The 56797-nt window shown below is 52.7% G+C and carries 57 protein-coding genes and 1 pseudogene (2 of these 58 only partly in view); 36 read left to right on the top strand and 22 right to left on the bottom strand.

The features are described 5' to 3' along the window. Positions 1-198, top strand: partial view of a 4Fe-4S binding protein gene (locus tag BN6471_RS03100; protein WP_066645441.1) — the end only. Its footprint begins 447 nt before the window's first position; only the last 198 of its 645 coding nucleotides appear in the window; the start codon falls outside the window, past its left edge; the stop codon is at positions 196-198. A gap of 84 nt (positions 199-282) precedes the next feature. On the opposite strand, the gene BN6471_RS03095 is transcribed toward BN6471_RS03100, so the two are convergent. Then, complete coding sequence (locus BN6471_RS03095) at positions 283-813, bottom strand: DUF6125 family protein (RefSeq protein ID WP_066645439.1); 531 nt, start codon at positions 811-813, stop codon at positions 283-285. Between the two features lie 140 nt (positions 814-953). Here BN6471_RS03095 and BN6471_RS03090 point away from each other — a divergent pair, with 140 nt between their 5' ends. Further along, the gene (locus BN6471_RS03090; protein WP_066645436.1) at positions 954-1607 is read left to right on the top strand and encodes an HAD family hydrolase; all 654 of its coding nucleotides are present in this window, start codon (positions 954-956) and stop codon (positions 1605-1607) included. 58 nt (positions 1608-1665) lie between these two features. Here the strand turns inward: BN6471_RS03090 and BN6471_RS03085 are convergent, their stop codons facing one another. Next, positions 1666-2274 carry a TetR/AcrR family transcriptional regulator gene (locus BN6471_RS03085; RefSeq protein ID WP_066645434.1) on the bottom strand — a complete coding sequence of 203 codons (609 nt, stop codon included), beginning with the start codon at positions 2272-2274 and terminating at the stop codon, positions 1666-1668. Further along, complete coding sequence (locus BN6471_RS03080; RefSeq protein ID WP_066645432.1) at positions 2255-6013, bottom strand: efflux RND transporter permease subunit; 3759 nt, start codon at positions 6011-6013, stop codon at positions 2255-2257. Before BN6471_RS03080 ends, BN6471_RS03085 begins: the two co-directional genes overlap by 20 nt. 236 nt (positions 6014-6249) lie before the next feature. Here BN6471_RS03080 and BN6471_RS03075 point away from each other — a divergent pair, with 236 nt between their 5' ends. The 9 genes from BN6471_RS03075 to BN6471_RS03035 all read left to right on the top strand — a co-directional run bounded on the left by BN6471_RS03075 (position 6250) and on the right by BN6471_RS03035 (position 17873). Further along, positions 6250-8571 carry a glycogen/starch/alpha-glucan phosphorylase gene (locus BN6471_RS03075; protein ID WP_066645430.1) on the top strand — a complete coding sequence of 774 codons (2322 nt, stop codon included), beginning with the start codon at positions 6250-6252 and terminating at the stop codon, positions 8569-8571. Positions 8572-8798: 227 nt separating this feature from the next. After that, positions 8799-9905, top strand: a complete 1107-nt coding sequence (locus BN6471_RS03070; protein ID WP_082903305.1) for an ROK family transcriptional regulator — start codon at positions 8799-8801, stop codon at positions 9903-9905. Positions 9906-9963: 58 nt separating this feature from the next. After that, positions 9964-10695, top strand: a complete 732-nt coding sequence (locus BN6471_RS03065) for a 6-phosphogluconolactonase (RefSeq protein ID WP_066645425.1) — start codon at positions 9964-9966, stop codon at positions 10693-10695. Between the two features lie 13 nt (positions 10696-10708). Beyond that, entirely contained in the window at positions 10709-11806 is a 1098-nt protein-coding gene (locus BN6471_RS03060) for a carbohydrate kinase family protein (protein ID WP_066645419.1), read from the top strand. A 45-nt stretch (positions 11807-11851) separates the two neighbouring features. Next, positions 11852-13009, top strand: a complete 1158-nt coding sequence (locus BN6471_RS03055; protein ID WP_066645417.1) for a substrate-binding domain-containing protein — start codon at positions 11852-11854, stop codon at positions 13007-13009. Between the two features lie 34 nt (positions 13010-13043). After that, complete coding sequence (locus tag BN6471_RS03050) at positions 13044-14573, top strand: sugar ABC transporter ATP-binding protein (RefSeq protein ID WP_066645416.1); 1530 nt, start codon at positions 13044-13046, stop codon at positions 14571-14573. Beyond that, positions 14554-15516: an ABC transporter permease gene (locus BN6471_RS03045; protein WP_066645415.1), complete on the top strand. Its 963-nt coding sequence runs from the start codon at positions 14554-14556 to the stop codon at positions 15514-15516. The genes BN6471_RS03050 and BN6471_RS03045 overlap by 20 nt, the downstream gene beginning before the upstream one ends. A gap of 10 nt (positions 15517-15526) precedes the next feature. After that, a complete protein-coding gene (locus tag BN6471_RS03040; RefSeq protein WP_082903304.1) occupies positions 15527-16492 on the top strand; it encodes an ABC transporter permease in 966 nt (321 codons plus the stop codon). A gap of 16 nt (positions 16493-16508) precedes the next feature. After that, the gene (locus tag BN6471_RS03035; protein ID WP_066645414.1) at positions 16509-17873 is read left to right on the top strand and encodes a family 4 glycosyl hydrolase; all 1365 of its coding nucleotides are present in this window, start codon (positions 16509-16511) and stop codon (positions 17871-17873) included. An 84-nt stretch (positions 17874-17957) separates the two neighbouring features. On the opposite strand, the gene BN6471_RS03030 is transcribed toward BN6471_RS03035, so the two are convergent. Further along, entirely contained in the window at positions 17958-18224 is a 267-nt protein-coding gene (locus BN6471_RS03030) for a glutaredoxin family protein (RefSeq protein WP_066645408.1), read from the bottom strand. Between the two features lie 54 nt (positions 18225-18278). Here BN6471_RS03030 and BN6471_RS03025 point away from each other — a divergent pair, with 54 nt between their 5' ends. Genes BN6471_RS03025 through BN6471_RS03015 form a run of 3 tightly spaced genes read left to right on the top strand, consistent with a single transcriptional unit; the run spans position 18279 to position 19531 of the window. Beyond that, on the top strand, positions 18279-18605 hold the full coding sequence (locus BN6471_RS03025; RefSeq protein ID WP_066645406.1) for an MGMT family protein: 327 nt from the start codon (positions 18279-18281) through the stop codon (positions 18603-18605). A gap of 49 nt (positions 18606-18654) precedes the next feature. Continuing rightward, entirely contained in the window at positions 18655-19161 is a 507-nt protein-coding gene (mscL, locus tag BN6471_RS03020; protein ID WP_066645404.1) for a large conductance mechanosensitive channel protein MscL, read from the top strand. Position 19162: 1 nt separating this feature from the next. Beyond that, positions 19163-19531, top strand: a complete 369-nt coding sequence (locus BN6471_RS03015) for a VOC family protein (RefSeq protein ID WP_066645402.1) — start codon at positions 19163-19165, stop codon at positions 19529-19531. A gap of 27 nt (positions 19532-19558) precedes the next feature. Here BN6471_RS03015 and BN6471_RS03010 read toward each other — a convergent pair whose 3' ends face one another. The 4 genes and pseudogenes from BN6471_RS03010 to BN6471_RS03000 all read right to left on the bottom strand — a co-directional run bounded on the left by BN6471_RS03010 (position 19559) and on the right by BN6471_RS03000 (position 23628). Next, positions 19559-20962 (bottom strand): APC family permease, encoded by a 1404-nt coding sequence (locus BN6471_RS03010; protein ID WP_066645400.1) that lies wholly within the window; start codon positions 20960-20962, stop codon positions 19559-19561. A gap of 169 nt (positions 20963-21131) precedes the next feature. Then, positions 21132-21230, bottom strand: a pseudogene (locus BN6471_RS13295) (hypothetical protein); the annotation flags it as partial. Between the two features lie 102 nt (positions 21231-21332). After that, complete coding sequence (locus BN6471_RS03005) at positions 21333-22925, bottom strand: putative ABC transporter permease subunit (RefSeq protein ID WP_066645397.1); 1593 nt, start codon at positions 22923-22925, stop codon at positions 21333-21335. Beyond that, the gene (locus BN6471_RS03000; protein ID WP_066649707.1) at positions 22918-23628 is read right to left on the bottom strand and encodes an ABC transporter ATP-binding protein; all 711 of its coding nucleotides are present in this window, start codon (positions 23626-23628) and stop codon (positions 22918-22920) included. Before BN6471_RS03000 ends, BN6471_RS03005 begins: the two co-directional genes overlap by 8 nt. Before the next feature lie 537 nt (positions 23629-24165). Here BN6471_RS03000 and BN6471_RS02995 point away from each other — a divergent pair. The 6 genes from BN6471_RS02995 to BN6471_RS02970 all read left to right on the top strand — a co-directional run bounded on the left by BN6471_RS02995 (position 24166) and on the right by BN6471_RS02970 (position 30600). Continuing rightward, on the top strand, positions 24166-25323 hold the full coding sequence (locus BN6471_RS02995; protein WP_066645395.1) for an autoinducer 2 ABC transporter substrate-binding protein: 1158 nt from the start codon (positions 24166-24168) through the stop codon (positions 25321-25323). Positions 25324-25410: 87 nt separating this feature from the next. Continuing rightward, the gene (locus tag BN6471_RS02990) at positions 25411-26898 is read left to right on the top strand and encodes a sugar ABC transporter ATP-binding protein (RefSeq protein ID WP_066649704.1); all 1488 of its coding nucleotides are present in this window, start codon (positions 25411-25413) and stop codon (positions 26896-26898) included. 15 nt (positions 26899-26913) lie between these two features. Next, positions 26914-27921, top strand: coding sequence for an ABC transporter permease (locus BN6471_RS02985; RefSeq protein ID WP_066645393.1), 1008 nt, complete (start codon positions 26914-26916; stop codon positions 27919-27921). A gap of 13 nt (positions 27922-27934) precedes the next feature. Beyond that, entirely contained in the window at positions 27935-28948 is a 1014-nt protein-coding gene (locus tag BN6471_RS02980; RefSeq protein ID WP_066645391.1) for an ABC transporter permease, read from the top strand. Then, positions 28945-29955, top strand: coding sequence for a dihydroxyacetone kinase subunit DhaK (locus BN6471_RS02975; RefSeq protein ID WP_066645389.1), 1011 nt, complete (start codon positions 28945-28947; stop codon positions 29953-29955). The genes BN6471_RS02980 and BN6471_RS02975 overlap by 4 nt, the downstream gene beginning before the upstream one ends. 21 nt (positions 29956-29976) lie before the next feature. Next, a complete protein-coding gene (locus BN6471_RS02970) occupies positions 29977-30600 on the top strand; it encodes a dihydroxyacetone kinase family protein (RefSeq protein WP_066645387.1) in 624 nt (207 codons plus the stop codon). Between the two features lie 153 nt (positions 30601-30753). Here BN6471_RS02970 and BN6471_RS02965 read toward each other — a convergent pair whose 3' ends face one another. Next, positions 30754-31758, bottom strand: coding sequence for a LacI family DNA-binding transcriptional regulator (locus BN6471_RS02965; protein WP_066645385.1), 1005 nt, complete (start codon positions 31756-31758; stop codon positions 30754-30756). A 131-nt stretch (positions 31759-31889) separates the two neighbouring features. Here BN6471_RS02965 and BN6471_RS02960 point away from each other — a divergent pair, with 131 nt between their 5' ends. Next, positions 31890-33065, top strand: a complete 1176-nt coding sequence (locus tag BN6471_RS02960; RefSeq protein ID WP_066645382.1) for an iron-containing alcohol dehydrogenase — start codon at positions 31890-31892, stop codon at positions 33063-33065. Between the two features lie 56 nt (positions 33066-33121). Here the strand turns inward: BN6471_RS02960 and BN6471_RS02955 are convergent, their stop codons facing one another. After that, positions 33122-33334, bottom strand: coding sequence for a hypothetical protein (locus BN6471_RS02955; protein WP_066645381.1), 213 nt, complete (start codon positions 33332-33334; stop codon positions 33122-33124). Positions 33335-33485: 151 nt separating this feature from the next. Between BN6471_RS02955 and BN6471_RS02950 the strand changes: the two genes are divergently transcribed. The 8 genes from BN6471_RS02950 to BN6471_RS02915 all read left to right on the top strand — a co-directional run bounded on the left by BN6471_RS02950 (position 33486) and on the right by BN6471_RS02915 (position 40582). Then, positions 33486-34283 (top strand): glycosyltransferase family 2 protein, encoded by a 798-nt coding sequence (locus BN6471_RS02950; protein WP_162270170.1) that lies wholly within the window; start codon positions 33486-33488, stop codon positions 34281-34283. Between the two features lie 37 nt (positions 34284-34320). Next, positions 34321-35208 carry a glucose-1-phosphate thymidylyltransferase RfbA gene (gene rfbA / locus BN6471_RS02945; protein ID WP_066645377.1) on the top strand — a complete coding sequence of 296 codons (888 nt, stop codon included), beginning with the start codon at positions 34321-34323 and terminating at the stop codon, positions 35206-35208. Further along, positions 35205-35750: a dTDP-4-dehydrorhamnose 3,5-epimerase gene (rfbC, locus tag BN6471_RS02940; RefSeq protein ID WP_066645375.1), complete on the top strand. Its 546-nt coding sequence runs from the start codon at positions 35205-35207 to the stop codon at positions 35748-35750. The genes rfbA and rfbC overlap by 4 nt, the downstream gene beginning before the upstream one ends. 3 nt (positions 35751-35753) lie before the next feature. Continuing rightward, positions 35754-36242: a YbaK/EbsC family protein gene (locus BN6471_RS02935; protein WP_066645373.1), complete on the top strand. Its 489-nt coding sequence runs from the start codon at positions 35754-35756 to the stop codon at positions 36240-36242. A 1-nt stretch (position 36243) separates the two neighbouring features. Further along, positions 36244-37263 (top strand): dTDP-glucose 4,6-dehydratase, encoded by a 1020-nt coding sequence (rfbB, locus tag BN6471_RS02930; RefSeq protein WP_066645371.1) that lies wholly within the window; start codon positions 36244-36246, stop codon positions 37261-37263. Between the two features lie 9 nt (positions 37264-37272). Then, the gene (gene rfbD / locus BN6471_RS02925; protein WP_066645369.1) at positions 37273-38127 is read left to right on the top strand and encodes a dTDP-4-dehydrorhamnose reductase; all 855 of its coding nucleotides are present in this window, start codon (positions 37273-37275) and stop codon (positions 38125-38127) included. A gap of 1 nt (position 38128) precedes the next feature. Next, positions 38129-39046, top strand: coding sequence for a glycosyltransferase family 2 protein (locus BN6471_RS02920; protein WP_066645368.1), 918 nt, complete (start codon positions 38129-38131; stop codon positions 39044-39046). Positions 39047-39190: 144 nt separating this feature from the next. Continuing rightward, positions 39191-40582: an MATE family efflux transporter gene (locus BN6471_RS02915; RefSeq protein ID WP_066645366.1), complete on the top strand. Its 1392-nt coding sequence runs from the start codon at positions 39191-39193 to the stop codon at positions 40580-40582. Between the two features lie 49 nt (positions 40583-40631). Here the strand turns inward: BN6471_RS02915 and BN6471_RS02910 are convergent, their stop codons facing one another. After that, positions 40632-40805, bottom strand: coding sequence for a zinc-ribbon domain-containing protein (locus tag BN6471_RS02910; RefSeq protein WP_066645364.1), 174 nt, complete (start codon positions 40803-40805; stop codon positions 40632-40634). Between the two features lie 283 nt (positions 40806-41088). On the opposite strand from BN6471_RS02910, the gene BN6471_RS02905 reads away from it, so the two are divergent. The 4 genes from BN6471_RS02905 (at position 41089) to rho (ending at position 45813) form a co-directional block, all read left to right on the top strand. Then, positions 41089-41517: a YwiB family protein gene (locus BN6471_RS02905; protein WP_066645357.1), complete on the top strand. Its 429-nt coding sequence runs from the start codon at positions 41089-41091 to the stop codon at positions 41515-41517. Between the two features lie 47 nt (positions 41518-41564). Next, a complete protein-coding gene (locus BN6471_RS02900) occupies positions 41565-42233 on the top strand; it encodes an MBL fold metallo-hydrolase (RefSeq protein WP_066645356.1) in 669 nt (222 codons plus the stop codon). A 126-nt stretch (positions 42234-42359) separates the two neighbouring features. After that, complete coding sequence (locus BN6471_RS02895; protein ID WP_066645353.1) at positions 42360-43844, top strand: DUF1846 domain-containing protein; 1485 nt, start codon at positions 42360-42362, stop codon at positions 43842-43844. Between the two features lie 346 nt (positions 43845-44190). After that, positions 44191-45813, top strand: a complete 1623-nt coding sequence (rho, locus tag BN6471_RS02890; RefSeq protein ID WP_066645351.1) for a transcription termination factor Rho — start codon at positions 44191-44193, stop codon at positions 45811-45813. A gap of 51 nt (positions 45814-45864) precedes the next feature. On the opposite strand, the gene BN6471_RS02885 is transcribed toward rho, so the two are convergent. Next, entirely contained in the window at positions 45865-46221 is a 357-nt protein-coding gene (locus BN6471_RS02885; protein WP_066645349.1) for a hypothetical protein, read from the bottom strand. A gap of 81 nt (positions 46222-46302) precedes the next feature. Between BN6471_RS02885 and BN6471_RS13220 the strand changes: the two genes are divergently transcribed. After that, positions 46303-46581: a helix-turn-helix domain-containing protein gene (locus BN6471_RS13220; protein WP_082903302.1), complete on the top strand. Its 279-nt coding sequence runs from the start codon at positions 46303-46305 to the stop codon at positions 46579-46581. Here BN6471_RS13220 and BN6471_RS02875 read toward each other — a convergent pair whose 3' ends face one another. Together BN6471_RS02875 and BN6471_RS02870 are read right to left on the bottom strand one after the other, a co-directional pair. Then, positions 46582-47496 (bottom strand): YitT family protein, encoded by a 915-nt coding sequence (locus tag BN6471_RS02875; protein WP_066645345.1) that lies wholly within the window; start codon positions 47494-47496, stop codon positions 46582-46584. 46 nt (positions 47497-47542) lie between these two features. After that, on the bottom strand, positions 47543-48022 hold the full coding sequence (locus BN6471_RS02870; protein ID WP_066645344.1) for a pyridoxamine 5'-phosphate oxidase family protein: 480 nt from the start codon (positions 48020-48022) through the stop codon (positions 47543-47545). Positions 48023-48191: 169 nt separating this feature from the next. Between BN6471_RS02870 and BN6471_RS02865 the strand changes: the two genes are divergently transcribed. Next, entirely contained in the window at positions 48192-48731 is a 540-nt protein-coding gene (locus tag BN6471_RS02865) for a methylated-DNA--[protein]-cysteine S-methyltransferase (RefSeq protein WP_066645343.1), read from the top strand. Positions 48732-48793: 62 nt separating this feature from the next. On the opposite strand, the gene hcp is transcribed toward BN6471_RS02865, so the two are convergent. Continuing rightward, positions 48794-50344, bottom strand: a complete 1551-nt coding sequence (hcp, locus tag BN6471_RS02860; protein WP_066645341.1) for a hydroxylamine reductase — start codon at positions 50342-50344, stop codon at positions 48794-48796. A gap of 116 nt (positions 50345-50460) precedes the next feature. On the opposite strand from hcp, the gene BN6471_RS02855 reads away from it, so the two are divergent. Next, complete coding sequence (locus BN6471_RS02855; RefSeq protein ID WP_066649702.1) at positions 50461-51138, top strand: Crp/Fnr family transcriptional regulator; 678 nt, start codon at positions 50461-50463, stop codon at positions 51136-51138. On the opposite strand, the gene BN6471_RS02850 is transcribed toward BN6471_RS02855, so the two are convergent. From BN6471_RS02850 to BN6471_RS02825, 7 genes are all read right to left on the bottom strand, one after another. Further along, entirely contained in the window at positions 51107-52027 is a 921-nt protein-coding gene (locus BN6471_RS02850) for a DUF5996 family protein (protein ID WP_066645338.1), read from the bottom strand. The genes BN6471_RS02855 and BN6471_RS02850 overlap by 32 nt on opposite strands. 27 nt (positions 52028-52054) lie before the next feature. Beyond that, on the bottom strand, positions 52055-52222 hold the full coding sequence (locus BN6471_RS12490; RefSeq protein ID WP_082903300.1) for a FeoB-associated Cys-rich membrane protein: 168 nt from the start codon (positions 52220-52222) through the stop codon (positions 52055-52057). A gap of 16 nt (positions 52223-52238) precedes the next feature. Next, positions 52239-54230 carry a ferrous iron transport protein B gene (gene feoB, locus BN6471_RS02845; RefSeq protein ID WP_066645336.1) on the bottom strand — a complete coding sequence of 664 codons (1992 nt, stop codon included), beginning with the start codon at positions 54228-54230 and terminating at the stop codon, positions 52239-52241. Beyond that, the gene (locus BN6471_RS02840; protein ID WP_066645334.1) at positions 54227-54502 is read right to left on the bottom strand and encodes a FeoA family protein; all 276 of its coding nucleotides are present in this window, start codon (positions 54500-54502) and stop codon (positions 54227-54229) included. The genes feoB and BN6471_RS02840 overlap by 4 nt, the downstream gene beginning before the upstream one ends. Before the next feature lie 124 nt (positions 54503-54626). Continuing rightward, positions 54627-55415: a YdcF family protein gene (locus BN6471_RS02835; RefSeq protein WP_162270169.1), complete on the bottom strand. Its 789-nt coding sequence runs from the start codon at positions 55413-55415 to the stop codon at positions 54627-54629. Positions 55416-55612: 197 nt separating this feature from the next. Continuing rightward, on the bottom strand, positions 55613-55978 hold the full coding sequence (locus tag BN6471_RS02830; RefSeq protein WP_066645330.1) for a hypothetical protein: 366 nt from the start codon (positions 55976-55978) through the stop codon (positions 55613-55615). Positions 55979-56020: 42 nt separating this feature from the next. Next, a protein-coding gene (locus tag BN6471_RS02825) for a fructose-1,6-bisphosphatase (RefSeq protein ID WP_066645328.1) crosses the window boundary here: on the bottom strand, positions 56021-56797 show its 3' portion. 1131 nt of this gene lie beyond the right edge of the window; only the last 777 of its 1908 coding nucleotides appear in the window; the start codon falls outside the window, past its right edge; it ends in the stop codon at positions 56021-56023.

Raw genomic sequence — 56797 nt, 5'->3', positions numbered from 1 at the left:
ACCGACGGATGTATCGAATGCGGGACATGCGCATCGGTATGTCCGCAGCAGTGTATCAAGGCAGGTACGCCCTACGTGATCCGGCAGGAAAACTGCCTGCATTGCGGGCTGTGCGCAGAAACGTGCCCGGTGACCGCGATCGATAAAAGGCCCGGCTTCCAGACAGCTTTTGCACCATCAAGAAAATTCCTGTTATAATATGTTGCAAAAAGGAAGTGGAATTTGGGGATCAGGGAAACGTTTGAAAAAACGAACCATGCGGCAAAAGGCCCCGCTGCGGGATCAAACCGCCGCAGGGTCTTCTTTTAACGTAAATTTCCATACGCACCACGCTCCCTCTTCGGTGAGGTTGGGCGGGCAGCTTACAACCTCCGTCTCAAAGCGTGGGTCGATTGCTTTTGCGAACCCGGAGTATTCCTCCAGCCCAACGCTCAGGCACGGAAAATCATCGAGGCCTTTGCGCTTACGCGCATCCTGCGTGCGGCAATGACGCGCGCGGTAAGTAACGGTGTTACCGTCGATCGTAATCTCCGGCTGGTTGAGCGAGGCTTGCAGCCGGAAACGGAAAGCAAGCGCAAGGCCTTCCGTCCCCGCATATTCCCCAAGGCCCAAAAATTCTTTTAAGCGCCGCGCCTCGATAGCGGTGAACTGCCGCCAGGCATTCGCGTCGTGCTCCATAGCTTCCTTTATGCCGCGCTTTTGCTCGATGGACAAAAACCAGCAGCCATCGTGTGCCAGCCAGTTTTTTGCATATATCCTGCAAAGCTCAAGCAGCTTTTCCCGTGAAAGGGAATCGATATCCGTATATTGCATCCCAATACCTCCGTAAACGTGTGCATGGCATCATTATATACCAGCCGGAAAGCAGAAGCAACGCGCGCGGCAAGGTTGACGGACGAGGCGTGCTGTGTTATGGTACGCTTGTATGTTTTTTTTGAAAAAGAGGAGAAACGATGTCCAAATATGACTTTTTGATCTTTGATATGGACGGGACGTTCATCGATTCCGCCCCTTTTCATATCGCTGCCTACCACCGCTTTTTTAACATGCACGAAATCAACGTCAGCATGGGAGATACGATTTTGGGACTGGGGTTCACGATCGAAGATATGTTCCGCAATATCGGGCTTCCCGAAGAACGTGTCGATGAAGTTTACGAAAAGCTGGCGGCGTTTTACCGGAGCGGGGCGGACGACCTTATTGAAAAGATCCCGCTGATCGACGGCGCCAACGAAGTTTTTACGGCGCTCAAACAGCGCGGATATCCGATGGGTGTTGTCACAAACAGCCTGCAGCCGGTTGCGGATCGAATTCTTATGCTGCACAATCTTAAGGATTATTTCATAACGGTGGAGGGTGCGACGCAGCAGGAATCGGATAAGGAACGGCGTTGCATGGATGTCTACCGGGCGCACTGTAAAAAGGGGAGCGTACTATTGATCGGGGACGCGGGACGCGACATGGAGATTGCCAAAGACGCAGGTTGGGATTGCTGCCTCGCGGTCACGGATATCTCGTGGGCGCGCGATCCGCAGAGTGTGATCGAAAGGTACCGCCCCACGCATGTGATCCGCGAATTTCCGGAGCTCCTTTCGATATTGGATTGAAAGCAAAGCAGTAAAAAGGCTGTGCAGATATTTGCACAGCCTTTTTTGATGCCTGGCTTTAAGAAAGCGCCTTTACAAGCAGCCGGTAAGCATTGTCCATGGCGGCCTGCAGCATATCACCGTCCATATCCTCCCTGCGGCAGCGCGCATGGATAAAGCTCATCAGCGCGCCTGCAAACGCACTGTAAGTATATTCTTCATCCGTATACGGCGGGATCACCCCCTCGCGTGCGCCAAGGTCTGCCAGCAGCAGCACCCGCTTATGGATCATAGAGAGGTATTCCTGCACAAAGGCAAGGTCGCCGTTAAAAAAGTGCTCCATATCCTTGCCGCCTACGTTGAACAGGACAAGGTGGAAGTCGGAGTTTTTGTTCATGATGATCCCGTTTACGATGCGCAGCACGGTATAACATTTTTCCTGAAACCCTTCCGCCTGCCGCATTTGCTCAAAGATCGTAAAAAGCTGTGTCTTAATGCTGTACATGATCGTCTTTGCGAAGATATCTTCCTTGGATGTGAAATAATTGTACAGCGTCCCCTTGCCGATCCCCGCTGCATCCGCGATATCCGAAGCCTTGATCTCGGCAATGCTTGCGCCGCCGCTGATGAGATCCAAAAGCGCGCGCATGATGGTGAGCTCTTTTTCTTTATATTTCGGGGATATCATCGTCAAGACCCTCCTCCAAAAGAACCTGCTTGATCGGCCTTTTGTTCATCCCGTCATACATCACGGGAACAAAGAACAGCGTCATGAATGTCGCGTAGATCAACCCGCCGATCGTCACGACCGCCATAGGCTGGAGCATTTCCGCACCCTGGCCCATACCGAATCCGAGCGGTACAAGGCCGAGTACGGTCGTTAAGGCCGTCATTAAAATCGGACGGATACGCGCCTTGCCTGCGCGCAGCAGCGCTTCGTTCTTTTCGATGCCCGCAAGGCGCAGCTGGTTGACGTAATCCACGAACACGATCCCATTGTTGACCACGATGCCCGCAAGGATCAAAAATCCCAGCAGGGCGATCATGCTAAGCTCCATGCCCGTCAGCAGCAGAGCAAGCAGGCCGCCCGTAAACGCGAGGGGTATGGTGAACAGGATGATGAACGGCGATTTTAGGGACTGGAACTGGGCCACCATGATCAGGTAAATGAGCACGACCGCAAGCATGAACATATAGATCAGGTTGCTGAACGTATCCGTTATCGTCTGGTTTTCCCCGGCGATTTCCACGCTGTAGCCGTCCGGTACCTGGTAGCCGCCCAACTTCTGCGAGAACTCGCGGCTGACAAGGCCGATGTTGTGGTCTGCATCCACTTCCGCCGTGATAGACATTGTACGCACCTGCCCGTCGTGGTTGATGGAGGTCAGGCTCTGTTCCTGCGATACCTGTGCGATATCCGAAAGCTTTACTTCCTCCTCCTCGCCGTCCTTTGTCCCTTTTAGCGGGAAGTCGTTCAGTTTGTCCAGCGAAATGCTGTCCTGCGGGCTGTTTTCTACGATCACAGGGTAATCCTGCGTTTCAAACGTCACGGTAGTCGCCGTCTTGCCGGCCGCAAGCTCTGCGGCGACCTGTTGGTATACCTGCGCGACCGTCAGGCCGTAGGCCATCGCCTTGTTTTTGTCGACGACGATACGCGTTTCCTGCGAGGATTCGTTAAGGCCGTTGTCAATGTTCGTCAGGCCCTCCGTCTGCTCCATCAGGCCGGTCATGTCCTGCGCGATGGTTTTTAAGGTATCCAGGTCGTCGCCCTTCAAAACGACCTCCAGGCCGGAGCCCGAAAGCGCGGACATATCCATCGTGGAATCGCTGATTTCCACCGTTGCGGGGAGATCGGCGACCTGGTCGCGCATCATCTGCGCAACCTGCGCGCTGGTATGCGTTTTTTCCTCCTCCAAAACGGCATACATCATCATGCTGGTGTTGTTGCCCCCGGCAGAACTGCCGCCGCCGAGGATGGACATGGTTCCGCCTTCCATGGCGCCGATGGTTTTTACATCCGGTACTGTTGTCAGGCGCGCGAGAATCTCATCGCTCATATCGCGCGTCTGCTGCGTCGTGCTGTCCTTGGGCATGTTCATGGTGATCATGATTTCGCTGCTGTCCATTTTAGGCATCAGGGACGTGCCCATCGTAAAGATGTTGGCGACACTGAATACGAACAGGCCGACAACCAAAACGACGACGATCCATTTGCGCTTTAATGCCCCGGACAAAAGCTTTTCATATCCGGCGGTAAATTGATCAAACCATTTATGCTGCTTCTCTTTGGTGTTTTTCATCATGGTAGAACCCATCGCCGGAACAAGCGTGAGCGCAATGACCAGGCTCGCAAGCAGCGAAAAGGCAATGGTAAGGCCCATATCCTCGAACAGCTGGCGTGTCAGCCCTTCCGTAAATACAATGGGCAGGAACACGCACACTGTGGTCAGCGTGGAAGCGGCGATCGCGCCAGCAACCTGTGACGCGCCCTTGACGGCCGCCTTGGCGGCTGAAACGCCCAGCGCGCGCAGGCGGTAAATATTCTCGATGACGACGATGCTGTTATCCACCAGCATACCCACGCCGAGGGCCAGGCCCGCAAGCGAGATGACGTTCAAGGTAACGCCGGCAAAATACATCAGCGTGAGCGCCGCCAAAAGGCTGAACGGGATGCTGATCGCCACGATGATCGTCGGTTTGATATCCTTTAAAAAGAGGAACAGGATCAGGATCGCCAGAATACCGCCCAGCAAAAGGTTATTGAGCACGGAATCCAGTACGATGTTGATGTATACGCCCTGGTCGTTTAAGGTCGTGATGTGCAAGTTAGGGTTTTGCGCCTCCAATGCCTTGATCGTTTCGCCCAACCGCTCGGAGACCTCTGTGGTAGAAGCTGTGCTCTGTTTCTGGAAGGTCAGAAGAATACCGTCGTTGCCGTTGATCTTTGCGTAAAGGTCATCCTTATTGTCTGTCATTTCAACGGTCGCGATGTCCGAAAGCTTGACCTGTCCGATGTCGCCCGTGGGAATGTCGAACACGACAAGGTTCCTGATTTCATCGATATCTTTGAACTGGTCGCCTACCTTGACAAGGAAATTCTCATCCCCGTCCCTGATGTAACCAGCAGGCATGGAAAAATTTTCCGCAGACAGGATCTGGCCCACCGTCTCCTGCGTGATCTTACCGTCAAGGCCGGCCTGCTTGTAGGCCGCGTCCTTTTGTGCCTCAAATTCCTGCTCCTGCGCGCTGAGCTGCGCCTCTCCGCCCGCAAGCTGGCCGGACGCCTCCGCGATGCCTGTGGTAAGGGCCATCTTGCCGGTCTCGACCTGCCGTTCCCCTTCGTCAAGCTCGCTTAGTTTGGCCTCAAGCTGTGCCTTTTGGTCGGGAATCTGCGCGAGGCCGTCCTGCAGTTGCGCGATTCCGGCTTCCACCTGCGCGAGGCCGTCCTGCAGCTGCGCGATTCCGGCTTCCAGCGTATCAAGCTGCCCGGTCAGCGTATCGGGAACGCTTTGTCCCGCGGCCACGAGGGCGGCGATCTGCGCGGCAAGCGCGTCGCGTCCTGCCGTCGCATCCGCGAGCTGGGAGGTAAGGCCATCGCGCTGCGCCTTTAAATCCGCAAGCTGCGCCTCAAGCTCCTGCTGCATTTGCGGCAAGCTCGCGAGCGCGCCCTGCAGCTGCTCCCGTCCGGCGTCAAGCTGGAGCCCCGCATCCACAAGTTGCTGTGCCTGCGTCTGGCTCATACTATTAAGCTGCTCCTTGCCGCTTGCAATCTTGTCCTTGGCCTCGTCGATCTTCTCCTGCGCCTCGGCCAGCTTTTCATCCACGGAAGCGAGCACGCGGCGGTTCAGTTCGTCGATCCTATCCTGGTCGAGCGTCACCTTGACGGATTCCTCCACCAGCCCCGCCGCGGTAACGGAGGCGACCCCGTCGATGCGCTCGAACTCAGGGAGGATCGTTTCCTCCACCGCCTTGGAGGTCTGCGTAATATCCTGCCCTTCTATATCGACGCTTGCGATCATGACGGGCATGATATCAGGATTGATCTTTAAAAGCGTGGGCGTACCCACCGCATCGTCGAGGTTCCCCTTGACCATGTCGATCTTACCGCTCATCTCGATCATCACGCTATCCATGTTTGTTCCCTGCGTGAATTCAAGCAGTACCATACTGCTGTTCTCGTTGGAGGTGCTCGTTACGTTCTTGATACCGCTTGTGGTGGCAAGCGTCTGCTCGAGCGGCCTCGTCACGGTCTGCTCGATCTTTTCAGGGCTCGCGCCCGGATAGGTCGTCAGTACCATTACATAAGGAAGATCCATCTTGGGAAGCAGGTCGGTGCGCATGCTCGTAAAGGAAATGAACCCCAGGATACACACGAGGACGACCGCCACGAAGATGGTCATTGGTTTTTTTACGCTGAATTTTGACATAGATGTAAATCCCTTCCGTCATTGGCCGTATGTTGGTCATAATAGTGTTGAATAAAAGAGACTGACCAGTCAGTCACATTCCTTATTATAGCATTTGAGGACGTTTCGTCAACCAAAATCATATCTTTTATAAAAGTTTTGTGAAGAGTGGGAAGCGGGGCGTGACGGGTTTGACAAAAGGGTTTATAAATGCTATAATTCGCATATTTTCATTGCGAATACAGTAAGGAGAAACGATGAGAGCGTTAGATAGGATAGAGCATATCATAGAGGACGATATGCAAAAACGATTGTGCGATACGACGGCTGCGGAGCTGAACGCCGCGATCGCAAAAGCAGTCATAGAGGAAGTCTCGCCCGTTTGGAACGAAGAACGGGACGCGCAGAAACGCAAAGCGTATTATTTTTCGGCGGAATACCTGATCGGGCGCATGGTGTTCAACAACCTGTATGCACTGGGCTGGCTGAAGGAATTGAAGGCGGAGCTGCTTGCGCGCGGTGTGGATATCAAGAAAATGGAAGATTTGGAAGACGCTGCGACGGGCAACGGCGGCCTTGGAAGGCTGGCGGCTTGCTTTCTGGATTCCGCGGCCACGATGGGCCTGCCGCTCATCGGCTACGGCATCAAGTATAAAAACGGCCTCTTCCGCCAGAAGTTTGAAAACGGGTTCCAGATAGAAATCGCGGACGACTGGAAAAGCGATACAGACCCGTGGTTCTTGCGCAAGGAAGACGAATGCGTGGTCGTCAAATTCCATAATCAGGAGGTAAAGGCCGTACCTTACGATATGCCGGTCATCGGCTACGAAGGCGGGCAGGTCAATACGCTGCGCTTGTGGCAGTCGGAAGCTTTAAACGAATTCGATTTCCGGAAATTCAACGATGGGGATTATACTGGTGCGGTTGCGGAGAAAAATAACGCGGAGATGATCACGCGTGTGCTGTATCCCAACGACAGCACACGTGAAGGCAAGGAGCTGCGCCTAAAGCAGGAGTATTTCTTTACCAGCGCGTCCTTGCAGGACTTACTGCGCAGGTATCGGCGCGACTACGAATGTGATATCCGCGATTTTGCCAAATACCATACGATCCAGCTAAACGACACGCACCCGGTGATCGCGATCCCGGAATTCATCCGATTGCTGGGGGATATGGGCGTGGAATTTGAGGACGCGTTTTTGATGGCGCGCGATGTATTTGCCTACACCAACCATACGATCATGACCGAGGCGCTCGAAACATGGGATATTGAATTGTTCCGTGGCTTGTTGCCCGACCTTTATGAGATCGTCGTGCTTTTAAACGACCGGCTGCTCTCGGAGATCGGCAACAGAAACAGGGATGAGCTCGAAATTTTGTGCGGCGGCGCGGTGCACATGGCGCGCCTTGCCGTGTACGCTTCCAAAAAGGTCAATGGCGTAGCGGCGATCCACACCGAGCTTTTAAAGGACAAGGTCTTGCGCAGCTGGTATGAATGGTTCCCCGAACGCTTCCTCAATAAAACGAATGGGGTGACGCAGCGCCGGTGGCTTGCGCTTTGCGATCCGGAGCTTTCCGAGCTCATTTCCGAAAAGATCGGCTGGGGCTGGGTCAAGGATTTGGAGCAGATCAGGGGCATTGAGCCGTATATTGGGGACGACAGCTTTGTGCAGCGCTTCAACCAGGCCAAGCAGGTGCGCAAGGACAAGCTGGCGCAATATATTTACAAGCGCGACAGGATCGCCGTGCGTTCGGATTCGGTGTTCGATATCCAGATCAAGCGGCTGCACGAATACAAGCGGCAGCTTTTGAACGCGTTTTCCATCCTGGATATCTATTTCCGCCTCAAAAGCGGGGAGCTCACGGATTTCCCGCGGACAACGTTTATTTTCGGCTCCAAGGCGGCGCCGGGGTATTATATTGCCAAAGGGGTCATTAAATTCATCAACGAGATCGGGCGCATGATAGAGAATGACCCTGCGGTAAACGATATTTTGCAGGTCGTGTTCGTTTCCAACTACGATGTTTCCTATGCGGAGAAGCTTGTGACAGCGGCGGACATTTCCGAGCAGATATCCACCGCGGGCATGGAGGCGTCGGGCACGGGCAACATGAAGTTCATGCTCAACGGCGCAGTCACGCTGGGCACGTACGACGGCGCGAACATCGAGATTGCAGCGCAAGCCGGCGAGGAGAACAATTATATCTTCGGGGCGCGGGTCGAGGATCTCGCGCGGATCGAGGGAACGTACAACCCAATGGAGATCTACGAAAACAATGCACGGCTTAGGCGCGTGATCGATACGCTTGTGGATGGAACGTTTTCGGATGGGGACACGGGCATGTTCCGCGCGATCTACGATATGCTGCTGCACGGTTCTTACTGCCAGCAGGCGGATAAGTACAGGCTGCTGCTCGACTTTGAGGATTACGTCAACCAGAAGCTGCGCGCGATCTACGATACGAAGGACGCTATGGCGTTCGGCCGCAAGTGCCTCTACAATGTGGCGCGCAGCGCGTTTTTCTCCAGCGACCGCACGGTCGGGGAATATGCGCGGGAGATATGGGGCATATCTTAGGCTGTTGACCATGTCTGGCGGGAAAGGGGCGGGAATCGCTCCTTTTTTGTTTGAAGAATTTTTTAAAAAAGGGATTGACAGATAGGTGGGTAGGGATTATATTAATTAGTAAAGTTAACTAATTAAAAAACCGCGACATACGATCCATAAAACAGAAAGATGGTTGTAGAAGACAAAATCTGTGTTAAAATGGAAATGGAACCCGAATAAGATAACAAAGAGGAATCATGATGAACGTTTACGTTCCTTCCCATTTGAAAAAAAACAACAGCAAAGTCATCTATGACCTGTTCCAAGACGGAAACAGCTACTCCAAAGCCGACATCAGCCGGATGACGGGAATCAGCGCGCCGACGGTCATCAAGATCATCGATTCCTTCATTGAGAAGGGGATATTGTTGCACGCCGGTGAAGGGGAGGCCGCCGTAGGCCGCAGGCCAAACCTTTTGAAGCGCAATGAAAAAGCGTTTTATGCTTTCGGCGTCGACTTCCAGGACGAAAACGTGAGGATCGCGCTGGTCGACCTAAATGGCGATATCATAGATTATGTACAAATGTCCCTGCGTTTACCCCTGCAGGATATGCTGGGCAAAGAGATCGTGGAAGCCATCCGGCAGTTGGCGCAGCGCAACGAGATCCCGCAGCCGAGGATACTGGGCGTGGGGCTGGGGATGCCGGGCGTCGTGGATACGCAGAAAAACACGGTGGAATATGCTTTTACCGTGGGTATGAAGGAAAAAACAGACTGTACGGAAATGCTGGCGCAGTTGGAAGGAAAGCTCAGCGTACCGGTGTTCATGGAAAACGATATCAATGCCGCCGCCGTAGGCGAGTTCAAAATGCGCCGGCTGGATAAAAACGAGGACCTGATTTATATTTCGCTGGGTACGGGCCTTGGCGCAGGCGTGGTACTCAACGGGGAGCTCCGCCACGGGATCCATCACTTTGCCGGTGAAATCGCATACACTTCCTTCGATGAAGATTTTCCCACCAAGGAAGGGCATATCGGTTGGTTGGAAAGCACGGTCAATACAGCGGAATTTATGAAAAGCGGCATGGATGACCCGCAAAAGAGCCGGGCATACATCGAGCGCATCTCAAAGACGCTGGCGCTCACGATCTCAAATGTATCGGTGCTCCTTGATTTTGACCTCGTTGTGGTCGGCGGGCTGCTGGTCAGCCATTTCGGCGGAGAACTGTTAAGGGAGATACAAAATAACCTGGAGAAGATCAGCCTTTTAAAAATAAATTGCGAACTTGCCAGTTCCAAGCTGCCTGAGCTTGTAGGAAGCGCCATCATGGTGTGCGAAAAAAGGATCGGCGACATCCTGTAAATTTTTTCACCAATTAATTAACAAAGTTAGCTAATTAAATAGGAGGCAATAAGATAATATGAACATTCAAATCGTAGAAAACGAAAAGAAGCTCTCCGCGGCAATCGCAGGGGAAATCGAAAATGTGGTCAGGGAAAAAGAGGACGCCCTGATGTGCCTGTGCGCGGGACATTCCCCCGTTCGGGTCATGAAGCGGCTGGTGAGCGATGCACAGGAAAATAAATATCCTGCGGATTCTTTCCGCTTCCTTTCCCTCGACGAATGGGTCGGCCTCGGCATAGGCGACCCGGGCAGCTGCATCCACGACGTATCCAAATATTTTTTAAAGCCACTCAAAATCGAGCGTGGCGAGCGGATGTTCTTCTTTGATGGGCAAAGCGAAGACCTCAAAAAGGAATGCAACGGCGCGGCGCAATTCATTGAACAAAACGGCGGGGCGATCGACGTTATCCTGCTCGGCATCGGCATGAACGGGCACATCGGCTTCAACGAGCCGGGCACAAAAGAAACGGACGGCATCCGCGTTGTACCTTTAAGCCAGACGAGCAAAACGGTAGGCGCCAAATATTTCGATAAGGACTATGCGCTCACTTCGGGCATCACGATCGGCATTCCGCAGATCATGCAGGCGAAAAAGGTGATCGTCATGGCGTTCGGAGAGCACAAGGCCGATATCGTGGAGCAGGCGGTCAGGGGCGAAAAAACAGAGGATTGCCCGGTAACGCTCATCCGCGGCCATGCGGACATCACATTCTATTTCGACAAAGCAGCCGCAAAAAAAATCGTTTAAGGAACTACTTCATATGAAAAACCTGTTGGAACAAGCAATTCAAAATTTAGAATATGCGCAACCAAACCAAAAAACGATCACCCTCGGGTTTGACGGCTGCTCGGATTCCATCTGCAGGGCGGTACGCAAAAAAGACCGGGAAACGGTGGAATTTTTTGAAACGATGGCGGAGTTTGGCGATTACCTTTCCTCCAAAAGCGGGGTAAGCTGCAGCATCGAGCTCGATGAAAGCATCCGCAAACCCGGTGGGAACTGCGCGATTTTTGCAAACGCGGTCAGCGAATGCGGCGTGAATACATCGGTGATCGGCCTGTTCGGGAAAAACCAAATCAATGAAGTGTTCGACGGGATGCGCGAAAAGTGCGAGCTGTACAGCTATGGGAACAACGCGATCGCCATGTCGCTGGAATTTAAAGACGGGAAGGTAATGCTTTCCCCCAATGTAAAGATGGAGCACGACGCATGGGCACAGATCGTTGCATGTATCGGCGAGGAAAAACTGGAAACCGTATTTGCAGACGCCGATATGCTGGCGCTCGTCAATTGGAGCGAGCTCGAATATGCTTCCTGCCTTTGGGAAAAATTGTACGCCTATCTTGCGCAAACGCCCGATAAGTCCAAAGAAATTTTTGTGGATCTGGCGGACTGTTCGCGCCGCTCAAAAGCGGATATCCGCGAGATGCTCGGGATTCTGGAGCAGCTGGCTACCGTGAGAACGGTGGTATTGAGCCTCAATGAAAACGAAGCGATGGAAGTGGGAAAGATGCTCTTTTCGGAGGAAATTTCCGATTACAGGCAGTTGTGCGGGAGACTGGGGAACGAGATCGCTGTCGCAGGTATCGTGCTGCACAGCTGCAAAGATTGCCATTCCTGCATCGGCCATAAGATATATTCCCTGCCCACGCAATTCAACGAAGCGCCCAAGCTGCTGACCGGCGCGGGCGATAATTTCAATGCAGGGTATGCGCTGGGAAGGCTGTGCGGCGCACCGAGCGATGTATGCAATGTCTATGGCAATGCCATGTCCAGCTATTACATCATGCACGGGGAAAGCCCCAACATAATGCAGCTAAAAGAACACATCACGCAATGGTACAACAGTTTGGAATAGACATTCCAAAATCAATAAAACATAAAGAAGAAGAGAGGAAAGAAAATGAAAAAAATTACATTTGCAGTAGTCATGTTGCTGGCAGTGGCCATGGTCGCTGTGGCATGCGCACCTGCTCCGGCACAGCAATCCGCGTCCGATGTGCCCGCGGCAAGCGAGTCCGCGGCAGCGTCCGAATCGGGCGCTGCCGGTGAAGAAGCTTCCGCACCGGCGGAAGGCGCACAGGTAAAGCCGCTTAAAGTAGGCCTTTCAAACACGTTCATGTATCCATGGCGCGCACAGATGATCGACGATGTGTTGCGTGTGTTTGAAAACTACAAAGGCAAAGGCTGGGTAGAAGGAGACCTCATCGTACAGCATGCCGGAACGGATACGAACGCACAGATCGCACAGATCCGTAACATGGTGAACGATGGCATCGACGTACTGCTCATCAACCCTATCTCCGCGGACGGCCTCAACGAAGTGGCGGAAGAAGCGGTTGCAAAAGGCGTTACGGTCGTTGCTTTTGACCAGGCGATCTCCGCAGAAGGGGTACACAATGTAACGATCGACCACTATACCTGGGGATACCAGTATGCCGACTGGCTGGCGAATGCGATCGGCAAAGAAGGCGAAGTCGCGTACATCGAGGGAACGCCGGGCATGCCCGCAAACGACCAGCGCGTTGCCGGCTGGAAAGACGCGCTCGCACAGTATCCCGATATCAAGATCGTGGGAACGGCAGTAGGAAACTGGGACAACCCGGGCGGACAGAAAGCCGCTTCGCAGCTCATTGCCACTAACCCGAACCTCAAGGGCATCCTTTCCATGGACGGTATGGCGGTAGGGATCTACAATGCTATGAAATCCGCAAACAAACTGGACGATATCGTATCCACAGGGGAGACGCAGGTCGCGGGGCTGAAGGAATGGAAAACGATCCGCGACGAACATCCGGATTTTGTATCCTTTGGCCTTGTAAACCCGCCGGGAATCGGCGCGACGGCGCTCGGCTTTGCGGTGCGTATCGCACAGGGCAAGGAATTCCAGGGCGAATGGGTAGATGGGAATACCTATCTGTACGATGTTTCGGTCAAAGTGGACGAAAACAATTTTGACGAATTCTATACACAGTATGTAGAAACAGAAGGCCGCCCGGACTCTTATTATCCGGACGAATGGATGGGCGAAGAAGACCTGGACGCTTTATTCAGCAAGTAAAAATGCCGGAGGATGCAGGCATGGAGGGTATGACATGAACACATTAGAGGTGAAAGGGATCAGCAAGCATTTCGGGGGCGTGGTCGCCTTAAGCGAAGCCAGCATAAAGATCGAGCAAGGTACGGTATGCGGGCTGCTCGGGGCCAACGGTTCGGGAAAGACAACGCTGTCCCGCGTGATTTCGGGCCTTTACTGCGCGGACAGCGGGGAGATCCTCTTTGAAGGGAAGCCCGTGACGATCCATTCCACAAAGCAGGCGCTTAAGATCGGCATCGCCATGGCGCATCAGAATTTAAGCCTTGTGAACGACATGACGGTGTGGGAAAACATCTGCATGGGCAACGAACAAAAAAAGGGGATACTGATCGACAGCCGCACACTGCTTGCGCAGGCAAAACAGGCGCTTGAACGGTTCGGCTTACAAGGGCTCGAAATGTGCAAGGTCAGCGAACTTTCCCCATCCCAGAAGCAACTGGTGGAAATATGTAAAGCGGTATCCTTAAAGCCAAAGCTGCTCATACTGGATGAACCGACTGCATCTTTGGAATTTGCACAGGTAAACATGCTCTTTGAGATCGTAGCAGAGCTGAAAGAACAAGGCACATCGATTGTGTTCATCTCCCACAGGATGTGGGAGGTGACACAATTGTGCGATAAGGTCGTGGTTTTAAGAAACGGAAAAACAGTGAGTACGCTTGACCTGCGGGAGATCGACCCGGAGGAACACAACAAAAAGATCCTTCGCGAGATCACCGGAAAAGAGGAAGAAACGCAGGTACACGCCTCCGGTGCGAAGCTGGGCGCTGCCATGCTCAAGGTAGAAAATTTATGCATCAAAAATATCCTGCACGATATCAATTTTGAGGTGAAAGAAGGCGAGATCGTGGGGATATCCGGGCTGCAGGGGATGGGACAGGAAGAACTGCTGCTGGCCATCTCGGGCTTTTTGCCCAAGACGTCCGGGGAAATCTATTTCAAAAACGAAAAAACAAAGTGGAACAGCGCCAAAAAAGCGATCGACGCGGGCGTGGTGCTGGTGCCCGGAGACCGCAACAAGGAAGGTTTGTTTCTGCAGCACACCGTTTTTGACAACCTGCTGTATCCGGAATTTTGCAGTCGAAAATCGCCCTTTATATTGAAACACCGCGCGCTCAAAAAAAAGACGGACGAGCTGATGGACAAAATATCGCTCACGCCGCGTGATCCATCCATGAACGTAGGGAACCTGTCAGGAGGCAACCAGCAAAAGGTCGTCGTCGGAAAGTGGATCAACCGTAAGCCCAACGTGCTGCTGATGTCCGACCCTGCCAAAGGGATCGACGTGGAAGCGCGCAGGGAGCTTTACGAAATATGCCGGGGCTTTGCGCAGGAAGGCAAAGCGGTGCTGCTCTATGCAAGCGATAACCACGAGCTGGTCGATATCTGCAACCGGGTATTGGTCATGTTCGAGGGGAAGGTCGTCGCGGAAGTGCCGCGCGAAGAGCTGAGCGACGCGCGGCTGGTGGAAGAAGCGCTGCACATGCATAACGAAGGAGGCGGAGAAAATGGAAAAAGCACAGATTAATCTCAAGTCGATCACAAAAAGTTCTCTGTTTGCCGGCGTTACGATTTTTATCATTATATTCGGTTTAAACGTGATTCTCGACCAGCGGTTCTTTTCCGCAGGCACGATCTACGGGAACCTGTCGGTCATCACCCCCATTGTGGTAGCGACGATCGCGCAAAGTATCGTCATCATCAGCGGCAGCATAGACCTGTCCATCGGCGCAGCCATCTCGCTGGTCAACTGCATGTTGGCAACGACGATGGGCGATACGCCCGAATCGGTGATGTTCGCCTTTGCGGTGAGCCTGCTGGCGGCGCTTGCGGTAAGCGCACTAAATGGCGTGCTGGTCGCATATCTGCGGCTGCCCTCCATGGTCGCGACCTTTGCCGTATCCATGATGCTGATAGGCATTTCCCTGTTGGTACTCCCGGTACCGGGCGGGTACATCCCCAAATGGCTGCCCGGGCTTTACTCGGCCAGTATCGGCGGCGTATTGCCTGCCACCGTGCTGCTACTGGCGGCAGTGGGCGTGCTGTGGTGGATCATCTCCAAAACAAAATTCGGAAAATATATCTATGCCGTAGGCGGCAACGAGGCTGCCGCGGAAGCGAGCGGCATCAACGCCAAACGCATCAAGTTCTGCGCGTTCCTGCTTTCCGGCTTCTTCATCTGGATCGTAGGCATCATCGTCTCGGGGCAGACGGGCGCCGGGGATTTCAGGGTTGGAAATACATACCAGCTCACAACGGTCGCCGCGGCGATCATGGGCGGTATCTCCCTTATGGGCGGCACAGGAAAAATGCTTGGCGCGGCGCTCGGCGGCTCCATCATGATACTGATCACCAATATCATTTATTTTGCCGGCATCCCGTCCTTTTACCAGGATATGATCAGGGGATTGATCGTGATCATCGCACTTTTTATCGCAGCGATCCCGAACCTAAAGAAACGGACGAGTTGAGGTGGCGAACATGAATACGAGTAAAACACTGGCATTAAAAAAAGGGATCCAGTCAAATACATTTATGGCGATCCTGTTATCTGTTATACTGTTAGTAGCCGGACAAATCATATCTCCGGGATTTGCAGCGCCATCCAACATACTGAACCTCCTGATGATCGCGGCCTTCCTGGGCATCATTACCCTGGCGCAGACGATCGTCATGGTCGTGGACAGCGGGGGAATAGACCTGTCGGTCGGTTCCATCCTGCAATTTGCGATGATCCTGATCGCGCAAATCAATACGGATACCAATCATTTAGCGCTCGCCATTATCGTTGCGCTTGCAGTAAGCGTGGGCTTCGGCCTCATCAACGGCCTGGGCGTAGCAATCCTGAAAATACCGCCGCTCATCATGACGCTTTCCATGAGCAGCGTCATCATTGGTTTTATGCTGCTTTATACCGGGGGGTTCCCGAACGGCATGGCGCCCAGCATATTGTACAGCTTCGTATACGGCAATGTCGCCGGCATTCCTAACATGATCTGGGTATGGGCGCTCATCATTGTGGCGGTGATGCTGATCACGAAAAAAACCAAACTGGGAAGTATGCTCTACGGCGTAGGTGCAAACCGCATGACGGCGGAACTCTCAGGCGTGGATACGCGCCTTGTGCGGGTACTGGCGTACGGCGCGGGCGGCCTTGTATGCGGCATCGCGGGCATGTTCCTGCTCGGGTATATGTCTACCCCGAACAATTTAGAGACCGGCGGTGCCTATGTCATGCCGTCCATTGCGGCGGCGGTCGTCGGCGGGATATCGCTTACCGGCGGGCAGGGCAACTACGGCGGGGCGGTCACGGGCGTTATTTTCCTGACCATCTTGGAGTCCCTGCTGATGACGATACAGATGGGAGAGCCCGTGCGCAAAATCATTTACGGCGCGGTGGTGCTTTTGATATTGATCAACTATGCAAGAAAGAATGCGAAGAGATAGCAAGGAGGAAACTATCATGGCAAGAGAAAACAAAATCGTATTGATCGGCTCGGGAAGCCAGTATACGGAGTTCTTTTTACAGGAGATCTTCAAATATGAAGAATTCAGGGGCTGCACGGTCGCTCTGGTGGACAGGCGTCCGGAGCGCCTCGAAGAAGTGCTGAATATCGGCAAGAAATTAAACGAGATCATGGACTGGGACGTGGAATTTATCGGCAGTCCCGACCGCAGGGACATGCTTCCCGGCGCAAAGGTCGTCTACATGTTCGCAGCGGTCAATTACATGCACGCGTGGGCCAGGGAGCTGGAGATCTGCCAGAAACACGGCCTCAACCCGTATGAATTCCATACGACAGGCCCGGCAGGGCTTTCGATGGCAATGCGCCACGTACCGCTCGCGCTCGATATCGCGGCGGATATGGAAGAGCTGTGCCCGCAGGCATGGCTGGTGCTCGACAACAACCCGCTCGCAAGGATCCAGGCGGCGGTCACGCGCCACAGCAAAACAAAAGTAGTGGGCTACTGCTATGGGCACGAGCTCGTACAAATGGCGCTCGAACAGATTTTAGGTATGACGGACAGGGACGAAAGCACCAAGCTTGCAGACCCTGTGGAACGCGAATTCATGTGCCCGGCGGACAACATCACGCTGCGGCAGGCAGGCGTCAACCACATGATGTGGATCCTCGACGTACGCGACAAAAAGACAGGCGAAGACCTGTACCCGAAACTCAAGTCGATCCTCGACAGCGTGCCGCTTTCGGATATCCCGGCAGGCTACCGTTACTGCACGGAGGTCTATAAATTGTTCGGGCTGTTCGGTTCCCCGGCCGACAGCCACGTAGCGGATTATTGCTGGTCGTCCGATAAAGGCAACCAGGAACGCTGCGGCCTTTATCCCTTCCCGGTAAAAGACTGGTTCGGGGGCCGCGACAAGGACGCATGGGCGCAGATCGCAGCAAAGATCACAGGCAAGGAAAGTGCGCAGGCGTTTATCAAACAGAGGAGGACAGGCTGGATGAGCACACAGATCAGCCGCTATATGTTCGGCGGAGACCCCACCTATTTTCCGGCTTTCAATGCGGTGAACGGCGGCACGATCGAAAACCTGTCTCCTGACCTCATCGTTGAGACGTGCGGCGTGATCGGCCCGGATTACGTGGCCCAGACAAAGATCGGCCGGCTGCCTGACGCGGCTGCCGCGATCTGCGAGCTCAACGGCCGTATGGCGCTGCTGGCAGCGGACGCGACCGCAACAGGCGACAAAACGCTGGCGTTGCAGTCGCTGCTCATCGATCCGTTCGTGCACAGCGAAACAGTGGCAAAAAATATCCTGGAAGATATCCTGCAGGAAAACAAACAGTACGATACGCGGTTCTAAGCATCCGACATAAAATAACAAAAGAGGGCGCTATGCGCTCTCTTTTGTTATAAGAAACAGATATAGTGAAGAGTGATATAGGCTTTACGGTTTGAGCGCCTCGATAAAGACCTGCTCGATCTTTTCTTTGGAAGGCACCCCTTCATGTACTTTGACGCCATCCACAAAAAAGCAGGGGACATACCAGTAATCGTAGCCCTTTGTCTTTTCAGGCTCTCGGCGTTCTTCGATGGTTTCGATGTCCACCTGGTTATATTCCGGGTGTTCCTTTTTCAGTTCGTCCATCAGTTCAAACGCGCGTTTGCAGTGCGGACAGGTATCCAGCATCATCATTTTTACATGCCTAGACATTGTTTTCCCTTTCTTTTGGAAAATTTAATGATATAATATTGATAACCGGATTTCATGAAAGGAAACGCAAAGTACGTGAATTTTTTTCAGCAGGTCTACGAGATCGTCAAGCAGATACCGTGCGGAAAAGTCGCGTCCTACGGACAGGTCGCGCGTCTTGCGGGCAATCCGCGCGCGTCGCGGGCTGTGGGATATGCGCTGCACGTAAACAAGCAGCCGGGGGTCGTCCCCTGCCACAGGGTCGTAAACCGGCAGGGGCGGCTTGCCCCCGCCTTTGCGTTCGGCGGCCTGGATGCGCAAAAAAGCATGCTCGCTGCGGAAGGGGTATGCGTCAGCAGCGATGGCTATGTGGACATGAAACGGTTTGGCTGGGATGCCTAGCCGCCATGGAATCATAAATCAAAACCATAACCGGGAGGAGAGGTAAGGGATGGAAAAAAAGAAAAAAGGAAAAGGCTTATTACAGGAGTTTAAGGAATTTATCTCGCGCGGGAGCGTAATGGATCTGGCAGTCGGCGTGATCATCGGCGGCGCGTTTACTGCAATCGTCAACGCCCTGGTAGAAAACATCCTCAACCCGATCATCGGCCTGGTGACCGGAGGCATGATGGATTTTTCCAATCTGAAGATTCCGCTCAGTGCAGACCCGGCGGGCGCGGCAATACAGATTGGGGCGTTTATCAATGCGGTCATTAATTTCCTGATCATCGCACTGGTAATTTTCCTGCTGATCAAGGGGCTCAACAGCTTAAACAGGAAGCCGGAACCGGAGCCGGAAAAGGCGCCGCGCTTATGCCCGTACTGTAAAGGCGAGATCGCGGACGACGCGACGCGCTGCCCGCACTGTACCTCCGTATTGCCGGAAGACGTTTGTATAGACGAAGCGGTGGAAGAGGGTAAAAAAGCATACGGACGTAAAGTAGGGGAGAACAGCTGAGATGAAGTTCAAAATGATCCACAATAATTTAAACGTATTCGACTTGCAGAAGTCCCTTGCATTTTATGAAAAGGCGCTGGGCTTAAAAGAAGTGCGCCGCAAGGAAGCGGGGGACGGAAGCTTTACCATCGTATATTTGGCGAACGAGCAGGCGCCGCACCAGTTGGAGCTCACATGGCTGCGGGAAAAAGACACCCCGTATGACCTGGGGGATAACGAGATACACCTGGCCTTTGAAACGGACGATTACGAGGCGGCGCATAAGCTGCATCAGGAAATGGGTTGTATCTGTTTTGAAAACGAGGCCATGGGGATCTATTTCATCGAAGACCCGGACGGCTACTGGATGGAAGTCCTGCCCCAAAAATAAGCCGCCCCTGGTGAAAAAAAGCAAAACTCATTCCACAGGCTGCGCAGATTTTGCCGCGGCCTGTTTTTTCCTGTATTTGGAGATGCTGTGCCAGGCGACAATCTCTCCCACGGCTACAGCGATCGCCACCCCAATGACGATCGGCAGGTTGACGGCGAGCGAGCCGTCCGGCTGCTGGTCGAAGAAAGTGAAGAAAAGCGTCATACACAAAAGCGCAAAGGGAATCAGCGCCGTCAGGAAAATGCGGACTTTCCCGCCCTTGACGCGGTAAGGCCGGGCCCGGTCGGGATTGATCTTGCGCAGTTTCCAGAAAGAAGGGAATAAAAACAGGTAACATGCAAGCAGCAAATCGACATTGAGCGCAAAGAACATCCAGAATACGTCCGTGCCGCTGCCGGAAAGCTCGAGGATAGCGGCGGCGACCAGCATGATGGTGATGATCACTCCATTGGTGATGTTCGCTCCCAGCGGCATTTTTTGCTTTTTGCTTTTGCTGGCAAGGAATTTTGGAAGCGTCCCATATTGCGCCGCATGCTGGGTCACATAATTGACGCCCAGCGACCAGGTCATCATGTTGGTGACGAGCGTGAACATAAAAAGCGCGCCGCAGGTGACGAGCAGGATACCGCCGGTAGACCCAAGGAGGATGCGTAGGCTGTCGATAAAGCCGCTGGCTTTGGAAAGTTCGGCTGTGGGGATGGCTACGCCGATCCCAAAAGAGGCAAATAAATAGAACGCAGTAATGAGGATGCCGCTCAAAATGATAGCTCGCGGGATCTCTTTTTTTGCGTTCTGCATGTCGCTGGCATAGGTGGTGACCACCTCAAAGCCGATGAAGTTGAAGATGATAATGGAAATATACGAAAGCCCGGAGGCGCTGGGAAGAAAATCAGCAAAGGAATTTGCGGGATTGGCGACCCCGCGCGTGAGCGCCGCGTATATGCCCAGGCAGCCCAGCAGAAGGATGAGGCCGGTCTTTAAAAGCGCGCCGATATTCACCAGCCATTTGCTTTCGCTGATGCGGTAGTTGGAGAGGAAGATCACCAGCCATACTACGCCCAGTTGCACAAAGAGCGCGGTCAGGGGCGGTACGGGAATCCCTGTCGCCGCGGTAAAAACCTGTGTAAACATCACGAGTGTGGAAGTTACCCAAATGGGGAAGTTGATCCAGTAATAAAATGCCGCCCGCGAACCGGTACGGATGCCAAAGGCGCGTTTGACCCAGTCGCACAGTCCTCCCTCATCCTCATAGGCCGTCCCCAGCTCCGCGTTGACGAGGCCATAGGGAATAAAGAATCCCAAGAGAAGAAGGATCCACCAAAAATACTGGGAATTGCCGATCGCGGCTGCCGGCGCGACTGCGTCGATCGTGAGCACAATACACACTGCCGCGAGGATAGCGTCAAACAATCGAAGCTTTTTCGTTGCCATAGGGCCTGCCCTCGTTCGTCAAAAACTTGGCTGCGAAATGAATATACCGGATGTAACATAAGCGTAAACGTTTCGCATGGAATAGTAAATATGTTTCAAACAAATGGATAACGCCGTTTCCTAAAGTGAACGGGCGTTCCGTTTGCAGGAAAAATATTCCATGGCCAATTTATAACCTGTTTTCGATGGCTTCAATCATGGTTTCGATCGTCTTTAAACGGGCATCATATTTATTGTTGGATGCGACTGCATGCCAGGGCGCAAAATCCGTATTCGTATACTGTTTTGGAAAGGGCGAGTTCTTTTAACATGGCAGGAGCACTCCTGAAAAGGCCGCCCCGGGTTTGGGACGGCCTAAGCCATAAGTGTATCAGAAACTTTCAAATTGTTTTACGCCTTTGGTCATCAGGTTGCGGTACAAGACGATGTCCAATGCCGTGACCGCCACAAACATGATGAGCATAATGACCGGCCCCATGAAAAGGGCGAGGAACGCGGGGACGATGGTGAGCAGCATACCGGCCAGCATGGTGATCAGGACCGGCTTGCTCTGCTTGACGACCGTCACCTCGTTCGTCCAGTCAAAATTTGGAGAATTGAGGTTGCACTTGAGGCCGAGCAGCGCCGCGAAATAGCTGTACGCAAGCGGAATCAGGTACATGCCGATCGCCAGCGGAAGGTCGGGCTTGACCGCGAGGTTAAACAGCGTGCCGCAAATGATCACCGACGGGTAGAAAAGCGTCATCGTCACGTTGATCTTGGCCTTTAACACCAGCCGCGTGTCCACAGGCAGCGAACGCACGATCCACAGGTTCCTTCCTTCAAGCGAAACGGAGGAAGCCGACGGAGAGGCAATGACCAAAAAGAACGAGATTCCCATCGGGGCGGCGACCGCGACCAGCGTCGAAAACTGCGGTATCTCCGAATAGACGCCGAAACCGTCAACGCCCGAAACCAGCAGGATGATGCCGAACACGATCAGCAGAAGCGGACCGACCGCGGTATTGAGGACGTACCGCGAAGAGGAAAGATACCGTTTCATTTCCCTCTTGTAAAGCGCTTTTTTTGGCGAAGCCGTTTTCAGCTCCGTCATCTTGTAGTTCGATGCCGTACGCGTGGTAGTAATGGAAGTGTTGATCTTTTTGAACAGCTTGGCGATCACAACCACAAAGACAGCGAACGCGCCCAACGAAATCAGCAGGAAGAGCAGGAAGGAAAGAATGTTGAAATCCGCTACCGCACTTCCAAACAAACCGACCAGGGGATAGATATTCATCAGTACCTGATTGATGGAACCGCCGATGTCCGCGAAATTGACGATGATATCGCCGGAATTTGTCCAGAAGCCCATCCATACGACCATGAAGACTATAAATGCGGCGACCGTCAAAATAACGTTCATACCGTTTTTACGCTTGAAGCGGGAGGCCGCCGTCGCAACCAGTGTGCCGATCACCGTAGCGATGATAATGGGCAGCAGGGGCGTGGCCAGCATCATCACAATGTAAAGCGGATAAAACGCAGCCGCAGGCTGGGCAATGATCGCGTAGGCAACGGCCGCGGGAACCATAACGCCTAAGACAAACAGGAAGTTAAGCCCGTAAAGGATCAGGATCCTGCTCGTGATCAGCGTGCCCGTCTTGATGGGCAGCGACATTAGCATATCATAATCGCCAAACCCGAACAGCGTACCGTTTACCTTATAGATCGTCGTAAACAGCGTCATAATGGAAGCGGCCATCATGATGATGTTTAGAACGATGTATTCTGCGTGGATCGCAGAAAGGCTGTCCATCATACCGATACACATGCCGAATACGGCAAAAACGATCATAATATAACAGAAGGTAAGGAGCACGGTCATACCTTTTGACTTTGCCTTTTTATCGTGCGAATACTTCGCCTTGTTAAAGCCAAACGAAGTGCGCGTATATGTTTTTAATAATAAACCAAGATTATTCATCGATTAACTCCAAAAATACGTCTTCCAGGCTTTCGTCGCCCTTGACTTCCTCGATCGTTCCCGCGCGCAGGAGCTTGCCGTTCTTGATGATGGCGATCTTGTTGCACAGCTTTTCCGCCACCTCCAGCACATGCGTGGAAAAGAAGATCGCGCTGCCGTTTTCGCACATCTCACGCATGATCTGTTTCACTGTGTGCGCAGCTTTGGGGTCAAGGCCCACGAACGGTTCGTCTAAAACAAGCAGCTTCGGCTTGTGGATGAGGGCGGAGATCAGGGCCAGCTTCTGCTTCATCCCGTGGGAATAAGAAGAGATGAGGTCGCCTAAGCTTACTGTGATTTCAAAAAGGTCGGCGTATTGCTTCACCAGCGCCTCGCGTTCCGCTTTGGGGATCGCAAAAATATCGCCGATAAAATTCAGGTACTGGATGCCGGTGAGGCTGTCGTAAAGATCAGGGTTGTCCGGGATATAAGCCGTAATCCGCTTGCATTCCACGGGCTGTTCCTTGATGGACATGCCGTCTATTTCGATCTGGCCGCCGTCAAAATCCAAAATGCCGACCACAGCTTTGATGGTCGTCGTTTTACCTGCGCCGTTATGGCCGATAAACCCGTAGATATCTCCGTCCTCTACGGTAAGCGACAGGTCGTCGACCGCCTTTTTGCCGCCTTTGTAGCTTTTGGTAAAATGCTTGATTGTTAACACGCTGGTGCTCCTTTCGAGTGGATACAAATTTTCGTTTGTGCCGATGGGATTCATTATATCATAATCCCCCTGTCTTAAGACACCCTCATTATAGTATGCGGTCATATGACTGTCAATAGTTATCGTATGACTTTGTGAATGTTTCTATTATTATAAGGAAATAAAATTGCCGGGCGGTATATGGATACGATTTAAAACAGAAAAATGAATATTTTGTGGAAAACAGGGTATATATAAAAACATGTACAAAGCAGACGTTATTTTTTTACAAAAATATGAAGATAAAAAGAAAAACCGGTAGCATTTTGTTCACAAAGTGTTTTTCTTTTCGCAAAGGCAATTTGTTTAGTAGTTTACCACTGGAAACGACTTGACAATGCTAAACGTAAGTGGTAGTTTTAATAAAAACAATCAATCGTTTACTAAACTAAGTGTTGAATAGATATCGCAATCTCACTTTAAAAATGAAAGATCAAAAAGATTTTAAATAAGTTTTTCGTGAAAACGAAATGTATAAAAACCTAGGAGGAAACAAAAATGAAAAAAATTGTCATCGCAGTTCTTGCTGTGGTAATGGTGTTCTCACTGTTCGCATGCTCGAGCCCGGCTCCTGCTGCAAGCGAATCCGCAGCTCCGAGCGAATCGGCTGCTGCAAGTGAATCCGCAACGCCCGCTGCAAGCGAATCGGCTGCTGCAAGCGAATCCGCGTCCGCAGCGCCGGCAAGCGACCAGATCGTTCCCGGAGACCATGCGTCCCTGAAGGAACTCAAGACGGACTACACGATCGTTACGATCCCCAAAGCAACGGGCCTTGCCTGGTTCCAGAGAATGGACGAAGGCGTTAAGCAGTTCGCTGCCGATACGGGCGTAGACGCTTACCAGAACGGCCCGGCTGAAGCCGACGCTGCCCAGCAGGCCCAGTATGTGGAAGAAGCGATCGCCGCTGGCGTAGACGCGATCTGCGTGGTTCCGAACGACCCGACGTCCCTTGAAGAAGTCCTGAAAAGGGCAAAAGATGCCGGTATCGTAGTTATTTCGCACGAGGCTGCTGGCATGACGAACGTTGACTGGGACATCGAAGCGTTTGACAACGTTGCTTACGGCGAGCACTTCATGATGAAGCTGGCAGAGCTCATGGGCGAAAAGGGTGAGTACGCGATGATGGTTGGCTATCTGACATCCGCTTCCCACAACACCTGGGTGGATTCTTCCATCGCTTACCAGGAGCAGAACTATCCTGACATGAAACTGGCTATGGACAAGATCGAGTCCGCAGAAGACCAGGAACAAGCTTACAACAAGACCAAAGAAGCCCTGACGGCAAATGCCAACATCACAGGCTTCCAGGGTTCTTCCATGGCTGACCCGGCCGGTATCGCAAGGGCGGTTGACGAAATGGGTATGACCGGCAAGGTGCATATCGTTGGTACGTCCCTCGTATCCGTTTCCGGTAAATATGTACGTGACGGCGTCATCGACATGATCTCCTTCTGGGATCCGGCTGCTGCTGGTTACGCGATGAATGAACTGGCTCTGCGTATCTTGAACGGCGAAGAGATCGGTGCCGGCACAGCGCTGACGGTACAGGGCTACGAGAAGCTGGCGCTTGACAGTGCAAACGACAAGACCCTGCTTGCACAGGCTTGGATCGACGTTGACAAATCCAACGTGGACGATCCGCTGTACAACTTCTAAGACACAACGAATCTTTAATAAAGTATGTTGGGCTCCCCCGAAAAGGGGAGCCTTGCATATGATAACGGGGGAAAGGTGGACAAGATCATGTCAGAGGTATTCTTGAAAGTAACAGGAATCAAAAAATCCTTTGGCGGTGTAAAGGCTTTAAAAGGCGTTGACCTGACGATCAATAAAGGCGAGGTTCGCTGCCTGGCCGGAGAAAACGGCTGCGGCAAATCCACGCTGATCAAAGTCATTTCCGGCGCTCACGACGCCGACGAAGGTGAGATCTACATCGACGGAAAAACATTCAAATCATTGACGCCCATGGAAGCGATCAAAATGGGCATCCAGGTCATTTATCAGGACTTTTCAGTTTTTCCGAACATGACCGTCGCTGAAAATATCGCTCTTAACAGTGAACTCAATTCCGGTAAAAAAATTGTCAATTGGAAAGACGTGCGCAGTATCGCCAAACAAGCGATGGAAAAAATCGGCGCAAAGATCCCGCTTGACGTTTTGGTGGAACGCTTGTCCGTAGCGAACAGACAGATGGTCGCCATCTGCCGTGCGCTTTTAAATGACGCAAAACTGGTCATCATGGACGAGCCGACTACGGCCCTAACTGCAAAAGAAGTTGCGAAATTATTCGAAATCATCAAAATGCTGCAATCCCAGGGGATTGCGGTACTCATCGTTAACCATAAACTGGACGAGGTATACGACATCGCCCAGACGCTCACCATCCTGCGCAACGGCGAAAACGTGGCGGACGGCCCCATCAACGAATTCGACCGCGCGCGCTTTGTCAAAGCAATGACGGGCAGGGAAATTGAAGACGTTTTCTACCGCCCGCAGCAAAAGGAAAGAAAAATCCTCGAGGTACGGGACTTGGAGCGTACCGGGGAATTTTCCGACGTCAGTTTCACGCTGTGCGAAGGGGATGTGCTCGGCATTACCGGCCTTCTGGGTTCCGGCCGCGGAGAAATCGGCGAAGCGCTGTTCGGTATGGCGCCGCCGACCGGCGGTAAGATATTCCTTGATGGCAAGGAGATCAAGATCAAAAGCGTTGCCGATGCGATGAAAAACAACATTGGCTACGTGCCGGAGGATCGCCTTACGGAAGGTTTGTTCCTCGAAATCCCGATCGGTACCAACACAGTGGCCGCCTCGATCAAGAATTACCTGAAAGGCGGCAGGATCGATTATAAGGGCATGAAAGAATCTATGTGGGAATGGATCAAAAAGCTGTCCATTGCCGCTCCTTCGCCCCAGCCGCCCATCAAGACGCTCTCCGGCGGGAACCAGCAGAAGGTCGTGCTTGCCAAGTGGCTGAACACCAGCCCGAAGCTGCTGATCTTAAACGGCCCTACCGTAGGCGTGGACATCGGTTCCAAATCGGATATCCATAAAATACTGCACAGTCTCGTAGAGGACGGCGTGGGCGTCATCATCATTTCGGACGACCTGCCGGAGCTCATCCAGAACTGTAACAAGATCGTGATCATGCGCGGCGGCAAGCTGGCTGCAAGTATGGATGCGGAAGATCTCGACGAAACGAAGCTGGCCGCTCTGTTGAGCGAGCAGGCATAGGAAGGGGGTATCGTTATGGATAAATCAAATAAATTTGTAAAAAATAATATTTTTACTTCAAACCAGGCGATTGTTATCTATATCATTATCGGCCTGTGCCTGATGATCGGCATCGCAAACAACGCATTTTTCAGCGCAAATACCGCGGTCGATACGGCGCGCGCGATGCTGACCATGCTGATGTTCGCCATGTGTGAAATGATCGTTATTATTTCCGGCGGGATCGACGTATCGTTTCCGGCGTTCGCGTCGTTTGCGATGTACTTGACCACCAAAATGATGATCGACAACGGCTGGGACGGCGTTTTGCCGGCGTTCCTGATTGCGGCCGGCATCGGTGCGGGACTCGGATTGATCAACGCCTTTTTGGTCGGCACATTCAAAATCCCGACGCTGATTGCGACTTTGGGAACGAGCAGCCTCATAAACGGCGCGCTGCTGGCTTTTGTGGGTACGAATGAAATTTCCAACCTGCCGTCTCAGCTCGACGCCGCGTCCAAATCCTTCCTCTTCCAGGTAGGGTCGGCGGACAAGGTATCTTCGATGTCGGTGTTTATCATCCTGCCGATCGTGCTGTGCGTGGTAGTATGGTTCCTGCTCAAATATACGATGCTGGGCCGTTCCATTTACGCCATTGGCGGCGACCAGAATTCGGCGCGCAGGGCTGGCTTCAACGTAGTCAAGACGCAATATTTCATTTATATTTTTGTAGGCGTCATTGTGGGCATCACAGGTATGACATATACGCTTTTGGCCCGCAACTCAAACCCCATGAACCTGATGGGCAGCGAAATGATGGTCATTGCGGCTGTCGTTCTGGGCGGCGCGAGGATCACAGGGGGGCACGGCAGCGTGCTCGGAACGATACTCGGCGTGGCACTGATCAGTATTGTGCAGAACAACCTGATCATGCTGGGGGTTCCCACCTATTGGCAGACATTCGTCATTGGCGTCCTGATCATCGTGGGCTGCTCGATTACGTCCATCAAGGCGAAGCGCATCGCGCTCAGCCCGAAGATTTGAGGGGGTGTGACTTATGGAAAAGACGAAAGTTAACGTATTTAAATCCATCGATAAGAATATCCTGTGGTTGGCGCTGATCATCATTGGCCTCGTGGTCTGGATGACGGTAGCCGCTCCCAGCAATTTCTGGAAAGGCGCGACCTTCCAGTCCATGGCTTACCAGTTCCCGGAATTCGGTATTATGTCCCTGGGTATGATGCTGTGCATGATCGCCGGCGGGATCGACCTGTCCGTCGTTGGTATTTCCAACCTTGCGGGCATCGTGGCAGCGGTCATTATGCAGGCTGCGGGAGAAAACGTGAGCGGCGGTATCATCGTGGCGTCCCTCGTGGTTGCGGTGGCGGTCGGTGCGGGCGCGGGCGCGTTCAACGGTATCATGATCGGCAACCTGCGTATCCCGGCAATGCTCGTTACCTTGTCCTCGCAGCAGATCTTTATGGGCCTGGGCATCGCGATTACAAAAGGGCCTGCGATCAGCGGCCTGCCGGAAAGCTTCACGGCGATCGCCAACGGCCTGGTGTTCAATGCGATCCCGATCCCGTTGTTTATCTTCATCGCGGTGGTCGTGGTATTGTTCCTGGTATTGCGCTTTACCGTATATGGCCAGCAGCTGTACCTGATGGGTGCAAACCCGACGGCTTCGGCGTATTCCGGCATCAACAATTTCGGCGTGACCATGAAAACATACATGGCGTCCGGGATCATGGCGGCAGTCGCGGGCATCATCGTGGCTTCGCACTATGGCTCGGCAAAGGCGGACTACGGTACCTCTTACCAGCTGCTGACGCTGCTGATCGTTATCCTCGGGGGTATCTCGCCGTCGGGCGGCAAAGGAAAGCTGGCAGGGGTGGTGCTTTCCATCCTGGTACTGCAGATCATTTCCAGCGCCTTTAACATCCTGCGCTTTGATTCCTACCTGAAGACCTTTGTGTACGGGCTTGTCATGATCGGCGTTATGATGGTGCAGTATGGCGCGGAGGTATACGGCGGACGGCCTAAAAAATTAAAAGTGAGGAAAACGTCATGAAGAAAATAATCAACAAATCGGAAGATTTTATCAAGGAAATGCTGGAGGGCATCTACCTTGCGCATGGCGACATGGTCGGCTATGCGGGGAATGACCTGCACTGCCTTGTCAGCAAATATAAAAAACCGGGCAAGGTCGGGATCGCCACAGGCGGCGGCAGCGGACACCTGCCGCTGTTCCTCGGCTATGTCGGAGAGGGCATGCTCGACGGCTGCTCCATCGGCGACGTATTCCAGTCCCCGAGTGCGGAACAGATGTTCGAGGTGACGAAAGAAATCGATTCAGGCGCGGGCGTGCTGTATATCTACGGGAATTACAACGGCGATATTTTCAACTTCGATATGGCGGCCGAAATGGCGGATTTTGAAGCGGATATCAAAGTGCAGAGCGTTGTCGCGGGCGAGGACGTCGCTTCGGCGGGCCCGGCGGCCCCGGGGGCGAAAAACACGCGGCGCGGCGTTGCGGGCATCTTCTTTGTCTATAAATGCGCGGGTGCGGCGGCAGAAGAAATGATGCCGCTTGACGAAGTCAAGCGTATCGCGGAAAAAGCATGTGCGAACGTGCGCACGATGGGCGTTGCCCTAACGCCGTGCGTCGTTCCGCGCGTAGGCAAACCGAGCTTTGAGATCGCTGGCGACGAGATGGAGATCGGCATGGGCATCCATGGCGAACCGGGTATCCGCCGCGGCAAGCTTTTGCCGGCAGACGAAATCGTTGCGGAAATGATGGAGCCCATCATCGCGGATATCCCCTATGTATCGGGCGATGAAGTGGCAGTGCTTATCAACGGTCTCGGCGGCACGCCTTTGGAAGAGCAGTATGTCGTATACCGCAAGGTCGATGAGATCTTAAAAGCAAAGGGGATCAAACCATATAAGGTGTATGTCGGCGAATATGCGACGTCCCTTGAAATGGCAGGTATGTCCATTTCACTGTTAAAGCTGGACGACGAGCTGAAGAAACTGGTTGATAAACCGGCCAACACACCTTTCTTCAAACAGATATAGCGGCTTTAGGAGGCGATAGAAATGAATCAGAAAGACTTACTGAACGTGCTTGCGTGCTGGAAAAAAATTATGGCGCAAAGCCGCGATTACCTGATCGAGATCGATGGCGTGGTAGGCGACGGCGATCTCGGCCTTACGATGAGCGACGGTTTTGCCGCAGCATACGATGCGGTGGCGGCCGGTGAAGAAAAAGACCTTGGCAAGATGCTGTATTTCGGCGGCAAGGCCATGTCAACGGCAGTCCCGTCCACAATGGGTACGCTGATGGCGTCCGGGCTCATGAATGCGGGCAAGGTGCTGAAGGGAAAAGAAGAGCTGGATACACAGGATGTGGCCGCGCTGTTCCAGGCATACCTTGACGGCGTCATGAACCGCGGGAGCGCGAAGGTGGGGGATAAAACGTTCCTCGACGGGCTGTATCCGGCGGTCGAATCCCTGAAAAAGGACGCAGCGGCGGGAGCAGACCTCAAAACGATGGCTGAAAACGCGAAAAAGGCTGCGGAAGAAGGATTCCTCGCTACAAAAGGGATGCTGGCAGTACACGGACGTGCGGCGACCCGCGGAGAAGCGTCCCGCGAGCTCCTGGATCCGGGCGCGGCGGTTGCAAAGCTGCTGATGGAAGGCTTTGCGGACGCGGTCGCATAACAATGGTATAGCTTCTAAGCATAGATGATGGAAAAGGCGGACAGAAATGTCTGCCTTTCCTCTCTTTGTTACAATCCGCTGCTGTTCCCGCTTGCGAGCGCAACAAAAAGCGTACTGCCAGAAGGCAGCACGCTTAAAGGAGAGAAAAGAAGATTATTTTTTCCTGGGCGGGCAGGTGCTTTGCCGCTCTACGAGGCGCGACCCCAAAAGTATTTTGACATTGCTGTTGATCGGGTCTTCCTGCATCCGTTCGCATAACCTGCGTACAGCGCGGCGGCCGATCCTGCGCCGCGGTACGCGCATCGTGGTCAGCGGCGGGTCGGAAATCGTGCAATAGGGGATATCGTCAAAGCCCATGATGGAAATATCGTCCGGGATCTTATACCCGGCCTCCTGCAAGGCTTTCATAGCGCCAAGCGCGATGGTATCGTTGTCGGCAAAGGCTGCCGTCGGGAATTTTGCGCCATTGCCGATGTATTCCTTCATGGAATCATATGCGCCGTCCAGCGTGGGCGTCAGCTCAAAGGTATTGGTGCACGTGAGGCCGAGGGCCCCGCAACAATCGTAAAAGGCCAGGCTTCGCTCATGGAAGTTTGAGATTTCGGTGGAGCTTTTGAAGTACGCCACCTCGCTGTGGCCAAGGTCAGAGAGATACTTCAGCGCGAAATAGGTGGTTTCCTGGTTGTTCATCACAACGCACTCATAAGGCTCGCGCGACATGATGTTGTCCACGATGACCATCGGCGTTGCGATCGTCTTCAAAAGCGGATAATCGGCAGGAGGGATCTCCGTACCAAGCAGGATGATACCGTCGGAGGTGTCCTCCTGAAGGATCTTCAGCGCCTGCTTGAAATTGCCCTTTACTGTCGTGATGATCAGGTTATACCCCATTTCACGGCATTCGGCCTCCACGGCGTCGATGATCGTTGAAATAAAGCCGGCATTCCCGTCAACGATCATACTGTGATCCTTGTACTTCAAGAAGCGGATATTCTTCATCGGAACCTTGTTTTTGGGCGGAAGCTTATAGTCATATTCTTTTAATATGTTCTGGATGCGTTTTCTTGTTTCGTCGCCTACGCCCGGTTTATTGTTTAATACGAGTGAGATCGTAGCGGGCGAGACGTTCGCAAGGCGTGCGATTTCCCGGATTGTCATAATAAGAACCTACCTGATGAAAGTTTTCTACTTTATTATATATAATCATACCATTTGGTGAACGAGAAGGCAACTGTTTAATAAAAAATTTATATATTTTACTAAACAAATAAATGAAGGAGTGAGAATCAATGAAAAATTTTGTAGCGGAAGTTCCGGAAAAGATCGTATTCGGCGCAGGCGTGCTGCACGAGCTGGGGAAATACGCGGAAGGCCTGGGGAAGAAAGCGTTTATCGTGACAGGACAAAGCGTGAGGCCGGAAAAAACGGCGCTGCTTGAGACCGTAAAAGGGCAGCTTAAGCAGGCGGGCATGGAAACGGTTTTGTTTGCGGAAGTGGAACAAAACCCGACCACCACCACATGCGATCGCGGTGCGCGCCTCGCGCGCGAAAGCGGCTGCGATGTGGTCGTCGGAGTAGGCGGGGGCAGCCCGATGGACGCCTCCAAATTCATTGCCCTGCTTGCCGCTTCGGGCGGCAGCGCCGCTGATTATATCCCGGGCGGGAAGTTCGCCGATACGGACGACAGGGAGCTTAAGTGCCTGCCCATCATCGCGGTCACAACGACCTCGGGAACGGGCAGTGAGGCGACGCCGTTCGCCGTGGTGACAAACCCGGAAAACAGCAATAAACCGGGTACGGGGCACGATTTCTGGTATCCGACGGTTTCCATCGTCGATCCCGAGCTGACGCTGACCTTGCCCGAAAAGGTGACGGTCAATACCGGGCTTGACGTGTTTTTCCATGCGTTTGAGGCCTATGTATGCAAGGATGCAAACGAATACGCGGATATGTTTGCCAAACGCGCGATCGAGCTGGTTGTGGACAACCTGAAAAAATGCGTGGACAATCCGCAGGACTTAGAAGCGCGCAGCGCGATGTCCCTTGCCAATATGCTTGCGGGCACGGCGATTTCGCTCGGCGGCACGTTCGCGATCCATGGCATGGGGCACAGCATCAGCGGACATTTCGGCGCGATCCATGGCGAAACGCTGTGTGCGCTGGGGCCGGCGCTGACAGAGTATTCCTACCAGGGGAACATCCCCAAATTTGCCAAGGTGGCAGTGTTGCTGGGCGCAGACCCGCAGCAGGGGGAAGAAGAGCTCGCGCGCGGATGCGCGGATCAGCTCCGTGCGTTTTTGGCGGCCTTCGGCAGGGACATCACGATCTCGTCGCTGGGCGTTACCGAGCAGTCCATCCCGTCCCTTGCAGACGACGCCCTGTTTGCGATGCGCGGCGCGATTGAAGCAACTCCCGTAGCCATGACACGGCAGGATATCATCGACGTATATATGAAATCTATGTGATTCAAGAGATACAACAAAAAAGCCCCGCCTTAAGGCGGGGCTTTGCCTTTTAAAATTCAGTCAAATAATCCCGTGGGCTGCGCAGGATCGTGCTGCTGTGCCCAGCGCTCCTGGAATGCCTGATACTGGGGCGATAACTTGTACTCCGCTACCTTTGTATTGAACATTTGCACCATGCTGAGCACAAAAAATACAATCAACGCCGTCACAACAACGACCGTGATCACATTGCCGCGTATCTTTTTTTGTTTCTTTGAATCGTTTTCCATAAGTAATCCACCCTTTTTGGATCCTGCCTTTATTATACACCGGCCCTGCGGAATACGCAATCCATATCCCCGTAAATTACAGATGGAAAATACCGCGGTTTATTGATATAATATTACAGAGTTCATGAAGGCTCGCCGGAGGGTAGCGAATTTGAAATATGACGTAACGGTCAGCATCGTAAACTATAACAACTATGAGAAAGCGCGCCAGGCCATCCGGACGCTTCTTGAATATACGCACGGCGTGCGCATGAAGATCTATTTGGTCGACAATGCGTCCAAGGACGACAGCGCGGTGCGCCTGGCGGATGAGTTTTCGGCGATCGGCGTTGTGTTCAGCGATAAAAACCTGGGGTTTGGCGCGGGACATAACCTGGTTCTTGACCTGATCGATTCGGATTTCCACGCGATCGTCAACCCGGATATCATCCTGCACAGCGACATCCTGGCGGAGCTCACGGGCTTCCTGCGTAAAAACCCGGATATCGGGCTGTGTACCCCGGCGGTACGCTACACAAACGGCGACCCGCAGTATTTGCCCAAACGCAATCCCAAGTTGAAATATTTGATCGCAAACCGTACGCCCGGGAAAAAATGGGAGAACCTGCGCAGGCATTATAAGATGCTGGATGAAGACCTCACGGAGGTCACGGATATCGAATTTGCCAGCGGGTGCTTTTTATTAGTCCGCACAGAGCTTTTTAAGCAGATCGGCGGATTTGACGAACGGTATTTCATGTATTTTGAAGATGCGGATTTGTCGCGCATGGCGCTTCAGATCGCGCGCGTCGTCTTTTACCCGTACGATTACGTGGTGCACGATTATGCACGCAGCAGCGCGCACAGCTTGCGCTATTTACTGATCCACATCGGTTCCATGTTCAAGTACTTCTGGAAGTGGCGCGGCAAAGCGCAGCCGCTTGACACAGGGAAGCAAAAAAAGTTATGATAATGCAGTAAAATACCCATGGAAAAAGGGGGAAGCTATGAAGGGAATTATACTTGCGGGAGGCTCGGGAACGCGCCTGTATCCGCTCACGATCATGTCCAGCAAACAACTTTTGCCGGTTTACGACAAGCCGATGATTTATTATCCGCTTTCCACGCTCATGCTGGCGGGCATCAAGGATATCCTGATCATTTCGACGCCTGTCGACCTGCCGCGCTTTAAAAGCCTGCTGGGGGACGGTTCGCAGTTCGGGATTTCGCTTTCCTATAAGGAGCAGCCGTCGCCGGACGGCCTTGCGCAAGCCTTCATTATCGGTGAGGAATTTATCGCGGGCGATACGTGCGCGATGATCTTAGGCGACAATATCTTTTACGGGAACGGGCTTTCCCAGTTGATGGCGGAGGCGGTAGCCAATGCGGACAGCGGCCGGGCTACCGTATTTGGTTACTACGTGGACGACCCGGAGCGTTTTGGCATCGTGGAGTTCGACCAGGACGGCAAGGCGCTTTCTGTGGAAGAAAAACCGCAGGATCCAAAATCCAACTATGCGATTACCGGCCTTTACTTCTACGACAACCGCGTATCGAAATATGCCAAGGCGTTAAAGCCAAGCGCGCGCGGCGAGCTCGAAGTGACAGACCTGAACGCAGTCTATTTAAAAGAGGGCGATCTTGACGTCAAGCTGATGGGGCGCGGCTATGCGTGGCTGGACACCGGGACGTTCGATTCGCTGATCGAGGCGGCGGAATTTGTACGCATGCTGCAAAAGCGGCAAGGCATCGTCATGTCCGCGCCGGAGGAGATCGCGTTTCGCAAAGGGTGGATCGACTGCGACACGCTTCGCAGCAGCGCCGCAAAATACGGCAAATCGCCGTACGGGGAGCATCTCAATGCAGTTGCGGAAGGGAAGGTGCTCGATATATGAAGCTCAAAGAAACAGGCATCGAAGGCCTGGTCGTCATAGAGCCGGACGTACACGGAGACCATCGCGGATGGTTCATGGAGACATACAGCAAACCAAAGTTTGAAGAGCTGGACATCACCTGTGAATTCGTACAGGACAACCAGTCGTTTTCCGCACAAAAAGGGACGTTGCGCGGGCTGCATTTCCAGAAAAACCCAATGGCGCAAGCAAAGCTGCTGCGCTGCACCCGCGGGAAGATCCTCGATGTGGCGGTGGATCTGAGAAAGGATTCCCCAACGTATAAAAAATGGTACGCGGTGGAACTTTCGGCAGAGAATAAACGCATGTTCTTTATGCCCAAGGGCATGGGGCACGGTTTTTTGACGCTCAGTGATGATGTAGAAGTACAATACAAGGTGGATGAGGTCTATTCGCCGGAATGTGACCGTTCTATCCGTTTCGACGACCCGGAGATCGGCGTTGAATGGGGCATCGAAAACCCGATCCTCTCGCAAAAAGATTTGCAGGCGCCGCTGCTCAAAGACAGTGATGTGGATTTTTAAGTGATGTCGGTAGAAACGGTAAAGCAATATTTTAAGCAGTTCGGCATAGACGGCAGGGTGCGCGAGCTGGAAGACTCCAGCGCGACGGTAGAGCTGGCGGCATTGGCCCTGGGGGTGCAGGGCGCGCGTATCGCAAAGACGTTGTCCTTCAAGGTGGGGGATCGGTGTGTGCTTATCGTGGCCGCGGGCGATGCCAAGATCGATAATGCACGGTACAAGGCGTATTTTGGCACGAAGGCAAAGATGCTCACAGCGCAGGAAGTGCCGGAGTTGACCGGGCATCCGGTGGGCGGCGTATGCCCGTTTGCCGTGCCAAAGGAAGTAAAGGTGTATCTGGATGAATCCCTCAAAAGGTTTGACACCGTGTTCCCCGCATGCGGGAGCGCAAACAGCGCGATCGAGCTTACGTGCGGCGAACTGATGCAATATGCAAAGGCGGCAGGATGGATCGACGTCTGCAAAAACTGGCAGGCAGAAGGAGAAGTTAAGTAAGATGAAGATACTGGTAACAGGCGGGGCAGGTTTTATTGGCAGCAACTTTGTGTTTCACATGCTGGAAAACCATCCGGACTATGAAATCGTGATACTGGATCTGCTCACCTATGCGGGCAATCTGGAAACCTTAAAGGATGTCCTTGACCGGCCGAATGTGAAGTTCGTCAAGGCAGATATCGCGGATCGGGAAGCGGTGTTTGCGCTGTTCGGGGAAGAACACCCGGACATCGTAGTAAACTTCGCGGCGGAGTCCCATGTCGACCGCTCGATCAAAGACCCGGGAATCTTCCTGCGTACGAATATTCTGGGAACGCAGGTGCTGATGGATGCATCGCGCGAATACGGCGTCAAGCGTTACCATCAGGTTTCGACAGACGAGGTTTACGGCGATTTGCCGCTCGACCGCCCAGATTTGTTCTTTACGGAAGAAACGCCCATTCATACATCCTCTCCCTATTCGGCGTCCAAGGCCGGCGCAGATTTACTGGTGCAGGCGTACCACAGGACGTTCCATTTGCCGGTTACGATTTCGCGCTGCTCGAACAACTACGGGCCGTACCATTTTCCGGAAAAGCTGATTCCGCTCATTATTTCCCGCGCGCTGGCGGACGAGAGCCTGCCGGTATACGGAACGGGGGAAAATGTGCGCGACTGGCTTTATGTGCGTGACCACTGCGCGGCTATCGACAGGATTATCCATGGCGGACGCGTGGGCGAGGTATATAATATCGGCGGGCATAACGAGCGTACGAACCTGCAGGTCGTAAAGACGATCTTAAAGCAGCTTAACAAGCCGGAAAGCCTGATCACGTATGTAAAAGACCGCGCGGGTCACGACCTGCGCTATGCGATCGACCCGACCAAGATGATGAATGAACTCGGCTGGGAACCCACGACGACGTTTGACGAGGGGATCGCGCAGACAGTGGATTGGTATCTTGCCAACGAAGGCTGGTGGAAGAATATTGTAAGCGGCGATTACCAGAATTATTACCAGAAGATGTACGCGGACAGATAGGAGCAAACGATGAAAGTATTGGTGACAGGGGTAAAGGGACAGCTCGGCTATGACGTGGTGCGGCACCTTGACTTGCGCGGCATCGAAAACCGCGGCGTGGATATCGCCGACTTCGACCTGACGGACGAGAAGGCCGTACTTTCGTATATCAGGGAATACGCGCCCACGAGCATCGTGCACTGCGCGGCCTATACGGCGGTGGATAAAGCGGAAAGCGACCGCGATACCTGCTTTGCGGTTAACGTCATGGGCACCAAGAACGTTGCGCTCGCGGCAAAAGCCGTCCAAGCGGAAATGATGTACATCAGTACGGATTACGTGTTCGACGGGTTTTCCAAGGATACACCGTGGGAGGCCGACGACCCCAAAAATCCACAGAATGTTTACGGTGAAACCAAATACGGCGGCGAGCTTGAGGTGCAAAAGCTGTTAAACGATTCTTATATCCTGCGCATCTGCTGGGTGTTCGGGAAAAACGGTGGTAATTTTGTAAAAACGATGCTGCGCCTGTCCGAAACGCTCGACGAAATTTCTGTGGTATGCGACCAGCACGGCGCGCCCACCTATACGTTTGATGTGGCATCCCTCATTTGCGACATGCTCGGTTCGCGCAAATACGGCGTATACCAGGCGTCCAACGAAGGCGACATCACCTGGTACGATTTTGCGAAAGAAATTTTTGCGCAGGCGGGCCGGCAGACGAAGGTGGTTCCCGTGACATCGGAAGAATATGCGAAAGAACATCCCACTGCGGCGGCGCGCCCCAAAAACTCGCGCCTTTCCAAGCAGACGCTTATTGACGGCGGCTTTGCGCGTTTGCCGGACTATAAAGACGCGGTCGCGCGTTATTTAAAAGAGATTTGATATGCAGCCGCTGGTTTCCGTCGTCATCCCATCCTATAACTACGAAAAATATATCCGGCAGGCGCTCGGCTGTGTTGCTGCGCAAACGTACAGGAATATTGAGCTTGTGGTGGTCGACGATTGCTCGCAGGATAACAGCTGGCAGGAGATTTTGTCGGTTGCGCAGGACGAACTTTTCCGAGAGCGTTTCCCTGGCCGTATCGTGATCTCCCGAAACGAACGGAATATGGGCGCGCACGCCACGATCAACGCAGGGATCGCGGCGGCTTCCGGACAGTATATCGCCATATTGAACGCGGACGACCTGTTTGAAGAAAACCGCTTCACTGCGATGATGCAGGCCATACGGGAAAAAGGCAGCATGTGGGGGTTTTCCAAAGTGCGCTGCATCGATGCGGACGGACGGCGATTGGAAAGCGGGCAGGCAACGGCTTTTGAAAAAATACAGGACAAGATCGCGGGCAAACGGTTCATCGCGCTTAGTGCGGTGGCGGAAAACGTGAGTATTTCCACCGGCAACCTGCTTTTTGAACGCAGCCTTTACGAAGCGGTTGGAGGTTTTAAAAATTATAAATACGTGCACGATTACGATTTCTTCCTGCGCGCGTGCCTGTATGACGAACCGGCCTATACCGACAAAACAGCCTATCTTTACCGCCTGCACGGCGGGAATTCCTTTCTGTCCCTGCACGAAGAAGGCGTGCGCGAAAACCGCGTGGTGTGGCTGGAGTTTTACCGCGAGGTGCAAAAGGGAAACGTCAAAAACCGTGTGATCCTCGAAAACCCGGATTATGCGGATGAATTCTACGGCGCCGTCTGTGCGGAAGGCGACAAGAAAAGAGCGCTGTGGAAACTGGCAAAAAACCCGTTTGCGCGTGCGGGGCTCAAAGTATTCAAAGCGCGGTACCACATGGATTGAGAGTGGATTTTTTTGCCGTTTTATCTGACGATTTTGCCCGCTTTTTTAAAAAACCTTTTTGGAAAAACGAAAATATGATATGATACGAACGGCTGTACAGGTCAGGACTGGCGCAGCGGTTTTTTATTTTTTAGCGAGGGCGTAATGGAAAGACTTAAGCTGAAGTCTAATAATAAATTTTTATTCCGGTGGTTTTTGTCGCTTGCCATTCCCGTAGGGCTGCAAAACCTCCTGACCTATTCGGTTGCGCTGATGGATTCCATCATGGTCGGATCGCTGGGAGAGGTGCAGCTATCGGCCGTCACGATCGCGAACCAGACCTTTTTCCTGCTGATGATCTGCATCTATGGGTTGGCAACGGGCGCAAGCGTATTGATCTCGCAATATTGGGGTGAAAAAGATACGCGCACGATCGCCAAAGTATTTGGTATCGTACTGCGCCTTTCGCTGCTCGCGGGCGCGGTTGCGACGGTAAGTGTGATCGCCGCCCCGTATCAGGTCATGGCAATGTATACCAACGATCATCAGGTGATCGAATATGGCGCACAATATTTGCCGCTGGTAGGGCTCTCCTTTCTGCCGTATGCGTTTACCAATACATACCTGACGTGCGTGCGCAGCGTAGAACGCGTAAAAATCGCAGTCATAACATACAGCATTTCTTTCGCGGTCAACGTGTTTTTCAACTATGTGTTTATTTTTGGAAAATTCGGCGCCCCGGCGATGGGCGTTGCGGGTGCGGCCATGGGTACGGTGATCGCGCGCCTCAGCGAACTTGCCATCGTACTGGTTTATGCCAAAAAAGAGCAGCGCGTCAAACTGTCGTTCAAGTGCCTGGTGCAAAATGATAAATTGCTGTGGAAGGATTACCTGCGCTATGCCCTGCCGGTTGTGGTCAACGAGATGGCATGGTCTGTCGGGATGTCCGTACAGACCTCGATCCTCGGGCATATGGGCGTTACCGCCGTCACAACCGTGGGTATTATTTCGACGGTTATGCGCGTTACAACGATTTTCGTATATGGCTCCGCCTCTGCGACGCTGGTGATCATTGGAAAATATATCGGGGAACAGCAATACGATACCGCCCGCAAATCGGCCAATGCCCTCGTATGGGCAAACATATTGATCGCCGGACTATCGGCGGCGGCGCTGCTGCTTTTGAAGAATGTATTTATGGGCCTTTATACGCTTACGCCCGAAACCTATGCCGCGCTTGATGCGACAATGTATGTCGCCGCGTTTATCGTGATCATGCAGGCCATCGGCCTTTCTTGCGTCGTGGGAGTGTTCCGCGGCGGCGGGGATACGATGTTCTGCATGATTTTGGATATCATAACCATGTGGGCGATGGCCCTGCCGCTCGGCGCGCTTGGCGGCTTTGTTTGGCATTTATCCATACCGGTTGTGTTTTTATTCCTGCGTTTTGACGAGGTGGTGAAGGTGTTTATATGCCTGTGGCGCCTAAAGAGCGGGAAATGGCTCAACAATGTGACGCGCGCAAACAAAGATAAAGATGCGTTTGCCGGATGCTGATAGATATGTATAAAAAAAGCCGCCTTATGGCGGCTCTTTTAATCGTTGCTTAGTCCTCGTAATCTCTCCTGAAATTATTGCGCTGCTGTTTCTTTGCTTTCCTGCAAGCCGGGCAGCGGACGGGTTCATTATCGAATCCTTTTTCCCTGAAAAATTCCTGCTCGCCCTCTGTAAACACAAACTCCGCTCCGCAATCCTTGCAGATTAATGTTTTGTCTGCCATTATTGACATCCTCCTGAAAAATTTTTGGGAAAACAGACCTGATCAAAGAATTCCCCCAAATAATTTTCGAAGGCAAGTTTTCATTGGCGGGCTATTTTCTGCTTGTATTTTAACACAGTAAATGGGAAAGAGACAACATTTTTTTACGAAATCAAAGGTTTTTTTCAATAAAATATTTTTGCAGGCGCCGATTCTGTGGTATAATAATTTATTAAGTACTATATCGTGTGGAAAAGACGACACAAGCTCATACCAGTGGGTATAGCGAGAGGAGGCGGTTTTGATGGTTCAAAATAACATTCTGCTGAATGTCCGTGGATATCAGGCCGATGAAGAAGATAACCATGAGATGGAACTGTTCACCGAGGGCATGCTGACATGCGACAACGGTAAATATACCATAGAATACGACGAGAGCGAATTATCAGGCATGGAAAATACGAGGACAAGCCTGATCATCGACGGGGATCGCGTACAGCTGAAGCGTACGGGCCTTGTCGAGACGGAATTTGTGTTTTTAAAAAGCCGTGTATTCGCGGCGGCTTACGATACGCCGTTCGGCATGATGGAGATGTCCGTGTTGCCGACGCAGGTATTAAGCGAGCTCTCTGCCGACAAGGGCAACATCGACCTGGAATACGTGATACGCGTGGGAGACCAGCAGGCCGTGAACAAGCTGAATATCAATTATAAATCGATACCCAAGGCATAGCACTATGCCTTTGACACAAGTTTTGTATTTTTGAGGAGGATATTTTTATGTTGATTGAATGGATTGGGCATTCTTGTTTCTATATTACGACGCAAGATGGAAAAACGATTATGATCGACCCGTACGATAATACGATCGGGCTGAAGGTACCGGAGAAAGCGCCGGATATCCTGCTTATTACGCATGATCATTTTGATCACTATAACCATGAATATGTGGATGGGCTAAAGCCCGGCTATACGCTGATCGAGAAACCCGGCGACAATATAGTGGACGGCGTCAAGATCAGGGGGATCGAGCTTGACCACGACGAAGAGGGCGGCGCGCAGCGCGGCAAGGTGGTCGCATACCTGATCGAAACGGACGGGATGCGCCTTCTGCACATGGGAGATGTGGGCGCGATGCCGCCGGACAGCTTTTTTGAAGCGATCGGAAAGATCGATATTTTGATGATCCCGGTCGGCGGGACTTATACGGTGGACGCCAAGGGCGCGCTCAACATCATGGACAGGATTCATCCCAATATCACGATCCCCATGCACTATTTAACGCCGGGGCTCAAGCTGGATATCGCTGGCTCGCACGATTTCCTCGCGCGTGCCGCAAGCAGGGAATACGACGTTTCCCGCATTGGCGGGGGGCTTTTTGATATTACGTCCGACAACCTGAAAAAGCGCAACAGGATCGTTGTCATGGAATGTACGCATTGTCCGTAAGAAGTGGGTAAAACGCCCTCCGGGCGGAGGATGATGGTATATATTTTGAAAACAGGAAATACTGCGGGTCTCCCGGGGTATTTTTTGTTGGGAAGTGTTTTGGGCGCGTAGATTCGGAGGTATCGTATGAAGATCGGTTTTGACAATGGCCTGTACATCAAAAAACAAACGGAGAAGATCCTTGAGCGGATCGACCAGTTCAAAGGGAAATTATATTTGGAATTCGGCGGCAAGCTGTTCGACGACTACCATGCGTCGCGCGTGCTTCCCGGGTTTGACGTCAACGGCAAGGCTAAGCTTCTGCAAAGTTTAAAAGACCAGGCGGAGATCATTTTTTGCATCAACGCCGGCGACATTGAAAAAAACAAGGTGCGGGCAGACCTCGGTATTACTTACGACCTTGACGTGCTGCGGCTGATCGATAACCTGCGTGGCATGGGCCTTTACGTGGGCAGCGTTGTCATCACGCAGTATACGGAACAGTATGCGGCGGACGTTTTCCGCCAGAGGCTGGAGCGGCGCGGCATCAAGACCTACATCCACCGCCATACCAAAGGGTATCCGTCCGAGATCGAGCTCATCGTGAGCGACGAAGGATACGGCATGAACCCATATATCGAAACGCAGCGCCCGCTCGTGGTCGTGACCGCGCCCGGCCCGGGCAGCGGGAAGCTGGCGACGTGCTTGTCGCAGCTCTACCACGAATACCGCCGTGGTAATATGGCGGGCTATGCGAAGTTCGAGACCTTCCCCATTTGGAATTTACCGCTCAAGCATCCGGTCAACATGGCCTACGAAGCGGCAACGTCGGATCTTAACGACGTCAACATGATCGATCCGTTCCATCTGGAAGCCTATGGAAAAACGGCGGTCAACTACAACCGAGATATCGACGCATTCCCCATCGTCAAAACGATCCTTGCGAAAATCACGGGCAGCAAGGAATATTACCAGTCCCCGACGGATATGGGCGTCAACATGGCGGGCTACGCCATTATCGACGACGAAGTATGCAGGCAGGCGGCCTGCCAGGAAGTGATCCGCCGCTATTACAATGCCCAGTGCGATTACAAAAAGGGCAATACCACGGCTGAAGCGCTGCAGAAAAACCTGATGCTCATGAAGCAGCTGGAACTGGAACCAAATGACCGCAAGGTCGTCGCGCCGGCGCTCGAAAAGGAACAGCTGACGGGCGTGCCGTCGGCAGCGCTTGAGCTGCCGGACGGAACCATCATCACCGGGAAAACGACGGAACTGATGAACAACGTGTCGAGCATGATCCTGAACGCCGTCAAGCAGCTGGGCAATATCTCTGACGAGATACGCCTCATTTCGCCCATCGCCTTAGAGCCCATCCTCAAGCTGAAAAGCGCAATCTTAAAGGAGCTCGATCCGATCCTCAATATCGAGGATGTGCTTGCGGCGCTTTCCATCAGCGCGGCCATGAACCCCACGGCAGAGGTGGGCATGACCAAGCTGAAGATGCTTGCCGGGTGCGAGGTGCATTCCACATGCATGCTCACGCAGGCGGACGAATCGGTGCTCAAGAAACTGAATATCAACCTAACGTGCGAGCCGGTTTATCCTTCCAAAGATTTATATTATATCTGAATTTTGTAAAAAAGGGCGTTTCCCGGGTATGGGAACGCCCTTTTTTGATGTAGGCGGGCGGGGAAAAGGCACGGATTTTGACGCTTTGTGACAGGAAGGGTAATAAATGTAATATTTTTGTATAAATATATCTAAAATCGTTGACAAACATAGGATTTTTGCGCATAATAAAGATGGTAGAAATGGAAATTTGTAGCAATCGGATATATAACAGTTTTTCCTGTATCAATTTTGTGTATATATAATTTCATTGCTCCCCAACATATTCAAAGTTTTTATTTGAAGCTGTTTGTTACTATTGTGTCTAATTATTTTGAATTTTTAACATACCAAAGGAGTACGATTCGTGAATACCAGTTTACTTGAAGACAAGAGTCTGGCTGATCTGAGGGAGATCGCAAAACTGGCAGGAGTCAAATCGCCTACAAAATACAAAAAGGCGGAACTTCTGTCAATGCTCTTAGAATTAGAGCAGCAGGGCGAAGAAAAACAGGCTGAAGAACAGGCTGTGGATATTTTTGGCATGGCAAGCATGCCCGCGCCCAAACCAAAACCCGAAAAGCCGGAAGAGAAGATAGCGGAAGAAAAACCCAAGCGCGCCGTACGGCCGCGCAAAAAGGCAGAAGAGCCCGCCGCCGCAGAAGCGGCCCCGGAAACGGATGCCAAGGCCGGCGCGCAGCAGGAGATCAAGCTTGACGATCTCGGGGATGCGGAAGAAGACGAGGGCCAGACCGGCTCCGGCCGCAGGCGCATCATCGAATATGTGCCCAACAACGACGCGGTCAACGAGATCCTGAACACAGGCGAATGTAAAGATGCCAACGGCATCTTAGAGGTACATTCCGAAGGATATGGGTTCCTGCGGAGCGAGAACTACCTGCCCGGCACCAAAGACGTTTATGTGTCGCAGGCGCAGATCCGTAAATTCAACCTAAAGACAGGGGACAAGGTGTGCGGCAAAACGCGTCCGTCAAAGGACGGGGAACGTTTGCTGGCGCTTTTGTATATCGAAACGGTCAACGGCGAGCCCGTGGAAAAATGCCAGAGCCGTCCGGCGTTTGAAACGCTGACGCCCATTTATCCGGAAGAACGGTTCACGCTGGAAAACGTGCGCGCGTCGCGCGACCTGGCGATCCGTATGATCGACCTGATTTCTCCCATCGGAAAAGGCCAGCGCGGCCTGATCGTGGCGCCGCCCAAGGCCGGTAAAACGATCCTCCTGAAGAAAATCGCCAACAGCATTACCACCAACTACCCGGAGGTGGAAATGATCGTGCTGCTGATCGACGAACGCCCGGAGGAAGTTACGGACATGCAGCGCTCCATCGCGGGCGAAGTGGTCTATTCCACCTTTGACGAACGCCCGGAAAACCATGCCCGCGTTGCGGATATGGTCATCGAGCGTGCGAAAAGGCTGGTGGAACACGGCCGCGACGTCGTCATTCTGCTCGATAGCCTGACGCGCCTCGGGCGGGCGCACAACCTTGTGGTACCGCCTTCCGGCAGGACGCTTTCCGGCGGTCTCGATCCGGCGTCGCTTTATAAGCCGAAACGCTTCTTCGGCGCGGCAAGGAATATCGAAGGCGGCGGGTCGCTGACGATCATTGCCACAGCGCTTGTGGATACGGGCTCGCGTATGGATGAGATCATCTACGAAGAGTTCAAGGGCACGGGCAACATGGAAATTCATCTTGACCGTAAGCTCTCGGAAAAACGCATTTTCCCGGCGGTGGATCTCGCCAAGTCGGGTACGCGGCGTGAAGACCTGCTCTTATCGCAAAAGGAGCTGGAAGGCACGTGGGCGCTCCGCAAGGCGCTGTCGTCAGGGAACACGACGGAGGTGACGGAGCAGCTGATCGGTATGCTCGTGCGCACGCAGACAAACGAAGAATTTCTTGCACGGCTCCATGAGTGGTTCCGCATCTGGGAAAAGGAAGGCTATAATTCCGGCGGGAATAGCCGCTACTAAAATACAGGCTGGTTTTCAAACGGTATCGCTGTAAGGGCGGTACCGTTTTTTTTATATTTTATTTTGCTTGCGCAGTTTCCGAAGCCGCCCAAGGTGTTTTTCCCAGCGGGCTTGTTCCTCAAGGAGGATATCCTTGACGTATTCCACGATCTGCCGCCCGCCGATTTCCTGTAATTTCTCGCTGTAAAGCTGTAGCAAGAGCCGCTTGCACGTCCGCTCGATGACCGCGTCGCCGGTGGAAAGCAGCATGACGGGCAAAAGGGCTTCATAGCCTTCAAAGTGGTCGATATCGATCTCCAGCATCAGGTCGCCGTATACGAGCGGGTCGTCGTAGCGCATCAGGTTTTGGATGATCTCCAACCCATCCACATTTTGCTCCAGGCATTCCAGGACTTTTTGGTTTGACATAATGATTCCTCCTTAATAAGATGACCTCTTAGCACCTATTATATTGTCTTTAAGGGATATAATCAAGAAAAATATGTGCTTATGGGTCACATTTTTATTTTGGAGGCGATTATGAAAGGGTTGATTTTGCAAAATGCTAGTTTACAGACAAATTTAAGAAGGCTGCGTGCCGAAGCTGGCTTGTCACAAAGAGAACTGACTTCAAAAATGAATTTATTGGGAAGTACGATTGATCGAAATACTTATACCAAAATTGAACTGGGCACGCGCAATATCAAAGTGACAGACCTGGTCGCGCTGCAGCAGGTCTACCATGTCGATTTCGCGGAGTTTTTCAAAGGGATCGCGCCGCACGAGTGATCATTTGTTTTTCTTCTCGCGCCGTTTTCGCGTCATTTCGCTTGCCGCGATGTTGCGGAACCCCTCGCCGCTGATCTCGCCCGCGTCGCCCACGATGATGAATGCGCTCGGGTCGATTTCGTGGATCAGGTGGTAAATGCGGTATACCTCCTGCCTGCGCACCGCGCACAAGAGGATCTCGCCCTCCTTGTTGCTGTAAACGCCGCGCGATTTTAAAGCCGTCACGCCGCGCGCCATTTTGGTGATGATTAAGGAAGCGATCTCCTTATTTTTGGGTGAAACGATAAACATCATTTTACCCGTACCGATACTTGTCCCGTAAAGGATCGCGTCAATGATCCACGAAGTGATGAAGATGACGATCATGGCATAAAGCGGGCTTTCAAAATCCTTGTATACCCATGCGGAAACCAGTACGACGATCACGTCGAGCACCAAAATCAGCTTGCCGATGGAAATGTGCGGGAATTTGAGCGCGATGAGGTTTGCCGCCAGCTCCGTGCCGCCGGACGTGCCGCCGCGCATCAAAATCAGCGCCAGGCCCACGCCGGACAGCAGCCCGCCGAATACGACGGTGATGAGCGGTTCGCCGTGGTATTGTGGGAAGATGCCTGCGGTCGCGTCGATCACGACGGAAGAAAGCGCGGTCGCAATGATGGTCTTGATAATAAACTTCCAGCCAAAATAAATGAACCCCAAAATAAAAAGAGGTACGTTCATAAGCAGGATCATCGTACCGATGGGCAGGCCGAACAAAAAGTTCAGCATCGTCGCCACACCGGTGAGCCCGCCCGGCGCAATGTTGTTGGGCGCAGTAAAGATGTTGATCGCCGCAGCATAAATCAAACTGCCTAAAAAGAACAGCAGTCCGTCTATGATATATCCTCTTATGGATTTGGCAGAAATCCGTGCCATACGGCGACCCTCACTTTCAAAATATTGATACCCATTTTTTAAGTGTTTATCTATTTTCAGGCAATTTTCTCTGCTTGCCGCTGACATTTTCTAGGTCGATGCGGATGATTGCCGTGCGCGCAAACGATTTTTCCATCTCGGCCTCAAAATTGTCCATGTTGGAGAGCGCATATTTCCGGCAGATCAGGTCAAGCGCGTGAACCTTCTCGTCCCTTTCTTCGACCAGGCGCGCCCTGCCATAAGCGATTGTGCTCTGGTATGCGGTGGAAAAACGTTCGGGCAAACGGGTGATATTGCCCGCGCATACAAGGCATACCTGCGCATGATGCCCGATACAATCGATTTTAAATCCTTTGTGTGCGCTGTGGATATAAACAACTTCCCCGTCAAGCGCGGGGGAAACGGGTACGGCATGTGGATTGCCGTCAGGGTCGGTCATGCACAGGACGGCATATTCGCAGTCCTTGAGCAATGCGAGGGCATCTTCCTTTGGGGTGGCACGTTCTTTCCTTCTCATTTCACGCATGGCGTTTCCTCCGAAATTTCCTTGATAAAGATATCATACCATCCCCATGGCGCAAAGTCATATTTTTCCACATAAAAAGTTTATCCGGCTTTCCGCAAGGGATATGGTATAATGAGATCGATGCAGGAAAGACGGTGGGGAACGGCCGCCTCTATTAAGGAGTAAAAACATGTATTATTCAACGGTTTATCCATCCCCTGTCGGTATGCTCACGCTTGCGTGCGACGGGGAAAACCTGGTCGGCCTGTGGCTGGAAGGGCAAAAATATTTTGGGAGTACGATCCGCGGGGAAATGACGGAACGAAATGAAATACCGGTGTTTGCCGTAGCAAAAGAGTGGCTGGACAGGTATTTCGCAGGGGAAAAACCTGCGGCCTCGGAACTGCCGCTCCGTCCGATGGGCAGCGCCTTCCGGCAGGATGTATGGCAGGTTTTGCGCGGGATCCCTTATGGTACGGTCACTACCTACGGCGAGATCGCGAAAAGGATCGCTGCCAAAAACAACCGGGAAAGTATGTCCGGCCAGGCGGTGGGCGGAGCGGTCGGGCATAACCCCATTTCCATTATCATCCCCTGTCACCGGGTCGTTGGTGCCAACGGCAGCCTGACAGGGTTTGCCGGCGGCATCGGGGCAAAAATAAAATTGCTGGCCTTGGAAGGCGTCGATATGTCCCGGCTTTGTGTCCCTAAAAAAGGTACCGCGCTTTAAGCGGAGCATGTAAAAGCCCCCATTTCCCGGAACGGGAATGGGGGCTTTTGCGATAACTGGAACTATCCGAGGATTTTTTTCAGGTCTTCCTCCGGTGTAGAGATCGGGCTGATGTTGAATTTCTCAACAAGGATATTGAGTACGTTTGGCGAGACAAACGCGGGAAGCGTTGGCCCTAAATAAATATTTTTGATGCCCAGTGCCAACAACGTCAGCAGGATGCACACCGCCTTTTGTTCGTACCACGAAAGCACGAGGGACAGCGGCAGGTCGTTTACGCCGCAGTCAAAGGCGTCTGCCAGTGCCAATGCGACTTGGATTGCGGAATACGCGTCGTTGCATTGCCCCATATCCATCAGGCGCGGCAGCCCCGCGACCGTGCCAAGGTCTAAGTCATTGAAGCGGAATTTACCGCATGCCAGCGTCAGGATTACGGAATCCTCCGGTGTCTGTTTGACAAAATCGGTATAGTAGTTGCGTCCGGGCTTCGCGCCGTCGCAGCCGCCCACGAGGAAGAAATGGCTGATCTTGCCGCCCCTGACCGCGTCAATGACCTGGTCCGCAACGGAAAGCACGGTATCCACGCCAAAGCCGACGCTCAAAACATGTCCGCCGTTGATGCCGCTCATTTCCTTTTTCCCGCCATAGCCGCCCAGCGCGAGCGCCTTTTCGATCACCGGGCCGAAATCCTTGTTTTCATCGATGTGCCGCATCTCCGGGTAACCGACCACGGAAGTGGTGAATACCCTGTCGGAATAAGAAGGCTGCGGCGGCATCAGGCAGTTGGTGGTAAACAGGATAGGCGCGGGAACATTGTCGAATTCCTTTTTCTGGTTTTGCCATGCCGTGCCGAAGTTGCCTTTCAGGTGGCTGTATTTTTTAAGCTCCGGATAGGCGTGGGCGGGCAGCATTTCGCCGTGGGTATAGATATTGACGCCCTTGCCGTCCGCCTGTTCGAGCAGCAATTTCAGATCGTGCAGGTCGTGTCCTGTAACGATGATAAACGGCCCGGCTTCGATATCCGTGCTCACCTGTGTGGGCGTTGGTTTTCCGTAGGTTCCTACGTTCGCATCGTTCAAAAGCTCCATGCATTTGAGGTTTACCTGTCCGCATTCCATCACGAGCGCAAGGCGTTCGTCAATGGAAAGATCCTTTGCCAGAGAGGAAAGTCCGCGGTAGAAAAATTCGTTGACCTCAGGGTTTGTTTTGCCGAGGACACGCGCATGGTGTGCGTAAGCGGCCATGCCGCGCATGCCGAAAAGCAGGAGGGCCTGCAGGCTGCGCATGTCCTCGTCGTTATGCCAGATGCTTTTTGCGTCGAATGTGCATCCGCCGCCGTACCTTGCGGCCAGCTCGCCCAGCGCATCCACGCGTTTACTGATCGCCGCGTCGTCAAAGCTCACGTTGGTGACGGTGGTAAAAAGCCCGTCCACGATGGCTGCATCCGTTTGTGCGTCATGGGGCTTTCCCTGTGCCGCACATGCAAGCTCCACCATTTTATCCGTTAAAGCGTCCTGTAAATTTGCGGTCTCAACTTTTTTACCGCATACGCCGCCCATCGTGCACCCCGTGCCCTTAGCGGTCTGTTCGCATTGAAAACAAAACATTTCCATTCCGTGATACCTCCTTGTCCTTTGAGAGATTGATAAACATTTATTTGATTTGTAATCACAAGGATAGTACAATAACCTTGAAAGATATGTTGCATTTGCAACGAAAGGCGGAAGATATGGAAATTGATTTTACGATCCTTCAAAAAAACGAATTGTTCAGCGGCATGGACCCAAAGGATATCGGTTCCATGCTTTCGTGCCTTGGCTATCACGCCAGGAAATATCCCAAAGGCGATATGGTGTGGCGCGTCGGTTCGCAGATCGGCGGCTTTGGACTGATCCTTTCCGGGCAGGTGCAGATCATAAAGGAAGATTATTTCGGGAAGCGCAGCATCATCGCGACCATCCATCCCGGCGAAGTGTTCGGCGAGGCTTTTGCCTGTGCGGGGCTTTTGGAAAGTCCCCTTGCCGTAAGCGCGGGGGAAGCAAGCGAGATCCTGTTTTTGCAGGTCGATAAAATTTTGACCTCCTGCGGGAACGCATGCGTTTTCCACAGCGAGCTCATCCGGCGGCTCGTCCGCATGCTGGCGAGGAAGAACCTCGTGCTCAACCGCAAGATGGATTTTTTGAGCAGGCGTACGACGCGTGAAAAGCTGAGCGCCTATTTGCTCAGTGAATACGGCCAAAAAAAAGCGAATCCGTTCCTCATTGATCTCAACAGGAACGAACTCGCCGATTATTTGAGCGTAGACCGCAGCGCTATGTCGCGCGAACTGTCGCGCATGCGAAGCGAAGGGGTTGTAGACTACTGGAAAAACAGCTTTAAAATCCTTGATTTTCATGGACTGGAATAGTCAACGGCTGTGTGAACCAGTCGACGCATGCCCAGCTTTCGCGTTTGGTTACCACATGGAACGAATGTTCAAAGAATTCCCGTATCGCCGCCCGCGGGTCGGGGTAGGAAAGCGCGTCCTTCAATGAAAGGAAATATTCCATTTTTACGGTGCTCCATACAGCCTTGTCCGGCTTTACCGGCTGGGCGCCCAAATCGTCCCTGATAAACGGGTAAGGCATGATAAAGAACGAGGGGTCGGCAAGGCTTGGGTCTCCCGCCCAGAAGCCTGCTTCAATGAATTGCTCGTCAAAGCCGTTGACCTCGATCACGCCGCTGCCGGGAAAGGGGCTGGGCTTGCCTGAGAACAGGACGGTGGAAACATCGAACGTTCCCCAGAAGAAAGAGGGCAGTATCTTTTTGCCGCGGAAAGGCGATGCAAAGTCAAGCAGCGTGTTGCGCGCATATACATACATCTGGAAAAAGTCGCGGGCTGCACAGCTGTCATAATCGTGCTTTTGCGTATCGTCGTAAAAAGGGATCCTTGTGCCCATCTCCTGCGGTACTTCGTTGATCACTGTGTCGCACACAAGTGTGGCGAGCATTTTTTTGAAATCGTTATAATATTCGCTGACCGATGTATTGTTGCGCAGCGAAAACCCGGCCGTATCGCCCGATACGGTCTGCGTAAAGACGGTTGAAGTATCGAGGTTCAAATTGATGGCAAAGCTGCGCTCCCCATTGGGGATCAGCCCCGTGGTGAGTCCCTGCGGGGTAAAATGCAGCACGATATGCCCCCATTCGGGCTGCGCTGGCATGCGGACAAGCTTTACCTTGCCCATCATCTGCGCGATCATGTGCAGCGTATACGCGGTATCCGTCCATGTGTCATACGTTAAGATCGGTGTCATAATAAAAAAACCTCCTGAAATCAAATATCATTTCGGAGGCTTTTCTTTCCCTGCATAAGGACATCCGTCACAGCCATTCGCCCTGTTACACTCGCTGCAGCCGATGCATTCCCCTTTTTTTCGCTTTTTCACGATATAGGCCACGGCAGCGGCAACAGCTGCTGCAATGATGATACCAACGATGATCTCCGCCATACGCTTCGCCTCCTTCTCATAAGAGCAGCGAACCGATCTGGAAAATCAGGAATGCGACCACCCACGCGCTGAGCGTCTGGTAAATGATCGTAAAGACCGCATTTTTGGTTCCCAGTTCGCGCTTGGTTGTCGCTACCGCCGCGATGCACGGCATATAGAGAAGCACAAAAGCCAGGAAAGAATATGCGGCCAGCGGCGTAAAAAGCGACGTCAGCATTTGCTCGCCCCCGGTAAGCACTGACAATGTACTTATAACCGTTTCCTTGGCGGTTAAACCGGTAATGAGCGCGGTGGAAGCCTGCCACGTGCCAAAACCGAGCGGCGCGAATATCGGGGAGACAGCCCTGCCGATGTCCGCTAAAATGCTGGTGGAATTGTCCGTCACAAAGTTGAAGCGGAGGTCAAAGGACTGCAAAAACCAAATGACGATGCTGGCCAAAAAGATAATCGTGAACGCGCGCACCAAAAAGTCCTTCGCCTTGTCCCACATGTGCAGCAGCACGCTCTTGATGGAGGGCAGGCGGTAAGCGGGCAGCTCCAGCACAAAGGGTACCGGGTTCCCGCGGAACAGCGTCTTTTTGAAGATAAGCCCTGTCAAAATCGCGACCAGGATACCGAGGACATAAAGGGAGGTCATCACAAGCCCCTGGTACTGCGCGAAAAACGCCGCGGTGAACAGTGCGTAAATGGGCACCTTCGCGCCGCACGACATGAACGGCGTAATGAGGATGGTAAGCTTCCTGTCCCGCTCGCTCGCCAGCGTCCGCGCCGACATGATCGCCGGGACGCTGCACCCAAAGCCGATGAGCATAGGCACGAACGACCGCCCCGAAAGCCCGATTTTCCGAAGCGAGCTGTCCATCACAAAGGCCACGCGCGCCATATACCCGGAGTCTTCGAGAATAGACAGGAAAAAAAACAAAATCAAAATAATGGGCAAAAACGAAAGCACGGTGCCCACGCCTGTAAACGCGCCGTCAATGACGAACGAACGCATCCATTCGGAAACGCCCGCATCAACAAGGGCGTTGTTGGTCACATCCGTCACAAAAGCGATGCCGTCCTCAAAAGCGCCCGACAAAAACCCGCCGATCGGCCCGAACGTCAGGTAAAAAATAAACGCCATGATGCCGATAAAGATCGGGATGGCCCAGATTTTATGCGTCAGAACGCGGTCGATCTTCACAGAGCGCTGCATCTCCCGCGTCGAGCTCTTTTTGGAAACGACCTCTTCAAAAAGCTTTTCGATGAACCGGTAGCGCATATCTGCAAGCGCAGCCTCGCGGTCGGTGCCCGTGCCTTCCTCCATCTGGTCGATGATGTGTTGCAAAATATCCTTGTCCGATTCGTCAAGCTCCAGCGCTCTTTCCAAAGGCTCGTCGCCCTCGATCAGCTTGGAAGCGGCAAAACGCGCCGGGTATCCGGCCGCCGCCGCATGATCCTCGATCAAATGCTTGGCCGCATGCAGCGCCTTGTGCACCTCGCCCTCGCAAAAATCCGTGCGGCGGGGCAGCTCCTTGCTTTTGATCACGCGGCGCAGTTCTTCGACGAGCTCCTCCACACCTTGGTTTTTGGCGGCGGAAATGGGTACAACGGGTACGCCGATCTCCGCGCTCAACTTTTTGATATCGATCGTGATATCGTTGGCGCGCACTTCGTCCATCATGTTAAGCGCGATGACCATGGGTTTATTAAGCTCCAAAAGCTGCAGCGTCAAATACAAATTGCGCTGCAGGTTGGTCGCGTCCACGATGTTTAGGATGGCGTCCGGATTTTGCTTGATAATGAAATCCCGCGAAACGATTTCTTCGGGCGTATACGGCGAAAGCGAATAAATACCGGGCAAATCCACGACGGACATCGCCTTTTCGCCCTTCACTTTTCCTTCCTTGTGTTCCACGGTAACGCCGGGAAAGTTCCCAACGTGCTGGTTTGAGCCTGTCAATTGGTTAAAAAGGGTGGTCTTACCGCAGTTTTGGTTGCCGGCCAGCGCGATCAATATGCTCATGGCTGCCCTCCGAACCTGCGGGGAACGATATGCCGCGAACGCCGCTCAACAGCATCGAGCGCGATACGCGCGGCATCTTCCTTGCGCAGCGTGAGCTGGTATCCCCTGATGTGCAGCTCGATCGGGTCGCCGGACGGCGCCATCTTCTGTACCATGACGCGGGTTCCCGGTGTCAGTCCCATCTCAAGGAGTCTCCTGCGCAGCGCACCCTGCCCGCCTACTGTGTGTATGGTTCCGGATTCCCCGGGCCTTAATTGATCCAATGTCTGCATACCGCTTTTCGCTCAGTCCTTCCAAACACGTGCCTGCTGCGGCACATGCAACATAAGCCTACTACCCCATTTTTAAAATCATAACAACATATTTATGGTAATAGATACGCGGGGTTTTGTCAATTCAATCAAATACCACGCCAAACACATATGTGGCGAGCAGCGCCAACGATTCGCGCATATAGGAAGGCGGCGCGGTATAAAGGAGCGTGCGCCATGCCATACCGTGTACGTCGCTCATGCCTGCCGCCTGCGCGGTGATTTGCGCGCGCAAGATATGGTAGTCGTTTGTCACAAACACCGTAGTATAATTATTTTCACCGAATATTTCGTCTAATATTTTTTTGGAATTTAAAAAATTTTCGCGCGTGCTCGTCGACTGCTCCTCGACCACAATACGGTTTTCATCGATGCCATGCGAAATCAGGTACTTTCGCATCGCGTGCGATTCGGGGATTTCCTCCTGCGCGCCCTGCCCGCCGGAAACAAGAACGAGCGCGCCCGGGTTTTCCCGTGCATATTCCATCGCCGTATCCAGCCGCCGCGCGAGCGTGTCCGAAGGCTCTTTGCCCTTGAGCGCAGCCCCTAAAACGAGCACGACATCCGCATCTGCGGGCGGTGTGGTATTCGCCGCCTGCACCATCATGATGCCGAATACCGTGAATACGGCGGCCAGAAAAGCATAACCGATGATAAAGACCCATTTGACGGCCTTGCCGACCCCCTTTGCAAACCAGGGGTTGAGGCGCGGCGCAAACACACCGTAAAGCAAAAGCGGGATGCCCAGCAGGGCGGGCAGGACGTTTCCTAAGTTGAAGTTGTTGCGTATGAGCAAAAACCCGGAATATCCGACGAGGAAAATTCCCAGGACGAGCAGCACAATGCGCAGGATTTTCGCGGTTGTTTTCTTCATATCACGTATGATACCCAGAACAAAGAAGTTTGTCAAACGGAAAACAGCCGTTTCAGGCAGCCTTGAAAGGGAGACCGAAAGCCTCCGCCTGGGCATAAGCCTTCACACTGTATAAACTTGAGGCTGTAATGGTAGCTTCAGAAGAGGAGAAAAAGTTGAACTCGATCATGGTCAGTTCAAGTTGTACGTCTATCTGGCTAATATACAAAGAACCATGCCATGCTTGTAAAACCCAATAAACCAGAACCTACCGCAATCATTGGCTTGTCCATTTTTTTAACGCCAACGCCAAATAAGAAAATCCCCAAAACAAGGGAGATGATTCCCAATGATATGTATATATATGAGTCATTTAATTCCGGGAAACCAAATTTCGATAAATAGTAGTCAAGATTGTATACTATCGTTACTATAAAAAAACCAAATACCGCCCCCAAAATCGTCCACAATGTAGTGTGCGGCTTGGAGAATTGCGGAGTTTTCTTCATGATTGACCGGAGAATCACGCTTATTATTACAATAATGATGATCATGAGATAGATTATTACAACCGTAGCTCCCATAATTTAACTCCTTTTATTATTGCAGAACTAAATACTTAACTGCTACAGATGCTTTTCCTTGATAGTACCGTTGCGGTACGCAGCCAAAAGCATGTTCAGGTCGTCGATGTCTGCCTGCAGCTTAAGACCTACATCCGTTTCCCCGACGGTAATGCGCGTCTGCGCCGTGTCGAATACCACATAAGTAGAAAGGATATCCTTATTGTATTGGATTGCATCTGCCAGGCCGGAAAAGGGCTCGTGGGACACAAGCCGGATGCCGTACGAGCTGTAAAACATCGTATACCCGGCAATGCCCGTCTGCGTTTGGTACGCACGGCAGAACCCGCCGTCAATGACGATCATTTTCCCCCCGCCGCGCACGGGGAACTCCCCGTCCTTGAAGCGCACGGGCACGTGGCCGTTGACGATGTGTGAATATTGGTCTGTCAATCCGAATTCCCGCAATATCTTTTCGCACATTTCCTGGCTTTCCACATGCTTATAATAAGGATCCTTTTCCTCTTTCCACGATTCCTTGTCGTCGATAAACATGCGCTCGAAAGTAGCGATCTTACTGCGCCCGAAAAGCGGGGAACGTTTGCCGCACCATAAATACCAGAGAAAATCCTGGCCGTATTTGCGGATATCCGACCCAGCCTGCCCATAATAGCCCTGCCGTGCGAGCGAATCCGCATAATCCATCAGCGCCTTGCCGCCGCGCGGCGTTTCGCCAAAGGTCAACGCGTAAAAGCCGCCCTCCTCCGTCATGGGGATGCAGCCGTGGAACAACAGGTTGCCGTTAAAAACCTTGTATAAGCTGCCCTGCGAATACAGGAA

Origin of the sequence: Christensenella timonensis, assembly GCF_900087015.1 — a bacterium.
Classification (GTDB): domain Bacteria; phylum Bacillota; class Clostridia; order Christensenellales; family Christensenellaceae; genus Christensenella; species Christensenella timonensis.
Note: the sequence above shows the minus strand (reverse complement) of the source record. Positions and strands in the feature narration are given on the sequence as shown.

Excerpts from the sequence above, each read along its gene's own strand:
- rfbC (WP_066645375.1), top strand. The coding sequence starts at position 35,205 with ATGAAGCTCAAAGAAACAGGCATCGAAGGCCTGGTCGTCATAGAGCCG.
- BN6471_RS02975 (WP_066645389.1), top strand. The coding sequence starts at position 28,945 with ATGAAGAAAATAATCAACAAATCGGAAGATTTTATCAAGGAAATGCTG.
- BN6471_RS02970 (WP_066645387.1), top strand. The coding sequence starts at position 29,977 with ATGAATCAGAAAGACTTACTGAACGTGCTTGCGTGCTGGAAAAAAATT.
- BN6471_RS02915 (WP_066645366.1), top strand. The coding sequence starts at position 39,191 with ATGGAAAGACTTAAGCTGAAGTCTAATAATAAATTTTTATTCCGGTGG.
- BN6471_RS02840 (WP_066645334.1), bottom strand. The coding sequence starts at position 54,502 with ATGCAGACATTGGATCAATTAAGGCCCGGGGAATCCGGAACCATACAC.
- BN6471_RS02885 (WP_066645349.1), bottom strand. The coding sequence starts at position 46,221 with ATGTCAAACCAAAAAGTCCTGGAATGCCTGGAGCAAAATGTGGATGGG.
- rfbD (WP_066645369.1), top strand. The coding sequence starts at position 37,273 with ATGAAAGTATTGGTGACAGGGGTAAAGGGACAGCTCGGCTATGACGTG.
- mscL (WP_066645404.1), top strand. The coding sequence starts at position 18,655 with ATGGAAAAAAAGAAAAAAGGAAAAGGCTTATTACAGGAGTTTAAGGAA.
- BN6471_RS02990 (WP_066649704.1), top strand. The coding sequence starts at position 25,411 with ATGTCAGAGGTATTCTTGAAAGTAACAGGAATCAAAAAATCCTTTGGC.
- BN6471_RS03025 (WP_066645406.1), top strand. The coding sequence starts at position 18,279 with ATGAAAGGAAACGCAAAGTACGTGAATTTTTTTCAGCAGGTCTACGAG.
- BN6471_RS02960 (WP_066645382.1), top strand. The coding sequence starts at position 31,890 with ATGAAAAATTTTGTAGCGGAAGTTCCGGAAAAGATCGTATTCGGCGCA.
- hcp (WP_066645341.1), bottom strand. The coding sequence starts at position 50,344 with ATGGAAATGTTTTGTTTTCAATGCGAACAGACCGCTAAGGGCACGGGG.
- BN6471_RS02875 (WP_066645345.1), bottom strand. The coding sequence starts at position 47,496 with ATGGCACGGATTTCTGCCAAATCCATAAGAGGATATATCATAGACGGA.
- BN6471_RS02935 (WP_066645373.1), top strand. The coding sequence starts at position 35,754 with ATGTCGGTAGAAACGGTAAAGCAATATTTTAAGCAGTTCGGCATAGAC.
- BN6471_RS02895 (WP_066645353.1), top strand. The coding sequence starts at position 42,360 with ATGAAGATCGGTTTTGACAATGGCCTGTACATCAAAAAACAAACGGAG.
- BN6471_RS02955 (WP_066645381.1), bottom strand. The coding sequence starts at position 33,334 with ATGGAAAACGATTCAAAGAAACAAAAAAAGATACGCGGCAATGTGATC.
- feoB (WP_066645336.1), bottom strand. The coding sequence starts at position 54,230 with ATGAGCATATTGATCGCGCTGGCCGGCAACCAAAACTGCGGTAAGACC.
- BN6471_RS12490 (WP_082903300.1), bottom strand. The coding sequence starts at position 52,222 with ATGGCGGAGATCATCGTTGGTATCATCATTGCAGCAGCTGTTGCCGCT.
- BN6471_RS02900 (WP_066645356.1), top strand. The coding sequence starts at position 41,565 with ATGTTGATTGAATGGATTGGGCATTCTTGTTTCTATATTACGACGCAA.
- BN6471_RS03085 (WP_066645434.1), bottom strand. The coding sequence starts at position 2,274 with ATGATATCCCCGAAATATAAAGAAAAAGAGCTCACCATCATGCGCGCG.
- rfbB (WP_066645371.1), top strand. The coding sequence starts at position 36,244 with ATGAAGATACTGGTAACAGGCGGGGCAGGTTTTATTGGCAGCAACTTT.
- BN6471_RS13220 (WP_082903302.1), top strand. The coding sequence starts at position 46,303 with ATGGGTCACATTTTTATTTTGGAGGCGATTATGAAAGGGTTGATTTTG.
- BN6471_RS02870 (WP_066645344.1), bottom strand. The coding sequence starts at position 48,022 with ATGCGTGAAATGAGAAGGAAAGAACGTGCCACCCCAAAGGAAGATGCC.
- BN6471_RS03045 (WP_066645415.1), top strand. The coding sequence starts at position 14,554 with ATGGAAAAAGCACAGATTAATCTCAAGTCGATCACAAAAAGTTCTCTG.
- BN6471_RS03030 (WP_066645408.1), bottom strand. The coding sequence starts at position 18,224 with ATGTCTAGGCATGTAAAAATGATGATGCTGGATACCTGTCCGCACTGC.
- BN6471_RS02850 (WP_066645338.1), bottom strand. The coding sequence starts at position 52,027 with ATGACACCGATCTTAACGTATGACACATGGACGGATACCGCGTATACG.
- BN6471_RS02865 (WP_066645343.1), top strand. The coding sequence starts at position 48,192 with ATGTATTATTCAACGGTTTATCCATCCCCTGTCGGTATGCTCACGCTT.
- BN6471_RS02995 (WP_066645395.1), top strand. The coding sequence starts at position 24,166 with ATGAAAAAAATTGTCATCGCAGTTCTTGCTGTGGTAATGGTGTTCTCA.
- BN6471_RS03095 (WP_066645439.1), bottom strand. The coding sequence starts at position 813 with ATGCAATATACGGATATCGATTCCCTTTCACGGGAAAAGCTGCTTGAG.
- BN6471_RS02830 (WP_066645330.1), bottom strand. The coding sequence starts at position 55,978 with ATGGGAGCTACGGTTGTAATAATCTATCTCATGATCATCATTATTGTA.
- BN6471_RS02855 (WP_066649702.1), top strand. The coding sequence starts at position 50,461 with ATGGAAATTGATTTTACGATCCTTCAAAAAAACGAATTGTTCAGCGGC.
- BN6471_RS03080 (WP_066645432.1), bottom strand. The coding sequence starts at position 6,013 with ATGTCAAAATTCAGCGTAAAAAAACCAATGACCATCTTCGTGGCGGTC.
- BN6471_RS02985 (WP_066645393.1), top strand. The coding sequence starts at position 26,914 with ATGGATAAATCAAATAAATTTGTAAAAAATAATATTTTTACTTCAAAC.
- BN6471_RS03065 (WP_066645425.1), top strand. The coding sequence starts at position 9,964 with ATGAACATTCAAATCGTAGAAAACGAAAAGAAGCTCTCCGCGGCAATC.
- BN6471_RS03035 (WP_066645414.1), top strand. The coding sequence starts at position 16,509 with ATGGCAAGAGAAAACAAAATCGTATTGATCGGCTCGGGAAGCCAGTAT.
- BN6471_RS03005 (WP_066645397.1), bottom strand. The coding sequence starts at position 22,925 with ATGAATAATCTTGGTTTATTATTAAAAACATATACGCGCACTTCGTTT.
- BN6471_RS02905 (WP_066645357.1), top strand. The coding sequence starts at position 41,089 with ATGGTTCAAAATAACATTCTGCTGAATGTCCGTGGATATCAGGCCGAT.
- BN6471_RS03050 (WP_066645416.1), top strand. The coding sequence starts at position 13,044 with ATGAACACATTAGAGGTGAAAGGGATCAGCAAGCATTTCGGGGGCGTG.
- BN6471_RS03015 (WP_066645402.1), top strand. The coding sequence starts at position 19,163 with ATGAAGTTCAAAATGATCCACAATAATTTAAACGTATTCGACTTGCAG.
- rfbA (WP_066645377.1), top strand. The coding sequence starts at position 34,321 with ATGAAGGGAATTATACTTGCGGGAGGCTCGGGAACGCGCCTGTATCCG.
- BN6471_RS03075 (WP_066645430.1), top strand. The coding sequence starts at position 6,250 with ATGAGAGCGTTAGATAGGATAGAGCATATCATAGAGGACGATATGCAA.
- BN6471_RS02980 (WP_066645391.1), top strand. The coding sequence starts at position 27,935 with ATGGAAAAGACGAAAGTTAACGTATTTAAATCCATCGATAAGAATATC.
- BN6471_RS03010 (WP_066645400.1), bottom strand. The coding sequence starts at position 20,962 with ATGGCAACGAAAAAGCTTCGATTGTTTGACGCTATCCTCGCGGCAGTG.
- BN6471_RS03055 (WP_066645417.1), top strand. The coding sequence starts at position 11,852 with ATGAAAAAAATTACATTTGCAGTAGTCATGTTGCTGGCAGTGGCCATG.
- BN6471_RS03070 (WP_082903305.1), top strand. The coding sequence starts at position 8,799 with ATGATGAACGTTTACGTTCCTTCCCATTTGAAAAAAAACAACAGCAAA.
- BN6471_RS03040 (WP_082903304.1), top strand. The coding sequence starts at position 15,527 with ATGAATACGAGTAAAACACTGGCATTAAAAAAAGGGATCCAGTCAAAT.
- BN6471_RS02835 (WP_162270169.1), bottom strand. The coding sequence starts at position 55,415 with ATGAAGAAAACAACCGCGAAAATCCTGCGCATTGTGCTGCTCGTCCTG.
- BN6471_RS02920 (WP_066645368.1), top strand. The coding sequence starts at position 38,129 with ATGCAGCCGCTGGTTTCCGTCGTCATCCCATCCTATAACTACGAAAAA.
- BN6471_RS03060 (WP_066645419.1), top strand. The coding sequence starts at position 10,709 with ATGAAAAACCTGTTGGAACAAGCAATTCAAAATTTAGAATATGCGCAA.
- BN6471_RS02965 (WP_066645385.1), bottom strand. The coding sequence starts at position 31,758 with ATGACAATCCGGGAAATCGCACGCCTTGCGAACGTCTCGCCCGCTACG.
- BN6471_RS03090 (WP_066645436.1), top strand. The coding sequence starts at position 954 with ATGTCCAAATATGACTTTTTGATCTTTGATATGGACGGGACGTTCATC.
- BN6471_RS02910 (WP_066645364.1), bottom strand. The coding sequence starts at position 40,805 with ATGGCAGACAAAACATTAATCTGCAAGGATTGCGGAGCGGAGTTTGTG.